Annotated in this window: 59 protein-coding genes and 1 tRNA gene (1 of these 60 running past the window's edge); 20 read left to right on the plus strand and 40 right to left on the minus strand. The window is 37.8% G+C overall.

Annotated elements, in window-relative coordinates:
• Positions 1-217 precede the first annotated feature (217 nt).
• Both RIB54_RS00080 and RIB54_RS00085 read right to left on the minus strand, forming a co-directional pair.
• Positions 218-979, minus strand: coding sequence for an SDR family NAD(P)-dependent oxidoreductase (locus tag RIB54_RS00080; protein WP_350098587.1), 762 nt, complete (start codon positions 977-979; stop codon positions 218-220).
• A gap of 92 nt (positions 980-1,071) precedes the next feature.
• Complete coding sequence (locus RIB54_RS00085) at positions 1,072-1,980, minus strand: helix-turn-helix domain-containing protein (protein WP_350098589.1); 909 nt, start codon at positions 1,978-1,980, stop codon at positions 1,072-1,074.
• 95 nt (positions 1,981-2,075) lie between these two features.
• On the opposite strand from RIB54_RS00085, the gene RIB54_RS00090 reads away from it, so the two are divergent.
• Entirely contained in the window at positions 2,076-2,861 is a 786-nt protein-coding gene (locus RIB54_RS00090) for a glucosaminidase domain-containing protein (RefSeq protein WP_350098591.1), read from the plus strand.
• Positions 2,862-3,953 (plus strand): polysaccharide deacetylase family protein, encoded by a 1,092-nt coding sequence (locus RIB54_RS00095; RefSeq protein ID WP_350098593.1) that lies wholly within the window; start codon positions 2,862-2,864, stop codon positions 3,951-3,953. It abuts the gene before it with no gap.
• Positions 3,954-4,039: 86 nt separating this feature from the next.
• Here the strand turns inward: RIB54_RS00095 and RIB54_RS00100 are convergent, their stop codons facing one another.
• The 4 genes from RIB54_RS00100 to RIB54_RS00115 form a co-directional block, all read right to left on the minus strand.
• Complete coding sequence (locus tag RIB54_RS00100; protein WP_350098595.1) at positions 4,040-4,897, minus strand: universal stress protein; 858 nt, start codon at positions 4,895-4,897, stop codon at positions 4,040-4,042.
• Between the two features lie 59 nt (positions 4,898-4,956).
• Positions 4,957-5,382 carry an Hsp20/alpha crystallin family protein gene (locus tag RIB54_RS00105; protein WP_350098597.1) on the minus strand — a complete coding sequence of 142 codons (426 nt, stop codon included), beginning with the start codon at positions 5,380-5,382 and terminating at the stop codon, positions 4,957-4,959.
• A gap of 198 nt (positions 5,383-5,580) precedes the next feature.
• On the minus strand, positions 5,581-5,916 hold the full coding sequence (locus RIB54_RS00110) for an ArsR/SmtB family transcription factor (protein ID WP_350098599.1): 336 nt from the start codon (positions 5,914-5,916) through the stop codon (positions 5,581-5,583).
• A gap of 128 nt (positions 5,917-6,044) precedes the next feature.
• Positions 6,045-7,487 carry an amidohydrolase gene (locus tag RIB54_RS00115; protein WP_350098601.1) on the minus strand — a complete coding sequence of 481 codons (1,443 nt, stop codon included), beginning with the start codon at positions 7,485-7,487 and terminating at the stop codon, positions 6,045-6,047.
• A 132-nt stretch (positions 7,488-7,619) separates the two neighbouring features.
• Here RIB54_RS00115 and RIB54_RS00120 point away from each other — a divergent pair, with 132 nt between their 5' ends.
• The 4 genes from RIB54_RS00120 to RIB54_RS00135 all read left to right on the plus strand — a co-directional run bounded on the left by RIB54_RS00120 (position 7,620) and on the right by RIB54_RS00135 (position 11,253).
• Positions 7,620-7,784 (plus strand): YqaE/Pmp3 family membrane protein, encoded by a 165-nt coding sequence (locus tag RIB54_RS00120; protein ID WP_350070604.1) that lies wholly within the window; start codon positions 7,620-7,622, stop codon positions 7,782-7,784.
• Between the two features lie 139 nt (positions 7,785-7,923).
• Entirely contained in the window at positions 7,924-8,271 is a 348-nt protein-coding gene (locus RIB54_RS00125) for a hypothetical protein (RefSeq protein ID WP_350098603.1), read from the plus strand.
• An 85-nt stretch (positions 8,272-8,356) separates the two neighbouring features.
• Positions 8,357-10,327 (plus strand): DUF3352 domain-containing protein, encoded by a 1,971-nt coding sequence (locus RIB54_RS00130; protein WP_350098605.1) that lies wholly within the window; start codon positions 8,357-8,359, stop codon positions 10,325-10,327.
• A 170-nt stretch (positions 10,328-10,497) separates the two neighbouring features.
• On the plus strand, positions 10,498-11,253 hold the full coding sequence (locus tag RIB54_RS00135) for a GAF domain-containing protein (RefSeq protein WP_350098607.1): 756 nt from the start codon (positions 10,498-10,500) through the stop codon (positions 11,251-11,253).
• Positions 11,254-11,285: 32 nt separating this feature from the next.
• Here the strand turns inward: RIB54_RS00135 and RIB54_RS00140 are convergent, their stop codons facing one another.
• From RIB54_RS00140 to dinB, 5 genes are all read right to left on the minus strand, one after another.
• The gene (locus tag RIB54_RS00140) at positions 11,286-11,597 is read right to left on the minus strand and encodes a response regulator transcription factor (protein WP_350098609.1); all 312 of its coding nucleotides are present in this window, start codon (positions 11,595-11,597) and stop codon (positions 11,286-11,288) included.
• A 202-nt stretch (positions 11,598-11,799) separates the two neighbouring features.
• On the minus strand, positions 11,800-12,369 hold the full coding sequence (locus tag RIB54_RS00145) for a 2'-5' RNA ligase family protein (RefSeq protein WP_350098611.1): 570 nt from the start codon (positions 12,367-12,369) through the stop codon (positions 11,800-11,802).
• A 12-nt stretch (positions 12,370-12,381) separates the two neighbouring features.
• Positions 12,382-15,357: a DNA polymerase III subunit alpha gene (locus tag RIB54_RS00150; RefSeq protein WP_350098613.1), complete on the minus strand. Its 2,976-nt coding sequence runs from the start codon at positions 15,355-15,357 to the stop codon at positions 12,382-12,384.
• Between the two features lie 46 nt (positions 15,358-15,403).
• On the minus strand, positions 15,404-15,751 hold the full coding sequence (locus RIB54_RS00155; RefSeq protein ID WP_350098615.1) for a four helix bundle protein: 348 nt from the start codon (positions 15,749-15,751) through the stop codon (positions 15,404-15,406).
• Positions 15,752-15,802: 51 nt separating this feature from the next.
• Positions 15,803-17,017 (minus strand): DNA polymerase IV, encoded by a 1,215-nt coding sequence (gene dinB / locus RIB54_RS00160; RefSeq protein WP_350098617.1) that lies wholly within the window; start codon positions 17,015-17,017, stop codon positions 15,803-15,805.
• Between the two features lie 322 nt (positions 17,018-17,339).
• On the opposite strand from dinB, the gene RIB54_RS00165 reads away from it, so the two are divergent.
• Positions 17,340-17,585, plus strand: coding sequence for a hypothetical protein (locus RIB54_RS00165; protein ID WP_350070393.1), 246 nt, complete (start codon positions 17,340-17,342; stop codon positions 17,583-17,585).
• Positions 17,586-17,634: 49 nt separating this feature from the next.
• A complete protein-coding gene (locus tag RIB54_RS00170; protein ID WP_350070390.1) occupies positions 17,635-17,832 on the plus strand; it encodes a hypothetical protein in 198 nt (65 codons plus the stop codon).
• Here RIB54_RS00170 and RIB54_RS00175 read toward each other — a convergent pair.
• The 13 genes from RIB54_RS00175 to RIB54_RS00235 all read right to left on the minus strand — a co-directional run bounded on the left by RIB54_RS00175 (position 17,829) and on the right by RIB54_RS00235 (position 32,226).
• Complete coding sequence (locus RIB54_RS00175) at positions 17,829-18,419, minus strand: nucleotidyltransferase family protein (protein WP_350098619.1); 591 nt, start codon at positions 18,417-18,419, stop codon at positions 17,829-17,831. The genes RIB54_RS00170 and RIB54_RS00175 overlap by 4 nt on opposite strands.
• On the minus strand, positions 18,412-19,584 hold the full coding sequence (locus RIB54_RS00180) for an XdhC family protein (protein ID WP_350098621.1): 1,173 nt from the start codon (positions 19,582-19,584) through the stop codon (positions 18,412-18,414). The genes RIB54_RS00175 and RIB54_RS00180 overlap by 8 nt, the downstream gene beginning before the upstream one ends.
• Before the next feature lie 30 nt (positions 19,585-19,614).
• A complete protein-coding gene (locus tag RIB54_RS00185) occupies positions 19,615-20,034 on the minus strand; it encodes a rhodanese-like domain-containing protein (protein ID WP_350098623.1) in 420 nt (139 codons plus the stop codon).
• 82 nt (positions 20,035-20,116) lie between these two features.
• The gene (locus RIB54_RS00190; protein ID WP_350098625.1) at positions 20,117-21,304 is read right to left on the minus strand and encodes a tetratricopeptide repeat protein; all 1,188 of its coding nucleotides are present in this window, start codon (positions 21,302-21,304) and stop codon (positions 20,117-20,119) included.
• Between the two features lie 29 nt (positions 21,305-21,333).
• Positions 21,334-23,856, minus strand: a complete 2,523-nt coding sequence (gene gyrA / locus RIB54_RS00195) for a DNA gyrase subunit A (RefSeq protein ID WP_350098627.1) — start codon at positions 23,854-23,856, stop codon at positions 21,334-21,336.
• Positions 23,857-24,051: 195 nt separating this feature from the next.
• Positions 24,052-25,122 (minus strand): hypothetical protein, encoded by a 1,071-nt coding sequence (locus RIB54_RS00200; protein WP_350098629.1) that lies wholly within the window; start codon positions 25,120-25,122, stop codon positions 24,052-24,054.
• A 52-nt stretch (positions 25,123-25,174) separates the two neighbouring features.
• On the minus strand, positions 25,175-25,786 hold the full coding sequence (locus tag RIB54_RS00205; protein ID WP_350067840.1) for a hypothetical protein: 612 nt from the start codon (positions 25,784-25,786) through the stop codon (positions 25,175-25,177).
• A gap of 119 nt (positions 25,787-25,905) precedes the next feature.
• Positions 25,906-26,352, minus strand: a complete 447-nt coding sequence (locus RIB54_RS00210; protein ID WP_350098631.1) for a hypothetical protein — start codon at positions 26,350-26,352, stop codon at positions 25,906-25,908.
• Between the two features lie 125 nt (positions 26,353-26,477).
• Positions 26,478-28,841 carry a TonB-dependent receptor gene (locus tag RIB54_RS00215; protein WP_350098633.1) on the minus strand — a complete coding sequence of 788 codons (2,364 nt, stop codon included), beginning with the start codon at positions 28,839-28,841 and terminating at the stop codon, positions 26,478-26,480.
• Positions 28,842-28,859: 18 nt separating this feature from the next.
• On the minus strand, positions 28,860-29,513 hold the full coding sequence (rpe, locus tag RIB54_RS00220) for a ribulose-phosphate 3-epimerase (protein WP_350098635.1): 654 nt from the start codon (positions 29,511-29,513) through the stop codon (positions 28,860-28,862).
• A gap of 26 nt (positions 29,514-29,539) precedes the next feature.
• Complete coding sequence (locus tag RIB54_RS00225; protein WP_350098637.1) at positions 29,540-31,147, minus strand: S8 family peptidase; 1,608 nt, start codon at positions 31,145-31,147, stop codon at positions 29,540-29,542.
• A complete protein-coding gene (locus RIB54_RS00230) occupies positions 31,134-31,823 on the minus strand; it encodes a hypothetical protein (RefSeq protein ID WP_350098639.1) in 690 nt (229 codons plus the stop codon). The genes RIB54_RS00225 and RIB54_RS00230 overlap by 14 nt, the downstream gene beginning before the upstream one ends.
• Positions 31,824-31,908: 85 nt before the next feature.
• The gene (locus RIB54_RS00235; RefSeq protein WP_350098641.1) at positions 31,909-32,226 is read right to left on the minus strand and encodes a thioredoxin family protein; all 318 of its coding nucleotides are present in this window, start codon (positions 32,224-32,226) and stop codon (positions 31,909-31,911) included.
• Between the two features lie 112 nt (positions 32,227-32,338).
• On the opposite strand from RIB54_RS00235, the gene trpF reads away from it, so the two are divergent.
• Genes trpF through RIB54_RS00250 form a run of 3 tightly spaced genes read left to right on the plus strand, consistent with a single transcriptional unit; the run spans position 32,339 to position 35,005 of the window.
• Positions 32,339-32,938 carry a phosphoribosylanthranilate isomerase gene (trpF, locus tag RIB54_RS00240; protein WP_350098643.1) on the plus strand — a complete coding sequence of 200 codons (600 nt, stop codon included), beginning with the start codon at positions 32,339-32,341 and terminating at the stop codon, positions 32,936-32,938.
• A gap of 9 nt (positions 32,939-32,947) precedes the next feature.
• Positions 32,948-34,027: an aminotransferase class V-fold PLP-dependent enzyme gene (locus tag RIB54_RS00245; protein ID WP_350098645.1), complete on the plus strand. Its 1,080-nt coding sequence runs from the start codon at positions 32,948-32,950 to the stop codon at positions 34,025-34,027.
• 57 nt (positions 34,028-34,084) lie between these two features.
• Positions 34,085-35,005 carry a universal stress protein gene (locus RIB54_RS00250; protein WP_350068701.1) on the plus strand — a complete coding sequence of 307 codons (921 nt, stop codon included), beginning with the start codon at positions 34,085-34,087 and terminating at the stop codon, positions 35,003-35,005.
• A 102-nt stretch (positions 35,006-35,107) separates the two neighbouring features.
• Here RIB54_RS00250 and RIB54_RS00255 read toward each other — a convergent pair whose 3' ends face one another.
• From RIB54_RS00255 to RIB54_RS00275, 5 genes are all read right to left on the minus strand, one after another.
• Positions 35,108-35,938, minus strand: a complete 831-nt coding sequence (locus RIB54_RS00255) for a YoaK family protein (protein WP_350098647.1) — start codon at positions 35,936-35,938, stop codon at positions 35,108-35,110.
• 1 nt (position 35,939) lies between these two features.
• Entirely contained in the window at positions 35,940-36,410 is a 471-nt protein-coding gene (locus tag RIB54_RS00260; protein WP_350098649.1) for a hypothetical protein, read from the minus strand.
• A 9-nt stretch (positions 36,411-36,419) separates the two neighbouring features.
• On the minus strand, positions 36,420-36,920 hold the full coding sequence (locus RIB54_RS00265; RefSeq protein ID WP_350098651.1) for a putative universal stress family protein: 501 nt from the start codon (positions 36,918-36,920) through the stop codon (positions 36,420-36,422).
• A gap of 123 nt (positions 36,921-37,043) precedes the next feature.
• Complete coding sequence (locus RIB54_RS00270; protein ID WP_350098653.1) at positions 37,044-38,294, minus strand: sensor histidine kinase; 1,251 nt, start codon at positions 38,292-38,294, stop codon at positions 37,044-37,046.
• Positions 38,295-38,440: 146 nt separating this feature from the next.
• Entirely contained in the window at positions 38,441-39,142 is a 702-nt protein-coding gene (locus RIB54_RS00275; RefSeq protein WP_350098655.1) for a response regulator transcription factor, read from the minus strand.
• 291 nt (positions 39,143-39,433) lie between these two features.
• On the opposite strand from RIB54_RS00275, the gene xseA reads away from it, so the two are divergent.
• From xseA to dapA, 6 genes are read left to right on the plus strand one after another with little or no spacing between them, the layout of a single operon-like run.
• Positions 39,434-40,666: an exodeoxyribonuclease VII large subunit gene (xseA, locus tag RIB54_RS00280; RefSeq protein WP_350098657.1), complete on the plus strand. Its 1,233-nt coding sequence runs from the start codon at positions 39,434-39,436 to the stop codon at positions 40,664-40,666.
• Positions 40,659-40,856, plus strand: a complete 198-nt coding sequence (gene xseB, locus RIB54_RS00285; RefSeq protein WP_350098659.1) for an exodeoxyribonuclease VII small subunit — start codon at positions 40,659-40,661, stop codon at positions 40,854-40,856. Before xseA ends, xseB begins: the two co-directional genes overlap by 8 nt.
• A gap of 40 nt (positions 40,857-40,896) precedes the next feature.
• Entirely contained in the window at positions 40,897-42,765 is a 1,869-nt protein-coding gene (locus tag RIB54_RS00290) for a M1 family metallopeptidase (protein WP_350098660.1), read from the plus strand.
• A 5-nt stretch (positions 42,766-42,770) separates the two neighbouring features.
• The gene (ligA, locus tag RIB54_RS00295) at positions 42,771-44,783 is read left to right on the plus strand and encodes an NAD-dependent DNA ligase LigA (protein WP_350098661.1); all 2,013 of its coding nucleotides are present in this window, start codon (positions 42,771-42,773) and stop codon (positions 44,781-44,783) included.
• 1 nt (position 44,784) lies between these two features.
• Positions 44,785-45,300 (plus strand): DUF6913 domain-containing protein, encoded by a 516-nt coding sequence (locus RIB54_RS00300; protein WP_350098662.1) that lies wholly within the window; start codon positions 44,785-44,787, stop codon positions 45,298-45,300.
• The gene (dapA, locus tag RIB54_RS00305) at positions 45,300-46,178 is read left to right on the plus strand and encodes a 4-hydroxy-tetrahydrodipicolinate synthase (protein ID WP_350098664.1); all 879 of its coding nucleotides are present in this window, start codon (positions 45,300-45,302) and stop codon (positions 46,176-46,178) included. The genes RIB54_RS00300 and dapA overlap by 1 nt, the downstream gene beginning before the upstream one ends.
• Before the next feature lie 74 nt (positions 46,179-46,252).
• On the opposite strand, the gene RIB54_RS00310 is transcribed toward dapA, so the two are convergent.
• Both RIB54_RS00310 and RIB54_RS00315 read right to left on the minus strand, forming a co-directional pair.
• Positions 46,253-46,429 carry a BF3379 family histone-like protein gene (locus RIB54_RS00310; RefSeq protein ID WP_350068663.1) on the minus strand — a complete coding sequence of 59 codons (177 nt, stop codon included), beginning with the start codon at positions 46,427-46,429 and terminating at the stop codon, positions 46,253-46,255.
• Positions 46,430-46,536: 107 nt separating this feature from the next.
• Entirely contained in the window at positions 46,537-47,784 is a 1,248-nt protein-coding gene (locus RIB54_RS00315; RefSeq protein ID WP_350098666.1) for an aminotransferase class I/II-fold pyridoxal phosphate-dependent enzyme, read from the minus strand.
• A gap of 162 nt (positions 47,785-47,946) precedes the next feature.
• On the opposite strand from RIB54_RS00315, the gene accC reads away from it, so the two are divergent.
• Genes accC through RIB54_RS00330 form a run of 3 tightly spaced genes read left to right on the plus strand, consistent with a single transcriptional unit; the run spans position 47,947 to position 51,290 of the window.
• The gene (accC, locus tag RIB54_RS00320) at positions 47,947-49,443 is read left to right on the plus strand and encodes an acetyl-CoA carboxylase biotin carboxylase subunit (protein ID WP_350098667.1); all 1,497 of its coding nucleotides are present in this window, start codon (positions 47,947-47,949) and stop codon (positions 49,441-49,443) included.
• A gap of 7 nt (positions 49,444-49,450) precedes the next feature.
• Positions 49,451-50,752, plus strand: coding sequence for a DUF1015 domain-containing protein (locus tag RIB54_RS00325; RefSeq protein ID WP_350098668.1), 1,302 nt, complete (start codon positions 49,451-49,453; stop codon positions 50,750-50,752).
• On the plus strand, positions 50,718-51,290 hold the full coding sequence (locus RIB54_RS00330) for a Maf family protein (protein WP_350098670.1): 573 nt from the start codon (positions 50,718-50,720) through the stop codon (positions 51,288-51,290). The genes RIB54_RS00325 and RIB54_RS00330 overlap by 35 nt, the downstream gene beginning before the upstream one ends.
• On the opposite strand, the gene RIB54_RS00335 is transcribed toward RIB54_RS00330, so the two are convergent.
• The 9 genes from RIB54_RS00335 to RIB54_RS00375 all read right to left on the minus strand — a co-directional run.
• Entirely contained in the window at positions 51,287-52,372 is a 1,086-nt protein-coding gene (locus RIB54_RS00335) for a glycosyltransferase family 4 protein (RefSeq protein WP_350098672.1), read from the minus strand. The genes RIB54_RS00330 and RIB54_RS00335 overlap by 4 nt on opposite strands.
• A complete protein-coding gene (locus RIB54_RS00340) occupies positions 52,373-53,209 on the minus strand; it encodes a class I SAM-dependent methyltransferase (RefSeq protein WP_350098674.1) in 837 nt (278 codons plus the stop codon).
• Positions 53,206-53,976, minus strand: coding sequence for a glycosyltransferase family 2 protein (locus tag RIB54_RS00345; RefSeq protein WP_350098676.1), 771 nt, complete (start codon positions 53,974-53,976; stop codon positions 53,206-53,208). Before RIB54_RS00345 ends, RIB54_RS00340 begins: the two co-directional genes overlap by 4 nt.
• Positions 53,973-54,965 (minus strand): glycosyltransferase family 9 protein, encoded by a 993-nt coding sequence (locus RIB54_RS00350; protein WP_350098678.1) that lies wholly within the window; start codon positions 54,963-54,965, stop codon positions 53,973-53,975. The genes RIB54_RS00345 and RIB54_RS00350 overlap by 4 nt, the downstream gene beginning before the upstream one ends.
• Positions 54,966-55,552: 587 nt before the next feature.
• Positions 55,553-56,107, minus strand: a complete 555-nt coding sequence (locus RIB54_RS00355; protein WP_350098680.1) for a PepSY domain-containing protein — start codon at positions 56,105-56,107, stop codon at positions 55,553-55,555.
• A gap of 210 nt (positions 56,108-56,317) precedes the next feature.
• Entirely contained in the window at positions 56,318-56,524 is a 207-nt protein-coding gene (locus RIB54_RS00360; RefSeq protein ID WP_350098682.1) for a hypothetical protein, read from the minus strand.
• Between the two features lie 69 nt (positions 56,525-56,593).
• Positions 56,594-57,235, minus strand: coding sequence for a DUF7151 family protein (locus tag RIB54_RS00365; protein ID WP_350098684.1), 642 nt, complete (start codon positions 57,233-57,235; stop codon positions 56,594-56,596).
• A gap of 158 nt (positions 57,236-57,393) precedes the next feature.
• Positions 57,394-57,467 (minus strand) — tRNA-Thr (locus tag RIB54_RS00370).
• Positions 57,468-57,534: 67 nt separating this feature from the next.
• Positions 57,535-57,671 carry the end of a DUF349 domain-containing protein gene (locus RIB54_RS00375; RefSeq protein ID WP_350098686.1) on the minus strand. 1,978 nt of this gene lie beyond the right edge of the window, so only the last 137 of its 2,115 coding nucleotides appear in the window; the start codon falls outside the window, past its right edge; the stop codon is at positions 57,535-57,537.

Raw genomic sequence — 57,671 nt, forward strand, 5'->3', positions numbered from 1 at the left:
AGATATCCTCTCCCTCAAAACTTCTTTGTAACTTAACTCTATTCATAAGCTTCGGTGTTTGGTTTATCACTCCTTAATAGATAAATCTATTTGTGAAAACCAACCCGAAGTTTATTTTTCAATCATACGAACTCAAAAGTAACCGTCATTGCGATCCGCCAGCTAGCGGATCGCAATGACGAGATTTTAATACTTTTGAGAATCCTTCTTTTATTATTTACACCAACATCCCACCTGACGCTTCAATACGCTGACCGTTTATCCAGCCACCTTCTTCAGTACAAAGGAAGGCCACTACGCCACCAATATCTTCTGGCTCTCCTACTCTGCCCAAAGCAGTAACGCTGGCGACCATCGCTCTTTTCTCTTCATCATCCCTGTTGCCACCACCACCAAAATCTGTGGCTATGGCACCCGGTGCCACTACATTAGCTCTAATGCCTCTGGATCCTAACTCTTTAGCTAGGTATCTGGTAAATACCTCAATACCACCTTTCATAGAAGCATACGCTGAGAATCCAGGTAGAGAAAACCTTGCTAATCCAGAAGAAATATTAACTATACGGCCATTGTCATTTAACAGCGGTAAAGCCTTCTGCGTCAGAAAATAAACTCCTTTGAAATGGATGTTCATCATCTCGTCAAATTGATCTTCAGTTGCATCGGCAATTGGTGCGTACCTGCCTGTACCTGCATTGTTAACAAGGAAATCGAAATTGGCACTGCCTGTTTCCTTTTTAAGCTCAGAAGACAGCTGTTTGAAGAAACCATCAAATGATTTAACATCCCTTGTATCTAGCTGATATACAAAGGCTTTTTGTCCGAGCTTTTCAACTTCAGCAACCACTTCTTCAGCTTTGGCTTTGTTGGAATTGTAAGTAAACACCACATCTACTCCCTTCTTGGCCAAATTAATAACCATATCCCTTCCCAAGCCACGGCTTCCACCTGTGACCAGTGCTATTTTGTTCTTTGTCATAATTAAAATCGTTTAATGAATTAATAATGACACAAAGCTAGGTGCAACTGATCCTGACTAATTTGCGTGCAGCAAACAGCTTTTTGCATAAATCAAATAACTACTGCTTTTCTAAATTTAACGGGTGAGTTTTGGGTGTTCTTTTTAAAGAAGTTGGAGAAGTGCGCTGTCTCTTCGAAACCTAAGGACTCGGCAATCTCGGCTACATTCCAGTTGGTATGCCTCAATAAAATCTTAGCCTCTTGCAGAATGCGATCTGAAATGATGTCAGTTGTAGTCTTTTGCACTGTTTCTTTCAGTGCGCGGTTTAAATGGTTCACATGAACATTTAACTTCTCTGCAAACTCAGAAGCTGAGCGTAGCTTTATTTTCTGATTTACATGTTCAATAGGAAACTGACGCTCCAGAAGCTCCATAAAGAAAGAAGAAATACGGTCTGAAGCATTAGAATGATGATTGGTGACCAAATTAGCTGGTTGCAGCTTCATAGCAGTATGTATCATATCAAAAACCAAATTCTTCAATGCATCATATTTGAAGGCATAATCTGAGTTGATTTCAGTAAACATCTTCTTGTAGATCTCTGAAAAAGCATCTGCCTGCTCATCTTCTAAAATAAACACAGGAGTACCTCCCGACTGAAATACGGGATATGAATAGATATTTCCATACTGATGGAAATACGCTTCAGTGAACAGGCAGAAATAACCAGTCAATTGTTCATCTATCTTTTCAAAATTGTAGGGTATTTGGGGGTTAGAGAATATCAGCACTTGTTTGTCTACCTCAATTACTTTATCTGCATAATGCACCCTGGCCCTGCCCTTTACCAAACTTATTTTATAATAATCCCTACGGTTATAGGGCATGGGCTTTGGTTTTGCACTGGCAAACTCATCCAATTGGAATACATTGAAATGACCTATTCCAGAGTTAAGGTTGTCAGGGGTAAACTTTAAATCATTGGCATAAAACTCTTCGATTGATAAGGCCTTCTTCATAGCTCAAAGTTACAAAATTCAAATCATCAATATCAAAAGTAACTTCTGAGCAAACCATCAGAAACTTTTCTATCTTTATTCGGTTACACAATCGGATGAACTTACGATACAGATATAGTTGGGTGCTGCTATTGACTTTTCTTTCTTGTAAAGAAAAAGTAAACAAGCTACAAGTAGAAACCATAGCGTTAAATGATACCACTGAAGTTGAACTGTTACAAGATTCATTGGTAAAACCAGTACTTTATTTCAACGTGCCTGATCTAAGTCGTTTACCTGTTCAAGAGAGCAAGGCAAAGTTTATTGCCATCACCCTGCCTTCTGTGCTCATTGCCAGATATCATATAGACTCAAGGCGGGATAGCATAGCTGCACTGGTTACCAAAGAAAAGTGGTCAAAGGAAGACTCCACCTTATTTCTGAGGGAGAAACAACGGTTTAAAGCTCACGATATTAACAACCTTCTTGACAGGATGATCACGCACCCTAATAGCATAACACTGGCGCAGGCTGCTGTAGAAAGTGGCTGGGGCTCTTCTAGGTTTTTCAGACAAGCCAACAATCTTTTTGGCATTTGGGCGTATAATGAAGATGAACCAAGAATTGCAGCCAATAACAATCAGGTGTACTTGAGAAAGTATGATGACATATCAGAATCTATAGAAGACTATTTTGTGACACTTGGCAGGGCCAGACCTTACAAAGAATTTAGAAAGGCGAGAAAAAAAACCAATGATATTGATGTTTTATTGCCGTTTTTGAGAAGATACTCTCAAAGGGGTGCTGCCTATGTACACCAGCTTAAAACCATCATAAGGCAGAACGATTTAACCAGGTATGACAATTATAAGCTGGATCCCCAATACTTTAAAGAAGAGTAAATGAGACAGTCTTCTGTGTTGATATTGCTGCTTTTCATCGCGCTGAATTCTTGTCAACAGTCGAACAAAGCTGATAATGAAGAGGATAGCAAACAAGTTGGTCATTCAAGTGAAATTAATGACAAGGAAATTGTATGCTTTGTCTATCACAGGTTTGACGATGGCAGATATCCTTCCACCAATATTTCTTTAAAGGACTTTGAAGCGCACCTACAATATTTAAAAGAGAATGATTATCAAGTATTATCGTTTTCCTCAGCTATTAAGTACTTAAAATCCGAATCAAAAACCCAAAAAACAGCTGTCATCACTATTGATGATGGTTACAAAAGCTTCATTCAGAATGGGCTTCCTTTGCTTAGGAAATACGATTTCCCTGCAACACTTTTCATCAACACAGAAACAGTTGGTGGCGGTGATTATATGGATTGGGAAGAAATTGAAAAGGCCATGAATAATAAGATTGAGATTGGAAATCACACACACTCCCATGATTATTTCCTGAACATGCCTGAAGCATCAAGGTATCAGGCTTTTGAAGAAGAGATAAAGTTAAGCCAGCAAATTATAGTGGAAAACATTGGAATAACCCCTACTTCATTTGCCTATCCGTATGGTGAGCTTGATCCTAAAATGAAGGATATTGTTAAAAACTCAGGCTTTATAGGCGCAGCAGCTCAAAACTCAGGGGTTATCTCCAGTGGCTCTGATTTGATGCAATGCCCAAGGTTTCCAATGTCAGAGGCTTATGCAGGTATCGACAAATTTACCTCTAAAGCCGAAATGCGGGCTTTGAAAGTCATTAATATTACACCTAGCTCATTTATAATACCCGAAAACAAAAGTAAGCCTGAGCTCAAGTTAAATGTCAATCGTGCTGACCTTCAGCTGAATAGGCTACAATGTTTTATTCAAGGAGCTGAATGTCGGATAAATAAAAGTATATCAGAAAATGGTGAAGCAATAATCACTTTGTCACCAGCGTCAGGTATCGAAAATAGAAGAAGAACACTGTACACCGTTACGGTGCCGGATACAGTGGGTAATTGGCATTGGTTCAGCCACTTGTTTATCAACTCTCAAACCCGTTGAGTATTTCAGTATGAAAACTATCTCAATTAAAGATAGCACCTTTTTAAATTCATAAAGGCGCTATACTAATTGACATCACCATTCTATTATTTATCACTAACTGCAAGTACTGGAAGATTTGTTTCATTCAGTATCTTTTCAGTATCGCTACCGAAAATGAAACGTATTAATCCTGAATCGCCTTCTGATACGCAGGCGATTACATCCGCAGAAACCCTTTTAGCTAAAGTATTTATTTGATCCAAGTCACCATCAATCTCGGCAACTGAGGTTGTAAATTTTTTAAAATTATTGTTCTTTGCAAAAGTCTTTATATGCTCAGAAACATTATCAGATATTAAGCCTGCATGTGTTTTGATGTAGACAATGTGAACATTCATGTCTAACAATGTTGCGAATTGGCTTATTGATCGAATAGCTTCTTTGGAGTAATCTTTCAATTCAACCATTAATAGTAAATTGGATTGTAAGCCTATCGATTGATAATCTTTAACTGCCAACACTGGCACTTCAGCTAGCCTTACAGTTTGAGCTGCATGGTTACCGGTGAACCATTCGTAAATATTGGTCTCTCCAGTAGTACCCATTACTATAAGGTCAATAGGATTTTTACTAAGAAATCTTTCAATCGTCTCATCATACTTTCCAAACTCAATATTTGAAAGCACCTCCAAGGTTCCAAAATCATAATTCATTATCAATGATTGGAGCTGTTGGTTCTTTTTACCAATCAGTTCGACCATAAAATGTTCATGCCTGTTTTCATTAGCTTCTTTCGCTATCATGTCAGCATCTGGCTGAAAATCAGACGGTCCGGATTCATCAATGATGTGTAAAAGGTGAATTTTGGCATTTATTTGTGATGCTATATCGATAGCTGTTGCTAATCCTGCTTTGGATTCCTTTCCAAAGTCTATGGGTACTAATATATTTCTCGTTTTCATGTCTCTATTGTTTTAAGTTTAACTTGTATGCATCAGAGCATAATATCTAATGTAATTGACTAACTGATTTGAATAGTGGCGGATGTTGGTTGGTGATTTTCCTTTTTTGGCACTAGTATTTTTAAAATACCAGATTCGTACTTTGCGTGAATCTTTTCCAGTTCCACATGTTTGGGAAGTTCAAATGATTGATGAAAATCAGAGTAGCCAAATTGACGTCTTTTATATTCTTCTTTCGATTCATCATCTTCATTCTCATGCTTCCCTTCTATCATCAAATGTGAATCTTTTAGGTTAACGGATAGATTCTCTTTCTGATAACCTGGAATGCCCAATTCTATCTTAAACCTCCTGTCATTTTCAGAAACGTTAATAACAGGTGAACTATTCATCTTTCTATTCGTGAAAAAGTCCTCCAGATAGTTATCCGTTCCAAATCCACTAAGCAATTTATTACCTCTTTCTTTATCAGTTATACGTGTCATAGCTCTAGTCTTTTAATTAAGAATATTTACTAATTAAGAGCGAAAAACATGCCTCAAAGCATTTATTAGCTTTAAAACGACTATGGCATTTATTGGAATTAAGAATGTGATATTATTTCCACAAACCAAAATTGAGTTGAGGAATTTATTTCACAGTGCCACTTTTCGATGTGAAGTGTAAGTGTAGATTATTTAGTTTTATGAATTTTGATCCAGATGTTCATCCAGCCTGCTAAGCGAATCGTCCCAGAACTTATCATAAAAGTTTATCCAACCTGTGATTAGTTTAAGAGGTTTAGTGCTTGGAAGGCAGTAACGTTCTCTTCCGTGAGCATTTATGGTAATGAGTCCTGCTTCTTCCAGTATTTTTATATGCTTGGTGACTCCCTGGCGACTAATCTCATATCTTTCTGATATCTGTGTAATAGTTAAAGCAACACTGGCCGCAACAAGGGCATGAAATATCTCACGCCTTGTAGGGTCAGCTAGGGCTTTGAAAATCTGATCAATTTGCTCGTGGTGGGGCTCCTTCATTTGATATATGCAACTATAAAGTTGCCAACTTAAAACAAAAATAAGACACAACAAAATAGCTGTGTCTTATATCTCATGCAATGATCTGAGGTACCTTCCAGAATGTTGTAATAGATATGTCAGATTATTTAATCTATATCATTTACTGGAGGTGGGCCATCAGGCACTATACCCTTATACACATAATCGCCTTTACGCTCTTTAAACTCTGCCTTAACATCATCCCTCAGTTGTGCGTTTTCAAATAGGTCTATCATAGTCATGGAAAGTGCTTGTGTTGCATAAAGCATCCCTTTATGGCCAATTGACATCCCGCTGCAAGCCACCACTGCCCAACTGTGCCAGGGCGTGTCTTTTGGTGCCACAGTAGCGCTTAAACGAATGGTCGGAACTACCCAACTTACATCACCTACGTCTGTTGATCCACCCCTAGGATGCTCTAAAGTCTCTTCCATGGGTTCTATTTTGGTGTCAAAACCGATTTGTGGCTTGTTAGTCGCCTCTTGAATTTTCTTGGCAAAGGCTATTTCATCTTCAGTAAAATCAAGTTCGCCCAGATATTCCAAATTCTGTTGTAAGGCGCCCGCCCCTGTTCTATTCACTAGTACTTCATGAACACCCGAAACCAAAGTGATTTTGTAGTCAACATCTGCCATTATAGCAGCTCCCTTAGCTATTTCCTCAACACGTTTCCACACTTTAACCATCCCGTCCCTCTTAGTATCACGGACGCGCGTCCATATTTTGGCATAATCAGGCACTACATTCACCACCTTGCCTGCTTCCATAATATCATAATGAATCCTTACTGAAGGCAGGATATGCTCTCTGTAATAGTTTATTCCAGTTGTATATAATTCCAAACCATCAGCAGCACTTCTTCCATTCCATGGATCACCTGAGGCATGCGCTGCCTGGCCTTCAAACTCAACAATGAAGTCAACTAACGCTAACCCTGCCTGAACATTGGCTTTAGTTGATGAACTTGGGTGCCAGTCCATCATAATATCTACATCATCAAAGGCACCTTCACGTACCATCCACAACTTACCAAAGAATTTCTCCTCAGCGGGTGTACCGTAAAACCTCACTGTGCCCTTGAGCTTTCCGCTTTCTATTTGCTCTTTAATCACCGTGGCAGCTCCCAAAGAGGCTACTCCGAAAAGGTTGTGACCACAACCGTGACCTGCACCACCTTCATGAACCGGATCTTTATGGGGAACAGTTTTCTGAGACAGTCCAGGCAAAGCATCAAACTCTCCCATTATACCTATTATTGGCTTTCCTGAGCCATATTCTGCCGTAAACGCAGTAGCTATACCACCCACATTTTTAGTAATCTTAAAGCCTTGTTTTTCAGCATACGCCATCAATGCTGCTGCTGATTGTTTTTCCTGAAAAGCCACCTCTTCAAAAGACCAGATTTTATCGGAAAGGGCTGTAAGGTCATTGGCCTTGCTTTCTACACTGGATATGGCTGCTTTCTTATTGGCATTTATTTTTGGTTTCTTTTGCGCAGAAACCTGAATTGCCATAAGGCAAATGATAAATAGGGCAAGTAATTTTTTCATAACGATTGATTCTATTGGTTCAAGGAATGTTTTAAGTTATAAAATAGTTAACCCACAAATAAATTAATCGAATAACTATCATTCCGCTTATCAAATAATTAGTAGATTCATAATTCAATAAAGAATAAAGAAATGAGTATCATTAGAATAATATTTGCCATCATATTGCCACCTCTTGGTGTATTTTTAACAGTAGGCATAAGAGGCGCATTTTGGTTAAACATATTGCTAACCATTCTGGGTTTTGTACCGGGCATTGTTCACGCGGTCTGGATCATTGCAAAAAATGATAAGTAGCTGAAAACGCCTTTTCATTCCCAGGCTAACAATGTTTTGCTCCTTGCTAAAATAGGTTTTCCAAAAATTTGGTTGTAGTTCATATCTTTTATAAAACTCTTCAATGAATCATAAGCGTCTATTCAAAATCTATTGTTTTATGAGTGCACTTCATTTTATTATATTCTTTGCAGGGTGGGGTGCTGGATCACATGGTCAAATGTTCGCTAATAAATCAGAAGCAATTAAAATTATAATGATTTTAATAATAATAGTGCTGATTCCTGTGATTAGATATTATGAGATGAAACAAAAGTCACCGGCTATCTTTTTAAGCATATTACTGCTAACATTATTAATAGTAGAACTTATAATTATCAGTTACCTCACTTTCCTTTTTGGATATGAAATCAACATTCTAATTTTCTTTATGGCTGCAATGATAATATCTATTATTACTCAAATAGTTCCAATATACAGGCAACTTCGAATTATGATTGCTAAATAACTGCATAAATCTAGAAGGTAGAGCCAAAATCCTACTTTACAAATCTATAATTGCTGAAACTCACCCTATCAATTCTTAATAAATTATGAAGAAATTCATCATTATTTTACTCGTTCTAGGTGTCCTTTTAGGTGGAGCCTACCTCTACTTCTTCCATCTAACACCCATAAAAAAGAATAATCCGCTTGCATCCGTACCTTCAAATGCTGCCATTATTGTCAGCATGGATAATCCATTAAAGCAATGGCAAAGGATGACGGACAATGATATCTGGGATTATCTAAAAACCAATCCATTTCTTTCGTCTATTGGCAAAAGCATCGACAGTCTCAATACCGAAATTAAGAAAAACAGCGTTTTGTGGGATCTCACCGCTGCCAGGCCAATGGTTATATCATTCCATAATATCAGAGATGAAGAATATGAAATACTTTATACTGTAGACCTTCAGAAAGCCACTCCGCTCAGCTTTTTAAAGGACTATATTGGCAATATCATTGGTAATAATGCCAAGGTTTATACAAGAGAGTATCAAGGTACTGAGATAATTGAATTCTCATTTAATAATTCACCAGAGGTTTACTATTTGAGTTTGAACGGGAACCTATTAATTTTTTCTACCACTCACGCACTTATCGAAAAGTCAATTGAACAGCAGTCAAGTACTGAGATAATAAGAAATCTTGATTTTATTGAAGTGAGTAAGTACATGGATGCTGATGCTCCTACTATATACCTTCAGCAAAAGGACTTCGCCAAGTTTTTGGAGAAATTTTCAGACAATACCGAGCAAAAGGAAACCTTAAAATTCTTTACTTATTCCAATTTTATGGGTCTGAACACCAATGTTGGTGACAATTATATTACCATTAATGGGTATTCTGACCTCCCTGATAATGAAGAAAACCTACTGCTGTCGCTACTTGATGCAGGCAAGGGAGAAATCAACCTTGGTGCCATAGTTCCGGAAAACGCATCCACTTTCATGAGTTTGGGCTTTTCAGATGCCAAAAGATTCTACAATAATCTTGAGGTGTTTTTAGAGGAAGGTGAATCAGGTGAAGAGTATGAAAAGAATAAAGAGAAGCTGGAGAAATTCCTGGACATATCAATTGAAGAGCATATTATAAGCTGGATTGACAATGAGATGGGACTCATTCAACTTAACTCCAACAGCGATAAGAACAAAGTAGAAATGGCGGTTGCCATAAGATACAATGACCTTGATAAGCTCAATGAAAATTTAGAGTTGATTGAGACAAAGATCAGGCGAAAGACACCAGTTAAGTTCAAAGGCATTGACTACAAAGGCTATTCCATCAAATTCTTATCCATTAAGGGTTTCTTTAAATTGATTTTCGGTAAGATGTTTTCTTCTATCGATAAGCCCTATTATGTGGTTTTAGAAGACTATATTGTCTTTAGCAATTCGCCCAAAACGTTGGGTAAGATCATTACTGCCAACTTGGAAAACAAGACTTTGAATAGTACTAAAGAGTATGCTGAGTTTATGGAAGAGTTTGACCATGAATCCAACATATTCATTTATGCCAGTGCTGAAGAGCTATTAACTGATGCTAAAAGGGTTTTGGATGATAAATCGTGGAGCAAGCTAAGAACCCACAAGAAGTATATAGAAGGCTTTCCCCTGTTGGGCATACAACTGCTACCTGATAACGGCTTGCTCTCCTATAAGCTGCAAATGAAGCATTTAAACAACATAGAACAAGAGAATTGGCAATCTTTACTAAAAGAGCTTTCTGCAGTAAGCGATGCCTCAGAAGCTAGTGAGGATGAAGTCAATGAAGATTATATAATAGCAGTAGAAAACATCTTGCCTGAAGACTTAAATGACAAAAAGCTGACCGAGAATTTCGCCAATGGTCAACTGAAGTTTGAAGTGCCCTTAAAAGACGGTCTAAAGCATGGTCGATATGACGAATATGACAGTCTGGGCAACCTTATCATAAAAGGAAGATACAAAAACGACAAGAAAGCTGGCACCTGGAAGTTTTATGACAGTGAGGGTAAGTTGGTGGATAAGGTGAAGGAGTAGAAATTTTGGTGAACAATTGCATCAAGGAGCTTGTACCTTACTTTGTATTGATGTGGAGCCCCCGTCAATACTAAAATTTGATAAGAAAAATTCATTAATCAAGATTGGTTATTTACTACGGAAAAGGTAACTTATATCAGTTACTTCTCTTAACCTTTAAATATACTGTCATGGCTCAAAAACTCTACGATTACTTTCTTAGGGCTGGTGAACTTGGAGGCATTCAAGCACGTACCCGGTTATCAGGCTTGTCAAAAATGACATCTGTGGAAGCAAAGTCAATTCCTGATTCAGATGAAAAAATCAAATTGCTAGAGGCGCATTTCAAAACATTGATTAGTGAGTTTGGTAAGGGTTCCACTTCCAAAACTACAGGGTCGACTGTGATAGATTCCAGTAAGGGCCTGGTAGATAAATTAAGAAAGCAGATGAGTGTGTTTGCAGACCTAACCGCTACGAGGTCTATCTATTCCAATAATATTAAAACTACTGCCAGCCGTATAACAGAAGCTTTGGTTGATGCCATAGATGTTGAACGCGCTAGTATTTGGCTATATAACAATGCGCAAGATGCGATAGAATGTATTGACCTGTTTGAAAAATCTAAAAGCTCACATTCATCAGGCACGGTACTTAAGTCGTCTGACTTTCCTAACTATTTTAAGGCTGTTGCGACCCAAAAAACGCTGGCCGCAGAGAATGCGCATTCCCATCCGGGCACCTCAGAGTTTTCAGAAGTATATCTTAAACCATTGGGGATCAATGCCATGCTTGACGTGCCCATTTATGTAAATGGTAAAATGGCTGGTGTTGTGTGCCATGAACATACTGGGGATTTTAGAAAGTGGACTACTGACGAAGAAACGTTTGCTTACTTGATGGGGAATATTGTTGGAATGACAATTGAGAAAATATCAGCAACCTGATCCATACTATATAATAATATTGTTGATTGGGCTTATACCAAATCAAAAGCCAATGCATAGCGATACAGTTGCACCATAGAATTGATGCCCAGTTTCGCATTGATCTTTTTCCTGTGATGCTCTACTGTAAACCTGCTAATATGCAAACATTGTGCAATTTCTGGATTGTTAAAGTCACTGGCTAACAACTTCAAGATTTCACGCTCGCGCCTGGTTAACGAATGATATTGATCATGATGCACCAGCTTAAAGATTTGCTGGTTTCTGATGCGTTGAAGCTTATGGTTAAACACATGCGTTGTCAAACGCTTTTTCTTTGAGCTGAGGTGGGCAGTTGGTTTCATGATAAAGCACTATATACCCTATCAATTTATGAATTCAACAAATTAGATAATTGAATAATCGCTTAACCAAATTTAATAGGAAATAGATAAGTACCTCTAAATCATTAGTTTAGATGAATTTACTAAAGTAAATATTAGTTGATTTCACCTAAAGAATTAGGTGATTTTCACGAATCTGAAATGTTCCCATCCTGTGCTTACATTACTCCAAACAAAAATCTATCGATCTATCCCAAGTCCTATTTGGTTCTCTTGATAGAAGAGAAATATGATTAACATAGAACGATTTCGGATAATCCATTTGCCTAAAATAATGAAGACTCTCATAGAGTTGTTTCATATCCCTTGTCTTAGAAATAGTTATGTGGAAGTTCTCTACCACCCCAAAACTCTTATTATTAAAACCCGCTTTTTGGACTAATGCCGTATAAATCTTTTTATTCAAATAGTTTAGTACCAATGAGGCTCGAACTTTCAAAATGAGGATATTCGGATAAAACATATCAAACCCTTCTACTTCAATCTCAATTGGTGAATTTAACTTTACCTCATGCAGGGAATTCACTATTTTCCATTCACTATCCCCATTGCGCAAAAATCCCACGAGCGTGATGTGAGGCTGTGATTTTATTCCAAGTGGATAATCACCAAAAACATTATAAAAAAGTTCTTTAAGCTCCCTTACTTGATCAAAAACCGTTGTAGGGGGAGTAATTCTAACAGTGAACTGCCTTGGGTCCACTGGTGCAAATGGTAGGCTTAATTGTCTCATTGTTATTTTGCTTCAAATATTGAGTTCATTTCCTGAATTGACCGAATACCGCGGATCATCGATATACCGCTCTTTTTCCATCATCATTACTTCTATGGAAGGGAAGTCATACTCCTCTACCACCTTTCCGGTAATGGTATAGACACCACGCCCACGAAATGGCCACCGCTCAGCAGAGGGTGGAAAGTGTACCGTATCAATAAACTGACCTTCGAGGTCAATGAAAGTGCCGAAGTTCATACGCTTTCCTTTTGAAGTGCTGGTGTTTTTAATGGCAATCAAATAGCCCAGAATTGTGATTACTTTCCCAACCTGACGCTTAAGATCCTTGGTACACAGCGTGCTTTTAAAATCTCCATCTAACAGACTAAATGGGTGGCACAAGGGGAAGCCTATAAGCTCCATTTCATCAAACGCATCTTCCATTAAACTAACACTTAGCTTAGGAATCGTAAATCGCTTATAATCAACTCTAAATAGAGGAGTATTGACAGAAGGCTTCTCTTTATTGCCAAGCAAGAAATGTGCTTTCCACAACAACTCCTTTTTATTGATTCCAGTAAAGCGAAAACCTCCCACTCTGATTAAAATGGCAAGCTGTTCAATAGATAATGCCACCCGACTCACAAAATCTTCCAAACTCATGTATTTACCCTGATGCTCACGATCTGCAACCAATCGTTCAATTACCCGCCCCTCTAAATCCAATACAAGGCCAAACCCTAAATAAATGTCTTTGTCATAGATCCTTGTGTCATAGGCGCTCTTATTAACACATGGGGGATATATCTCTGCCCCTTGCATTCTTGCTTCGTGCACATAGAGCTCAACCCGGTAAAAGCCCCCGCCATTATTAATTGTGGCCACCATATACTCCAATGGAAAATAAGCTTTTAAAAAAAGGCTCTGATAGCTCTCCACCGCATACGAAGCGGAATGTCCCTTGGCAAAGGCATAACCAGCAAAGCTTTCAATCTGGCGCCAAACATCAGCCGTTATCTCCCGGCTATACTTCTTCTCAAGACAGTTGTTGAAAAACTTCTCTTTAACCTGCTGAAACTCATCCCGTGACCTGAACTTACCTGACATCCCCCTTCTAAGCACATCAGCCTCTCCTAAATCCAAACCAGCAAAATGGTGTGCTACTTTAATCACATCTTCCTGATAGACCATAATCCCATAAGTATCAGGCATAATATCAAGAAGCACAGGATGAGCGTCATTTCTACGTTCAGGCTCTCTAAACCTAACGATATATTGCCGCATCATTCCTGATTTAGCCACACCAGGACGTATAATCGAGCTGGCTGCCACCAAACCAAGGTATTCATCAGCTCTTAGTTTTTTCAATAGCATCCGCATGGCCGGAGACTCCACATAAAAGCAACCTATGGCTTGCGCTTCACGCAAAAGCTCTTTGATACGCGGATCCTTCTTTAATGATTTGAAGTCATGGATATCAATATCAGGGGCATCAGGGCAGTTTTCCTTTATCAATGCGAGAGAGTCTTTGATTTTACCAAGACCTCTTTGCGCTAGTATGTCAAACTTATAAAGCCCCACATCTTCAGCAATGTGCATATCAAAATGTGTAGTAGGAAAGCCCTTAGGAGGCAAACTGGTAGCCGTAAAATATTGAATAGGGCGATCGGCAATGAGTACACCGCCTGCATGAATACTCAAATGACTGGGCAAATTAGAAATATAGCTGCTGTACTTAAGCACAGTGGCCGCCATAGCATCAGACGGATGCCCTCCTTCTGCCATTTTCTCTATTTCATGAGCAGGGAGGCCAAAAACCTTTCCCAATTCTCTTATGGCAGCTTTTGCTTTGAAGGTGCTAAAGGTGGCCAAAAGAGCCACGCCATTGGGAGATTTTTTATTGAAATATTCAAAAATAAACCGTGTAACATCATCCCGGTCACGGGAAGAAAAATCAATATCAAAATCAGGAGGATTTTGGCGGTAAAGGTTGATAAACCGTTCAAAATACAGATCGAGCTCAATAGGATCCACATCAGTAATGCGTAACAGGTAGGCAACAATACTATTAGCGCCACTTCCCCTGCCCACATAATAATATTTCTTCTTGCGGGCATAATTGATGATTTTGCAGTTGATAAGGAAGTAGGACACAAACTTCTTTTGCTTGATAATCTGTAGCTCCTTTGCAAGCCTGCGCATGATTTTAAGGCTGCCCCTTGGGTACCTGTAAGGCATACCTCGCAGACAAAGCCTTCTCAAAAGCTTAAAGTCCTGCTCTTCAGAACCCGTATAGGTTTTAAGGTTTTGTGGTATATCAGTAGAAAAATCAAAATGGATATTGCATTGATCGAGTAGTATCTCAGCATTTTTTAGCAAATAAGGATAATCAGTATAAACTTCCTTTAACTGATCAGGAGATAGAAAACGGTCATTCTCACTCCCTTCCTCTGTTTTGGGAAGCTTGCTGAGCAACGTATTGTTATCAATTGCACGGAGCAGTCTGTGTGTATTGAAATCCCTTTTATGACGGAAAGTTATGGATGGAAAAGCTATCAGCTTCTCCGGCTGATTCTTCCATGGAGAGTTCCATAATTTAGAAAAATCAGAAGGCCTTACTCCTACAAACTCATAATCATGCAACTTAAAAGTTGCTTTATTAAACGGGTAAATAACAAATGCATACTTGAAGAAAGGTGCTCTTTCAGGAATAGGCTGATCTTGATGCAGGTGATAAGAAAGAAACTCGTTTAGCTCCTGAAAGCCATCATTATTCTTAGCTATAGCAACAAATTGCTGGTCAGCACCATTTCTAAAATCAATTCCCAGAACAGGTTTTACATTGTGTTTCTGTGCTTCTCTAATAAAAATCAAGCTTCCTGAAGTAGAATTGATATCCGTTAGTGCCATAGCAGAAATACCATAATACTCCGCCTGAGTCAATAGCTCTTTAGGGCTTATTACGCCATATTTAAAACTGTATGATGAATGAGTGTTGATGTACATGATGGCTAGGCTTTGAGTTGTGAGCTAAAAGCTGCTAGTATTTAGGTCACAATTTCTTAATGAAACTCATCAGCATCTTTTGCTCTTCATCAATCATCACTTTCAACTCATCTATGAGATTTTTCTCAGCAAGATTCAACCTTTCAACTATTAGAATCTGTGTCTCTAGTTCAAAGCACGAGCCTAATGCTATCTGAAGGTAGTATTTATGTTCCTTAGAACTATCCCTACTACTTACTTCAGAAATATTGGAGGGAATAGAGACTGATGCTCGGTTAATTTGACTGGTCAAACCATACTTTTCTTTAACAGGAAACAATTTGGTCAATGCATATGACCTAACAACTATATCCATTCCTGTTTGCCATACCTTTAGTTTTTTAAAATTCTTCATGTGTATATGTTTTATTAAGTCTCAAAACTAGTAACTCGAAACTCATAGCTTTTAAGCTCTTCTATTCGCCAAAAGCGGTGGTGGCTCCCCTGTAAAAGGGTTAAACCTACTTATCGTCTTAGCTTCTATACCAGCAGCACGCATCACTATCCTATCACCATGTTTATCCCTGATCTTATCCATGGCATGGTAGAGGTTGATCATCTCGGTAGCATCTTCAAAAAGGTTAATCTGATAACCACCATTCACCAGATGACTAAAACGCACGCCTATTAATCGTATTAACAATCGCTTATTGTACAGCTTATCAAACAACTCCAGCACTTTAGGAATAAGCATATGATCAGCTGATGTATAGGAAATCCTGTTCTGCAAGGTGTAGGTATTAAAATCAGAATAGCGAACCTTAACTGTTACACAAGAAGTAAGCTTCTGCCCTCTGCGCAGCTGAAAAGCCAAATTCTCTGCCATGGCCAGCATTATGGCTTTCAGTTTCACCACATCGGTAGTATCCCTATCAAAAGTGCGTTCTGTGGATATGGACTTGCGCTCAGAATAAGGCTCTACGGCTGAGTTGTCAATACCATTAGCCTTGCGCCAGATAGAAATACCATTCTTACCCAGCACCTTCTCCATCAGTTCTACCGGCATTTGCTGAATCGTTTCTATACGCTTAATGCCCAATCCGCACAAAACCTGGAAAGTTTTATCACCCACCATGGGTATCTTCTTTACAGACAGAGGGGCTAAAAAAGACCTCTCTAAGCCATAATCAACTTTCAACTGACTGTCTGGTTTGGCCTCTCCTGTAGCTATTTTAGATACCGTCTTATTTTCTGACAAGCCAAATGAAATGGGCAAGCCTGTATCTTTAGTGATTTTGGCACGAAGCTCACTGGCTATCTTGTAGCTGTTATAGAACTTATCCATGCCCGACAGGTCGGCATAAAATTCATCAATAGATGTCTTTTCATATAAAGGCACTGCCTCCTTTACAATCTGTGTTACCTCTTCCGACTTTTGAGTGTAGGTATAAGTGTTTCCTTTTATCTGTATTGCCTCCGGACAAAGCTGCTTGGCAAGCTTCATAGGCATGGCAGAGTGCACCCCAAACTTGCGTGCCTCATAACTACATGAAGCCACTACTCCCCGGTCTGTCACACCACCAATAAGTATAGGTTTTCCATTGAGTCTACTGTCGATCAAACGCTCACAAGAGACAAAAAAAGTATCCAAATCCAGATGCAGTATTGAGCGTATTTCCATATTACTAAATTACTAATATTTTTAGTAATTAATAATAAAATTAGCTTATGTAAAAAAATTACCCCTCCCCTGATAGATATTTTATTACAATTACACACACTGCATCGGTGGGGGAGAAAAAGGGTTTAGATGATGTTAAAATCATAATTATCTAATAAACAGATAGTTATATAATAACTAATAAACAATCAGTATAAGTATTCCAAATTAATTATTTTTAAATAAATGTGCATTTTTACACAAATATATTTGCATATATTAATTCATATAGATATAATTACATCATAATTCATTTTTTAATAGTGCATAAATACACAATATTATGAGCGAGTTTGAGAAAAAAAGAATAGACAGAGAGTTTCAAATCTTCACAGTGAAGAATTTTGAGAGCCCTAAGAAGTGTAAGAACCTGGATCAGATCAGGTTTTATGTTCAGGAGCTTAGCGCCAAGGTGGAAGAGTTTAAATCAAGATTCAACTATGTGCCATCTAATGCCTACAGCCTGTTGACACAATACAATCAGTTACAAAACAGAATGGTATTTGCTGATTTTAAAAACAGCTATTAAATTATAAGGACATTTGAATGTTATGAGATATGTCCCATCCCCAATTAAAATGCGCTATACTTTTGTGTATAGCGCTACTGCTAACGCTTCAGGTCGTATGCAGTATCATAAGATCAAGCCTAATCAATTTAAAGAGCGGATTACCCGAACAGAATTTATCGAAGCTTTTAACACACTAGAGATAGTTGCCATGAAGCCCATACAGGAAAAGTTATCCCCTGTATTTCAATTGGAATTTTACGTTTAGTTAGAAAGGTGGTTTAGTAAATCATCTGGAGTATCGATATCAATATTGCCTTTTTCAAATTCCACAAAAGCCACTCGCTCCAGGTTGGTTTTTAGAAACTTCAATGCTCCTTCACTATCTCCCAACCGAAGCAACTCATCAAAGACAGAACCCGAAAATAAAACAGGAACACCAAATCCCACCCCATATTTTGAGGCTATAATTGACTTTTCCCCTTTCTTAAATTCATTATAAAGTGCCAACAAATTTCCAGTCTCCAGATAAGGCTGATCACAAACGGAAGCAACAATAAAATCAGGCTGATTTTGACTTGAAGTAATTTGTGAAATACCCGTTTTTAATGAAGAACCTATACCAACAGACCAATTGGAATTTTCAATTAAACGGACTTTAGACTCGATAGATTTTGAATGCTTTTTATAATCTGCACCTAATACAACGTACACCTCTCCCAATTCGGATTGCTTAGCAACTTGTATAGTTCTGTTAAGCAATGTAAGTCCATCAGCAACCTCAACAAGCTGCTTCGACCTTCCCAATCGGGAGGAATTACCAGCAGCTAAAATCAGTATGGCTCCTTCAGGCATTACCTGTTTTTATCTCGGGAGTATTAATGTAGACTTGCTTAAAAACTTCTCCTGATTTAGGGTCTTTATCGTGTATTGGTCCGGTTTTATACTTAAGAAAACCAGATGATCTACTACTAAACTTGGCTTTTATTTCTGCAATAATAGAGAAGGCAATTTCTTCAGGCGTATCCGCACCAATATCCAAGCCGATTGGGTTGTGAATGCGGTTATGATCAATACTCGTTAATTCAATTCCGTTAGAAGCTAATTCTTCAAACATCTTATCTCCCTTTTTCTTAGGGCCAAGTATACCTATGTATTGAATTGAGGTTGGTAATAGCTGCTTCAAAACCTCCATGTCGTAATAATAATTGTGCGACATAAGCACAGCAGCCGAGAATGGCTTAACATTAATATTAGTTGTTACCTCATGCCTTTGGCAACCTGAAAGTTGCGCATTTGGAAAGTTGATAGGAATCAGGTGTGCTACACATTCGTCAAGAATGGTGACATTCCACCCCAATTGATGCGCAAAATTCGCAACCGGCTGTGCATCATAACCACCCCCAAAAATCAAAAGATCAATAGGCGGTTGAAAAACTTCTATAAAGACATGACTTCGCTTCCCTTCAAATGCAAACTCTTTAGCTTCTGCAGAATTGGTCTCCATAGCTTTGGAAAGGGATGTATATATCTCCTTTTCCGCTGGAGTGGTATTGGTCAGGTCAGTGTTTTCTGTCAGCCAGAATTTCGCCCCAACTTCAAGACCTTCAAAGTCGCTTTCAAAAACCGTAGCCAGTGAGGTAACCTTTTCTTCTTTATAGATTGATAGTAAAAAATCGATAGGGTTATGGTCATAGCGGATTGGTTCTAACAAAATATGAATAATCCCATTACAACCCAAACCAACTCCAAGGGAATTGTTATCATCATCCATTGTGTCATAAGTGATCATTTGGGGAATACCACTCTCCATAACCTTCCTGGCCTTTCTCAGCGCATCACCTTCTAAACAGCCGCCACTTATAGAACCTACCCAGCGACCATCATCAGTTATATACATTCTGGCTCCCGGGCTTCTGTATGAAGAACCTAATACCCTAACCACAGTTGCTAAAGCTGCTCTTTGCTTTTCAAAATTAGTTTTCTGATAAGCCTCTACTATTTTGGTAAGTTCATTCATACAGTATGGTAATTATTTCCCTTATTAAAGTTATTTGATATAACCGTTATAACCAACTCCTAGCTCATAGACCTCTTTAAAGCCTGCTGCTTTCAATTGTTCCAGGGCTTTGGCGCTTCTACCACCGGCTGCACAATAAATGGCCATAGGCTTATTCTTGTCAAGTTTAGCGGTACAATTGTCAACAAATCCATCACCCATAAAGTCAATATTTATAGCATCATCTATAAAACCACCGGCATACTCACCGGGTGTACGCACATCAACAAGCTGTACTTCTTCATTTTCAATGATTTTATTGAATTCTTCAAGAGAAACTCTTTTATGCACCTCTGGGTTCTGAACTTCTGTCATACCTGTATCATTTTCTGATGTATCACTGGTTTTATCCCCCGAACTACACGAAAAAATGGTTAATGCTGTTAATGCTAGAATTTGATATAATTTCATTTTCTGATGGTTTAAATTTTTATTTCTAATATATAAAAAAAGGGCTGCAAGAGCCCTTTTTTTATTAATGTTATTTATTTGATCAACCTTCCTCGTCACCAAGTTCGTCAAGGTTATTCATTACTTTTTCAGCTTTATCATACATTTTTAATTGAGTGTAGATGTACTGTAAAGTTTCCAGAGCAGTTCTGTCATTAGGCTGAAGTTCATTTACTTTTTCCCATTGAGGCATGGCTTCTTTTAAGCTTTTATCAATGTTAGCTTGCATCTCCTTTGCTTTCTTCTGATCAGCAGCTGAAATTCCAAGGTTATTTTTGGCTTTGATCAACTCAACGGCTTCATTATAGTATAAGACGGCTAGATTAAATCTTGCATTTAGAAGGTTAGGGTCAACTTCCAAACTGCTCATATAAGCCTCTTCGGCTTTATCTGGCTGGCCAGTTTCATCATACATTACACCTAATGTGTATCTCAAATTAGCATTATCAGGTTCAGCTGCGATTGCTGCCTCAAGTTCCTTTTGAGCTTCTTCCTGACGGCCCAGTTTTACTAAAGCATTGATTTCGGATTTTGCAAAATCCCTATCACCAGGGAAAATAGTTTTTGCTTTTCTGATTACTTCCAATGCCTTCTCATTGTCCTCATTAACTACACCTTCAATGTAAATTATTGAGTAGAAAGTATCTCTCCCTTTATAATCAAGCTCATTAATAAGGTGGTAATAATTCTTTAGCGCTTTGTCATACTCTTTACCAGCTTGTGCTACAGACCCAGCATAGATGTACCCAGTAGTATCCTCAGGCTGCACTATTGTAGTTTTCTCAAAATATTTATAGGCTTCTGAATTATTATCATTTTGATAATTCTCAACCCCTTTATTCAAATAGTACGACCACAAAGTATTCAATTGTTGTTCCTTTGTAACCGGAAGTCCAATGGCATCAGTTGTATAAAAACCTGAATTTCCTTTTTCAAGATCATCAGCTTTGGCAAAAGATTCCATAGCTGTTTTTAATGGATTATCTGCCAATGATTGATAATCAGGATTTGATGTAGTGTCTAATGATGCATAAACAAGTCCATGATAATACCATGTTTTACCATCATCTTTGAGTTTATCAAATACAATAGCCTGATCGATAATATCTTTGGCCTCTCCCAAATTCCCTTCGCTCCTGGCCTTTTCTGCTTGATTAATCTTAGGCTTTTTCTGTCCGTAAGAGTACCCTGCCACTAAGACAACAAGCATCAGTACAATTATTCTTTTCATAGTTTATTAGTTATTTAAGGTTGTGCAATTTATTCTTTTTCTGTTGAATTTTCAGTGTTTTCAGAATCATCAGCTCCTTCTTCTTTGTCTAATTCATCTTCTCCTTCAATTCTTTCTATTTTCTCTACAGATGATATCTCATCATTCTCATTTAACCTGATCAACTTAACACCCTGAGTAGCCCTTCCCATTACTCTCAGGTTCTCAACGGCCATTCTTATAGTGATGCCAGATTTGTTAATAATCATCAAATCATCTGTGTCAATAACCTCTTTAATTGCAACAAGCTTGCCAGTTTTCTCTGTAATATTGATGGTCTTAACACCTTTACCACCTCTTTTGGTTATTCTGTAGTCATCGATATCTGATCTCTTACCATAACCTCTTTCAGACACAACAAGTAGATTAGAGTCCTCTCTGTTAATGCACACCATGCCAACAACTTTATCGTCTTTTCCTTCCAATGCAACACCACGCACACCTGAAGCTGTCCTGCCCATTGGCCGAACGTCTGACTCATTAAAGTGAATAGCCTTGCCACTTGTTTTAGCAATAACGATATGATTAGTTCCATTTGTCAAGCTAACATTTAACAATCTATCTCCTTCTTTAACGGTGATAGCGTTAATACCATTTTGTCTAGGTCGAGAGTATGCTTCTAACGAAGTCTTCTTGATGGTACCATTTTCAGTACACATCATCACAAAGTTGTTATTTATATAATCCTCATCAGTCAGGTTTTCAACATTGATAATTGCCCTTACCACGTCACCTTGTTCTATATTAATAAGGTTCTGAATTGCTCTTCCTTTTGACGTTTTAGAACCTTCAGGTATCTGGTAAACCTTCTTCCAAAACACCTTACCAAACTCAGTAAAGATCAATAGGTAATTATGCGCTTTGGCAATAAACAAATGTTCGGTAAAATCGTCATCTTTTGTCGAAACACCTCTGGATCCTACACCACCTCTACTCTGAGTGCGATAATCTACCAAAGGTGATCTTTTGATATAACCCTGATGAGAAACCGTCAAGACCATTTCATCATTAGGTATCATGTCTTCATAAGTGATGTCATCGGCACTGTGAACTACTTCCGTTCTTCTTTCATCTCCATAACGCTCCTTCACTTCAATAACTTCATCTTTGATAATACCCATTCTGATGCTCTCGTCACCAAGTATTTCTTTCAATCGGATAATTAAAGCCATTACTTCTTCATATTCCTTTTGAATTTTATCACGCTCAAGACCTGTGAGTCTCTGCAAACGCATCTCCAGAATAGCTTTAGCCTGAATTTCTGACAACTCAAACTGTTTCATCAACCCTTCTTTCGCAGTATCAGGATCTTTGGCCTTTCTGATTAAGTTAATTACTTCATCGAGGTTATCAAGCGCAATAATGTAGCCTTCAAGTATATGAGCTCTTTTTTCCGCTTCATTGAGCTCATATTGGGTTCTTCTTATAACCACATCATGACGGTGATCAACAAAATGTTTGATCATGTCTTTTAAGTTTAAGGTCATAGGACGACCCTTAACCAAGGCTATATTGTTGACCCCAAATGAAGATTGAAGTTGAGTATATTTATAAAGGTGGTTAAGAACAATGCTTGGCATAGCATCCTTTTTAATGTCATAGACAATCCTTAATCCATCTCTATCCGACTCATCTCGAATATCTGAAATACCCTCAATTTTTTTCTCATTAACTAAAGCAGCTGTTCTTTCGATCATGTTTGCTTTATTAACCATAAATGGTATTTCAGTCACTATAATCTGCTCTTTACCCGTGCTGGTAGTTTCTATTTCTGCTTTAGCACGCATCAAAACCCTTCCTCTACCGGTCTCAAAAGCTTCTTTCACGCCTTGAAAACCGTATATAATACCACCTGTAGGAAAGTCAGGAGCAGTAATAAACTGCATGAGTCCGGCAATATCAATGTCATTATTATCTATATAGGCTACGATACCATCTACAACTTCAGATAAGTTGTGAGGTGGCATGTTTGTAGCCATACCTACTGCGATACCGGACGCTCCATTAACTAATAGATTAGGCAGCTTGGCTGGAAGTACCGTTGGTTCTTTTAAGGAATCATCAAAATTTGATTGAAAGTCAACAGTATCTTTGTTAATATCACCCAGCATTTCATCTGCGATTCTCTTCAACCTTGCCTCAGTGTAACGCATTGCTGCAGGTGAGTCACCGTCAATAGAACCGAAGTTACCCTGACCGTCAACCAGCATATATCTGAGTGACCAAGGCTGGGCCATTCTTACCATTGAATCATAAACTGCAGTATCACCATGTGGATGGTACTTACCCAACACCTCTCCGACTATTCTAGCCGATTTCTTATAAGCCTTATTATAACTTACCCCAAGGTCTAACATTCCATATAGAATCCTTCTATGGACAGGCTTCAATCCATCCCGCACATCGGGCAAAGCCCTTGAGACAATTACCGACATAGAATAATCTATATAGGCAACTCTCATTTCATCTTCAATATTAATTGGAATGATATTCTCGTTTGCTCCTTCCGCCATTGTTTTTAAATATACTTATCAATTAAAAATACAGGCGAATTTACGCAAATTTTGTCAAGAGACACACTCTTAAAACTACAATCTTAAGGGGTTTATTAACTGATTATTAACTATGTGTAAATCAGATAGTTATGAAGGAGTAAAATCGCAAAAATTTCACAATATGGAAATCAAATATCTCTAGGGATATTTAAATCAATATGGATCCATTTTTTTTCTATTCTTGCGCTTGTATTTTATTAGTCTTGGATAGTTCTCACCATGATGAGGATTCTGTTTTTTATAGAATGGATGTATCCTACTTCTATAGAGTCCATTACCATGCTGGTGGTTAACTTGAGTAGTACATTGCTTTAAGAAACATCTTCTTAGTTCAGGTATTCTGTATGTAACTCCTAACCCAATATAAAGCGCATTCATGGAAGTGTTTATAGATGAACTGCTTTCCGGTAAACTGATGGTATAATTTTTATAGTCAAATGACGGACGCACAAATGCAGTAAAATACTCTGACAATTCCCTTTCAATAGTCACACCAAGGTTCACATAAACCCCTTTGTCAATCAGTGACTTATCAAACTTACTTGACAATTTATATGCCCCTATCTGAGCATCTACTGCCAGTGTATATTCATAATATCTATACACCTTAGCTCCTAAAATCAAAAAATACCTCTTAAAGAAAGTACTACCAAAATTAGGAGTAATGGACGCAACAGTATCTGAAAAATTAACGGCTTTAAACTGTCCTACCCTATGATACTCAAACTGAAATCCACCACCAATTTTGTACTTATCCATTAACTCTATATGAACAGTGGTTGTTAGAGGAATGCTGGTACCTGGTGCTTTGAAAGTAAGATCGGCTGAATCAGAGCTTATCAGGAAGTCATTTCCCGTATAAGGCACGTTATCACTCTGATTAACAGTATTAAACCAATACCTATAGCCGTTTGGAACACTGCCACCAGATATATTAACACCCTTATCAAAAATTAAGGGTGTGCTATCCTGCTGCTGAAGTAAAGCATAGTCCCCGAGATCCTGACTGTAAAAGGTACGCCCATATCCGGTTGAAAGGCCGAAATGAAGTTTAGATAATAGCTTTCTAAATGCATTATCCCCTTTAGGTTTTGCGTAGAAGTGATCCAAAGGAATGGCCGCTCCTTCACTCTCTTCTTGCGCATAAATGGTCATTGAAATGGTGAGTAACACCAGAACTGTGAAAATCTTTTTGGAATGTAAAAGGGCAGTTCTAATGATCATGTAATTTAAACAGGCAAATTTAAAAAATATTATTGAGGAAGCCTGTTCTGCCCTACCTCAATTCAAAAGTCTTGCAAAATAATGTAAAAACAAGATATTGACTTATTTCCAGTTTGTTTCCTATATCCTGAATTTTCTCAAATTCAACAGCAGAGATAGCTCTTTCTTCCACAATTTCAGCTTCATCATGCAGGAAGAATGAGGACAAAAACCGAACAAACGCATAGGGGGCATGCATTAGTTCACGAGCGAACCCAATGATATTATCTGCATCGTCATTTGCATTCTTTAACTTAAGCGAATTCAGATCGCAGGTATTGCGCATCGCTAGTTTTATTACTTCAAGAAATGGTAATTCCCATTTATCGAAACTCTTTATTAAAAACTTCATAGCATGCGCCACAGGATCAACTTTCAAGAAAAACCCACCTTTTGACATCTTTCGGGCCATTTTATTCAGTGCCAGTTCTTCGAACAAGCTAATCGTTCCATTCGCTAATGCTACTCCCACAGTAGGAGTCATCATAATCAATGAAAGGAAATCATGCTCGGAAATCTCAAGGAAATTAGCCTCGGTTTCAATAAACTCTTTACGCAACTTAATTACTTCGTCCAGCACGACTGGAATTTCGATTATTGTGGCAATTTCATTCTCTGAAAACATACTATAGCTCGTTTAAGACGAAAAGATACAAAAATTGAACCCATTTAATAATAATATTTATAAAAATGGCATAAAAAAAGGTGCCTAGGCACCTTTCATAAGTTCAATAGTGATATTGATTATGCTCCTTCTTCCACCAGTTGAATCTTGGCAAGAATTACTTCATATCTTGCTTTAACTGCTTCATCCGAGTCAATAGCAGCTTTGATCGCTTTGTATGTTTTTCCTCCATCGGGTAACATTTTAGTAGCCAACAGCTGATTCACCTGCTTAATAGCATCAATTCTATCCTCTTTCATTTCCTCAATAGTGGCCATAAACTTGGTTTCAAATTCCGTGGCCGCTTCCCCTTCTCCTTTAGAAAGCTCACTGAACCTTTTTCCAGTCATACCTTCCTGGTTTTTGATCATGTCATTAAGTGCCACACTGATTTCAGCTTTCATAGCATCTACTGACTCCATCAACAATGCATACCTTCTAAGGTTCTCATCAGTAATTTCTTCGCTTTGTGCATTACTCACATTTACTACAACACCCATCAATAATGCAGCAATTAAAAGTTTCATTTTCCTCATTACTTTATTTGTTTACTTACAACTAGATTTTTAAAAACCCCGAATAAAACACAAACGACCTATCTAATCAAGAAAAATGGTAAGAAATTAACTATTTAAAGTAAAAAAACCCTCTTTTATAGCCTAACTCTAGCCCTGATATTTAAAAATCTGGCTGATAATGAGTTAGGTACGGCATACTGATTGTTATTGACATCAGCAATCCAAGTGTAGGAAATGGCATTGTCTGAACCAAAGAGATTTAATATTTCAGCGCTGATGGTCAGTAAGGTTTCATCATTATTAAAAATTGACTTCAAATGAAAAAGCCTTGAAAAGCCCATATCAATTCTGGTATAGGCATCCCCATTAAATGAATTTCTACGTTGAAAGTTACCTGGTGCTCCAAATGGCAGGCCACTACCATACAGAAAGTTAAGATTTACTCTTATGTCAGGGTTATTAGGAATGTGGTCCTGAAAGAAAACTGCAACATTCAACCTTTGGTCTGAAGGACGTCTTATGTATCCCTTACCATCTCCTTCGACATCTTCTCTTACATTTAACACACCTAAACTAAACCATGACTCTGCTCCTTCTATAAACTCTCCACTTATACGCATATCAAAACCTGCAGCATAGGCTTCTGCATCATTATTAGCATAATAACGCACTTTTACATTGTCAACTTCATAAGGAACAACATTCTTAATTTTCTTATAATATACTTCACTCGTTAGAATAAATGGTCTGCCCCACCACGTAAGTCCGTAATTAACCCCTCCTATAATATGCAGTGATTGTTGGGCCTTAAGCTTAGTATTTAATACACCATCAAAATTTCTGAGTTCACGAAAAAATGGTGGTTGCTGATAAATGCCAACTGCACCAGAAAAAGTGACTTTTCGCGAAAAGTCAGGCTTAATAGAAATCTGCCATCTCGGGCTTATTAAGAACTGCTCGTTCAAATCCCAATAATTACCACGTACTCCAAAGGTTGTAGTAATGCTTTTTGACAGTGAAACTGTACTTTGAACAAAAGCTGTATATTGATTCGATTCAATCCTGTTATTGGCCTGAACCGCGTTGATTTGTGTGACATAATCAGCAGAATCAGTAAAATCATATTCCTGAAGTTGGTCTTCTATTAGTTGACGACTATAGCCAAGTCCAAATTCTACTGTCGCATTATCCAAAAAGATTACATTTCTATTCTCCGCATTCACTATTTCTGCCTCCAGACTGTTTCTGCCATAATCATAATTAGTGCCTATGCCACGGGTAAAAACACAATCATTAAATGTAGAACTGGATAGGTTCTTATCCACATCGCATAACCGATAACCGCCTTCAACCTCAGTATATTCTCTTTCAGTGGCTTTTACTACTGAAGTGATCAATTGAGTGCGCCAGGTCTTATTGATTCTATGATTTAGCTTTATTCCGCCCTGATAGGTATCATATTCCAATAACTCTTTGCCCACAAAAGCCACATACAGCCGAAGTGACTGATTGAAATTGCCAAATTCAGTTTCTCTGCTTTCTGGAGTTACTTCATACCTGTTTCGGGCATAAGCGGTTAGCAAGCCTATTGTGGTACGATTCTTATCTTCTTTCTTCCCAACATTAAAATTGATATATGACTGATAGTCCGTGAATTTAGGCAGGTATTGACCATTAGTTTCCAGTGTATTGAGAAGATATCTTGACGACTTATGACGGGCTCCAACAGTATAATTTAGTCTTTCATTGTTAGTTGCTCCTTCAAAATGAATACTCCCACCTAATAGGCTTCCACTAATGGATCCTGCAAACTTCTCAGGTGTTTTATATTTAACATTAAGAACAGAAGCCAGCTTATCTCCATATTTGGCTTGCCAACCTCCTGCAGAAAACTCTACAGAACTTACCAGATCAGAATTAATGAAACTAAGGCCTTCCTGTTGACCATTAGTGACCAAAAAAGGCCGGTATATAGGAATGTCATTTACATAAACGAGATTTTCATCAAAGTTCCCTCCCCTAACGGAATAGGTTGAAGACAACTCATTGTTACTAACAACACCAGGCAGTGTAACTAATATCTTATTAAATTCCCTAAAAGGTGTAGGAAGTAGCTCCGCTGATTTTGGATCGAGCTTAGTAACACTTGGACCGACCGTTTCATCTCTGTTACCAGTCACTTTAATCTCATCCAGCAGCTCTGTTGATTCTATTAAAACAATATTGAGATTGGTTTCTGTTTGCGTGACCTCTTTTTCAGCGGAGACATAACCGACAAAAGAAAAAACAATTATTATAGAATCTACATTGCTTAAACTTAATGTGAAGCGGCCTTCACTATCTGTAGCAGTTCCTTTATTTTGACCTTTTAAGGTAATATTAACACCTTCAAGTGGCAGACCAGCCTGATTTGTAACGGCACCTGATATTACCTGTCCCTGAGCCGAGGAAAAAGAGGTTATTAAAGAGAATAAAAGAACAAGTGCGGAAAGCCTCATCAAAAACAACTATTAATCTTAAACGCTCTTAAGACTAGAAATAGTATCAATTGGGTTTTCAGAATTAAAAACAAAACTGCCAGCGACTAATACATCTGCTCCTGCCTCTATCAATTTAGGAGCATTCTCCTGATTCACTCCACCATCAATTTCTATCAATGTACCAGCATTCGCATCACTAATAATTTCCTTCAGTTGCCTTACTTTTTTATAAGTATTCTCAATGAATTTCTGACCACCAAAACCCGGGTTGACAGACATGAGACAAACCAGATCTATGTCTTGAATGCAGTCTTCTAATAGCTGAACATTAGTATGAGGATTGATGGCCACACCGGCTTTACAGCCAAGTGCCTTAATCTGCTGTAAATTTCTGTGTAGGTGATTACAAGCTTCATAATGTACTGAAATTATCTCGGCTCCTGCTTTTTTAAAGGCTTCGACATAGTTTTCAGGGTTCTGTATCATCAAATGTACATCCAAAGGCTTGGTAGCATGTTCATTAATAGCCTTCATTACAGGCAAGCCAAAAGATATGTTTGGAACAAAAACCCCATCCATAATATCTATGTGGATCCAGTCGGCCTGACTGGCATTTAGCATCTCGACATCACGTTGAATATTAGCAAAATCAGCTGCTAAAACCGATGGGGCAATGATAGGAGTTCTCATACCGACAAAGATAGAAAAATTAACTATTAGTACTTTACTATACGATGGATTGAAGGGTTACCTGAGTCACCTTGTATTTCAAGCAAATAAAAGCCCGCATTGACATCATCCAAATCCAATGTAACAGTTCCATCATAGTCGGAATTAACGGTGATTTCTCTTAGCATTTTTCCCGTGGCATCAATAACATTAAAATGATATAAACGATGAGCAACCAGGCTATTAATTTGAAGTTCACTGCTAAATGGGTTTGGATAAACTAATAAATTTTTATCCTTAAGGTCATCAATAGCTGTTATATCCATTACATGATTGGGTATACCATGTCCATATAAATTATCAGGGTTATTGGCTTGACTACCTAATGATAAAAGCAAGTCGAATAGCTCTTTATTGGTAAGTTCGGGATTTCTCTGCCATAATAAAGCTGCAAGACCCGCTACCTGAGGTGAGGCAAATGAAGTGCCTGAGTTGCTACCAACATTTCCATTTTGTCCAATCAAGGCAGTAGATCTGCCATAAGCCATTAAATCCGGTTTAATCCGTCCGTCAGCAGTTGGGCCAATAGAACTAAAGCTCGATTTTGACAGATTACTCTCAACAGAACCTATGCTTAGTACATTTGGCCCATCAGCAGGCGCAGTAACATACTGCCAGGAACTTGTTCCTTCATTTCCTGCGCTGGTTACTACCAATATTCCCTTAGTAAAAGCCTTTTCAGCGGCTCTGGTAATAACCGTAGTATTGCCGTCCATCTGCTCATAGGTATAGTTCATATATGCAGAATCGAAAGTATTGTACCCAACAGAGGCGTTAATGATGTCTACTCCGGCACTATCAGCCATTTCAGCAGCATAAAGAAAATTATATTCTTCTATTCTAAATTCAGACCTTGAGCCTGAATCATCCTCAGTTATGAAAAGCATAATGTCAGCCTCTGGAGCTACTCCTATATAGGTGTCTGATATTTTAGCTACAACAGTGCTTAATACCTGTGTACCATGCTGAAGATACTGAAATGGATTGTTATCATTCTCCACAAGATTGTATTGGCACTTTATTTTATTGTCATTAAATAAATGCTCAAATGGGCTGGTGTTATCAACACCTAAAAAACCACCGTCCATAAAAGCTATAATAATTCCTTCGCCAAGAAACCCTTCATTCTGAAGCTCTTGTACGCCTATTAAATTGTTTTGGAAATCTGTTTGTAAAGCCTCAGTTCCTTCCCCATCTTCCAGATCAGCCATTCTGGAATTAGATTTTAGCTTCTCTCCTGGAGCAACAAACTCCACACTATCAACAAAAGAGAGGAGTTCGATTGAGGCAACCTCAGCTTCTGAGGCTTGCACTAATACATTATTAAACCATTTACTCGTAAAAAAAACTTCTGCTCCAGTATTTTCAATTTCATCAAGATAATCTGGATTAACAGGCAGGTCTTCTTCTGTTACTTCTATACTCTGAGCTGCACGCCTTTCTATAGCCCTGTTTGATAAGTATTCTGACGGGTTAGAAACTTCAAAAGGTGAATTGGATTTATCCTTTAAATGAACCACATACCTAGCCTGACCAAAAGATAAACAAGTAGTAAAAATTAATAGAAATGATAATATGTTTTTAAAGCTCTCCATATTCTAGCAGTGCCTGTCTGTATTCCATACCCGTTTCAACAACTTCCTGTCCAAGGCAGTTTTCATCAGCACAGTAGTTAAGGTTGACTATTTCTTTATACACAAGACCAACATCTTTAGCATATATTTCAAAACGAGTATCAAGAGAAACTATAAAATCTTGGTTGTCAGCCTGAATAACAGTCAGTGTGTTTTCAAAATCCACTTCATTTAACCTAAATGAGAAACCTAAACTATCAATAACATAAGTATCTTGTTCCAATGAGTTAAAAGAGTTTCCGTTCCATGCAGCGCCTGCTTCAATAGGAAAGACAAGCTTTAGAAGGGAACGGTTTCCTTCGGTTACAATGGCGTTAAATTCAGTTCTTCTACTTTGCCACGTATTTAGATATTCCCAGTCCTCATTTTCATTTGCTCGAGTAAATCTATTAATGATAAATGTCTCCTGTTCAGCAGAAATGAATGATTCTTCTATTTCATGCCTGATCTGAAAATCACTAGTTACTGCCTCCCCTGTATTCAAATAATCGGTTTGAGATACATTAAAAATTTGGTAGGTACCAGTGGCTAGAGGAAAATACTCATAGCCATAAATGGATGCATCAGGCTCCAGTTCCGTATCGCTGCAGCCTACTACAACCAGTAAAAAAATATAGAAGTATGATGTGTATTTCATGAACATTAAAACACAGTCTTTATAACCATTAAAGACCGTGTTTATTGCTCAAATATAGATATTAAACCTTAATGAAGTTTATTTTTTAGTTGACTTTAGCCAGCAATTCTAAAACTGCATCTTCTTTGCTGGAAGCAACACTCCCTACCAACTTATCCCCCTCAAATACTGCAAAATATGGCAAATTGGTAACGCCAGCTAGCTTTCGTGCTTCTGGATTTTCTTCTGCGTTAACATCCACAAAATTGATGTTAGTAAACCTTTCATCATCAGAAAGCCTTTTGAATTTAGGTGCGAACAACCTGCAACTACCACACCATCCTGCAAAATATTTAACTATTGTTTTTTTGTTAGTCGCTAAAGTCTCGTTAAAATTCGAATCGTTTAAAACTGTTACTGCCATTTAATTATCAATTTTTTAAGTTCGGCTGCAAAGCAAGTTAATTTCATTTAGTTTTGCCTGACTTTATTTATTGAATAATCTTATCAGCTAATTAGAAAAATCTATATCATAAATGGCACTCAAAACCTTCGTAAAAATAAACGGTGTAAACAATTTATCAGATGCAAGATACTGTGCAGGCATGAATGTAAATCTTATGGGGTTTTGCGTTAACCCTAACAGTGATGGGTACATCTCTCCAGAAAAATACGATGAAATTACCTCCTGGACATCTGGGGTTGAGTTTGTTGGTGAGCTAGCGGATAAGGAAAAAATTGATGTAGAAAGTATTACATCTAGCTATCAGGTTGGTTACATTGAAAGTAGTAATCTAAGTGCTCTAAATTCGATTGATGCATCTGTTAAAAAGATTTTAAACATAGATGTAGCTAATCTTAACAACAGCCCTTTTGAAGGTGTAGATCTTGTTATAGTTAGTAAAAACAATGATGACATTACCCCTGTAGAAATAGAAATCATTAAAAAAGTAGCAACTACTCATAAAGTTTTGATTGGTTATGGCGTTGCTGTAGATAATCTTGACAGTTTGCTTGAAGAAACAAATGCTTATGGCATTGCTATTTCAGCAGGATCTGAAATAAGACCTGGTTATAAAGATTATGATGAGTTGGCGGATATTTTGGAAGCGTTGGAAATAGACGAATGGGCTTAACATAAACCTATGAAAAAATTATACTTCACCCCCGGCCCATCACAACTGTACTTCACTGTTGAAGAACATCTTAAATCAGCCATTAAGAATGATATTGGTTCTATCTCTCACAGAAGCAAGGCGTTTGAGGCTATATTTTCTCAATGTGTGAGTAACATCAAAGCATTATTAAATCTTCCTGAGGGATATCATGTCTTTTTTACAGCTTCTGCCACTGAAATTTGGGAAAGGATTGGTCAAAATTTGATAGAAAGGGAATCTTTCCACTTTGTAAATGGCTCATTCTCATCAAAGTTTCAATCTATCGTCAATAACCTTAACAAAAGCGGGTTGGGCAAAACCGTAGAAGAAGGTCAGATTGTAGATGTGGAGAAAGTCTTGATTCCTGAAACTAGTGAACTGATAGCCATTACTTTCAATGAGACCAGCACAGGTGTTATGCATGAAATGGAAGATGTAAGGAAAATAAGAAATGCCTTTCCAGATCAGCTGATTGCCCTAGACGTTGTTTCCATTGCTCCAGGTGTGCCAATTGACTTTTCATTAGTCGATACTACTTATTTTTCGGTTCAAAAGTGTTTTGGCCTTCCTGCAGGTCTAGGTGTGTGGATTGTCAATGATCGATGCATTGAAAAATCTCAACAACTATTAAATAAAGGAATGAGTATTGGCTCCTACCATAGCTTGCCTGAGCTGGAAGCCAAAGCAAAAAGCAACCAAACACCAGAAACTCCTAATGTCTTTAACATGTATCTTCTGAGTAAAGTAACAGAAGATATGCTTCTAAAAGGGACTCAGCAAATACATATTGAGACAAATTACAAACATGCTGCTATTCAACACACAGTCAATGAGTCTCCATTTCTGAGCCATTTTGTTGAAGCTGAAAAGAACAGGTCAAAAACAACTGCTGTCATCAACTGCACGAACCCTACCAAAGTGATGAATGCACTTGCCGCCAAAGGTTTGATCATTGGATCGGGTTATGGAAAATTTAAAGCCAGTCAGGTAAGAATTGCCAATTTCCCGACTCATTCTAAAGAGCAAATTGAGATGCTTTCAGATGTAATATTATCTTTAAATATTTAGGAATTAAATAGTTATAATACTATTGCGTATTGTTACCTTTGCGGCAAAATTGGGAACATGGAACCGTTTAAGAACATTTTAGTAGGTCTTGACACATCGGCACTTGACGAAACACTAATTAAGTACGCATCTTTTATTGTAGATCATACTTCTGCCGAGAAAGTAGAGTTTGTAAATATTGTCAGAAATCTGAATTTGCCTTCAGATGTCAAGAAGGAATTTCCTGAGCTCGTTGAAAATGCATTAAAAGAAAGAAAAGAAAAATTAAAAGCATCCATTGACACTCATTTCAAACCTGAAAAGAAGGTTAAGTTGGTCATTAGTGCTAAAAAAGGCCAGGCTGGTGACCTGTTGAAGATAGCTGAAAAAAGTGGTGCCGATCTAATTATTGTTGGCCAAAAGAAAACCCTGGATGGAAATGGCATTACAACAATGCGCCTGGCCAGAAGAGCCAGTTGTAATCTTTTGATAGTTCCGGAAAATGTGACTCCAAAAGCTGACAAGATGTTGGTTCCCATTGACTTCTCCAGCTATTCCAAACTTGCTCTGGATCAAACCATTGATTTCTCAATAAGAATTGGTGGTTATACTGAAATTGTTTGTCAAAACGTGTACAGCGTGCCTGCTGGTTATCACTACACCGGCAAAACATTTGAAGAATTTTCTGAAATCATGAAAAAGAATGCACAGCAGGATTTTGCTAAATTCATGAAGAAGATCGACAAAAGGGGAATAAAAATTAGTGAAGTATATTCTCAGGATGTTAATGACAACCTGGCCAGCGACATTTATGATTTGGCTGATCAGATCCATCCTGATTTTATCATCATTGGTGCCAAAGGGCGTACTGCTGCAGCGGCTCTTTTCTTAGGTAGTTTGGCAGAAAAAATGGTAAATGATAAAATGAATCACCCACTCCTTGTTGTAAGGTTTAAAGGTAAAAACGCTGGGCTTTTAGAGACTTTCAGGGAATTTTAATTTAGGTGTGAACAACAGGCATTTAAAGAATGCCAAAATTAAGGCCTCCGATATTTAAATCAGGAGGCCTCTCTCATTTATCACACCTTACACTAACAAACTCTAATCATATACGAGGGTTTCTTTCTCTTTTTTAGTCTCACCTAACTTATCATAATTTAAATAAGCCTTCTGTTTATTAAGGTTATTGACACTGGGAGTAATTCTTATTTTTTGTTTAACTAACCTTCTGTAGAATTTCACTTTGGATAAGTCATAGGTGATTACTACTAACAAAAATATATTCACAAAATAAAATACCTTAAAACCTATTTTAGTAAACAGTAAACCCGCTACAATAGCACCTATCAGATAAGTTATCATAATGGAAAAAAGTAGTATTGCCTTTTGCCGCAATGGCTTATTATTTCTAAACTCCCTTTTTGTGAACATTGAAAAAAGCATTCCAAGTTCAGTGGTAGTTCCTGTTAAGTGAGTGGTCTTGACCGAAAAATTTGATATGCTGGCTGTAAGGCCATTTTGAAGCCCCATAGCAAAAAGCATTAGCGCAAGAATAAATTCAGTCTCCAATAATGTTTCCTTAAAGAAGTATTCCCCATACACTCCTACAGTCATCAAACAAGCAATTTCCAATAAAATTGGTAATGAATGAGCCAAATAGTTATTATAGTCTTTAAGATGAATAACAATAAAATTGGATAGGAATCCACCAAAAAAGAACAGGAATATCCAGCTCAACACAACACCCACCTGATACAAGTTTCCTTTGGCTATTTCCGAAGCAAGAATTGCATAATGTCCGGTTACATTTGATGTAAATGCGAAAAAAATCAGTAAAGAAGCAACATTGACCATACCCGCCACAAAAGCTGTTAGAACACCGAGTTTTAGGTTATCGGCTAAACTTCTGCTATTACTAAACTTACTTAACATATCAATTAAAATTTGTCTTGCTAAAAGTTAATTTGGCAATGCCCCTAGCTTGCATATCGGCTTCAAAATGTAGCACCATGGAGTTGTTATCGAGTGCTGAAAGGTTGTAGCGTTCAATATTGGTTTTGTCGTACCTTATTTCTAAAATATGCCCTCTTCCCTTTAACCTCCAATCCACTTCCTTTTCTTCACCATTGCCAGTCAGCAGTAATTTACCGTCAGGTTTAAAATTCCAAACTTCTGCTTCATGAATAACCAGGTGTTGTCCTAGTAAATTTTTAACAGCAGCAGTTAAATCAGTATGTTCTTCATTCAGGCTTTGCCCATAGCCATCTAACCTTTCATACTCCCATGAAGCCTCCTTCCATTCTCCCATAATCGTTACCTCAGGACTTATGGAAAAAGACATCATTGTACCAAACCCAACCACAATGATCAGCAGCGAAAACACATAGATAATACCGATTTTCATGACAGCGCCTTACTTTTGGCCAACAGCCATTTTATCATAAAATATTTCTGCCAGCTGACCCTTTTCGGGCATTATCATTTCCTGATGGATTTGCAATTCATGTATTTTAACATTGGCCTTATAAGCCAAAGGCAGCCAGTCAAAACTCTTCTTATTGTTGAATTTGTATTGAAAGTTAGTAGCAACCACCACTTCGTCAATTGCATTAGCCTCGACATAATTGTTAAAAGCCGCACGGTTATAACCGCTGAAAATATCGATTCTTATGGACTCAATATTGGAGTCATACTTGTTTTTTAATATATGAATAGCTTCGTTGAATTCATCGTTGCTCAATTCTTTGATCAATTTATCTTTAGAATAAAACAACAACTCAGTTATTGAGGTGGACATATACGCACCATGTAGAAGTATGATATTGAAAGTACCAGTACTTTCCTGCATCATTTTTTTTAATGTATTTAATGATTCTATGCTGAAATCAATAGGAACTAATATATTCTTGCCCATAGCTTTAAATTTTAATTTGTTCAAAGCTATTACCCCCACATTAGAGACTATTTAAAATAGAATTAGAATAAAATTAGAATTGCAGGGTAAACATTAAAATAAGATTAGAATATAAAGAATGAGTTATTCCACTCTTGTAGAACCTTCCCAAAAGGGCAATTTGATTTGAACTGTAGTACCTTGATTTTGAATAGACGATACTATTAATTCGCCTTTGTGCATTCTTATTATGTTTCTTGTAAGTGGAAGCCCAATTCCATAACCTTCAAATGGCTTTGTGTTTGATGCCCTAAAAAAAGGATCATAGATAAATTGAAGCTCAGTTTTCGGAATTCCAATACCACTATCCCTTACAACAATCCAAACGTTGTTTTCTGAAGCACCAATAGATACTATCACATCAGCAAAATTAGAATACTTACAAGCATTACTTATTACATTACTAAATGCGAGATGGAGAAGCTGTTCATTACCATTAACCTTCAGTTTCATCGGATTTTCCGGCAAAAGGTTTAAATCAAGTTTAATCTGGTTTTTGGGGTTAATCTTTTTGAGTGTCTCTTGCACGTCCAAAATGAGCTGATCTACTCTGAGTTTATCAAATTTCTGGGCTTTCCCATTAAAACCAGTTTGAGCTAAAAACAATAGAGCTTTTGTCTTTTGGTCTAAACTCTCAGCTTGCTCTAGTATTACTTCAAAAGCTTCAATATAGCTTTTCTGATCCCGTGGTTTGACCAAGGTAACATCTGCAATACCTATAATTGCTGTTAATGGAGTGCTAAGCTCATGAGAAGCATTGCTGATAAAATTGTTTTGGGTCTCAAATGATGTTTCAATCCTGTCTAACATTGTATTAAAAGTGTTGACCAGCTCTTTCAAGTCAACATTATTACTATTTTCATTATCAAGCCGCAAGTGTAAGTTTTCAGAGCTTATTTCTTTCACTTTGTTAGTAATCTCACGCAATGGTTTGGAAATATACTTTTGGAAATTATAGATAATCAGAATAGAGATTAATACGGCTATAATAACAGCAATAAGCAGTACTTTTTTTAAATAAGTTTCATGATGTGTTTCAAAATAATTCTCTGCACTTGAAATTACAATGTACTTGCTACTACCGCGTTCTAACAACACACCCTTAAAATACTGGGCTCCATCCCTATAATTGGCTTCCCCGTTATTAACTACCTGGTAGAAAAAATCAGAAGGCAACTCCAAAAACCTGGCATTGTCGGTGAAGGCACTGTCAGAATTGGCCGTAAATATATAATCGCGTTCATGAGGCACCCTGTCAAGCACGTCTTCATCCTTATTATCAATGTCATGGTTCACATCCGGAAAGGAATTATTAATAAAAGTTTTGGCCCTCATATCAAGAAGCGTATAAAAATCTGCATGGTTATAATTTGATACAGACCAATAAATAAAAATACTAAACAGCAGAATGATGCTGAAGAATGTAGAGATAACTAGTAATATGGTTTTTCCTGATGCACTCAAAATGTCTTAATCAAGGTTTAGTTATCAATCTTCAAAACATAACCCATCCCAACAACTGTATGAATAATTTTATTGCCATCACCCAGATCAATCTTTTTTCTAAGGTAGTTAACATAAACATCAACCACATTGGTGCCCATATCAAAGTTGACATCCCAGACATTTTCAAGTATGTCTGTTCTGGATAGCACTCTGTTTTTGTTCCTTAAAAAGTATAGTAACAAACGGTATTCTGTTGTGGTCAATGAAATTTTAACCTCCTTCCTCTTAACAGTCTTTGCGTCATCATCTAACTCCAAATCATCAAATGAGTATATATTATCCCGCTCTTCTAATTTAGTGACAGAAATTGAGCCGTTAGTTCTACGTAACAAACTATTTATTCTTGCTAACAGCTCAATGAACTTAAATGGTTTTACCAAGTAATCATCTGCCCCGTTATTTAGCCCTAACACAACATTTTCTGCTGCCCCCAGGGCTGTTAAAAATAGAATTGGAGTTGTAGGATCTACTTTTCTTATGGCACTGCACACTTCTAGACCATTCATTTCTGGAAGCATAATATCCAAAATGATTAAATCAAAACTATTTTGCAATGCTAATTCCAATCCAGTCTTACCATCTAAAGCCACAGTTACGTCAAACTTTTCTTCGGTTAATCCAGTTTTGATGAATGATACAACATGTATTTCATCTTCTACGAGTAATAAGTTCTTCATTTCAGTAGACTATTGGTTTTGCGACATGCTCGAAATTCGTAAAAAGAAATAAATAATTTCAATATTCGAAATTTTCATTTTCCTCAAACACGATCCTGTTCTGCAAACAAATGAATTAGCAAAATGTCCTGATATATTTAAAGATATCTCAATAAAATGATTAGACAACGGCATTATTTTGATTCAGATGCGCATCTCTTTACAAATGAAATCCAAAAAATACCACTTGTATATTATTCAAATAAAACCATTAAGATAGGTGATTAATTAAATAAATTTGGTGCTTCAATCATGGAGCACCTTTCTCTTTTTCAACTTAACAAACTAATTCAAAAAACACTTGATGGGCATCTGGATGCCAGTTATTGGGTTATTGCTGAGATTGGAGAATTAAGAGTCAATCAAAATGGGCATTGCTATCTTGAGTTGGTCGAAAAAGAAAACAACAACATAATTGCCAAGTCAAGGGCTACCATTTGGGCAAATAACTATAGGAACCTGTCATTATGGTTTGAGAAAATGACTGGACAGTCTTTACAGCAGGGACTTAAAATACTTTGTAATCTTAATGTTCAGTTTCATGAGCTCTATGGTCTTAGTTATAACATCAGGGACATTGATGCCAACTTTACATTAGGTGAAAGGGCACGAAAACGTCAGGAGGTAATTCTAAAATTACAAGAAGATGGGGTTTTTGATCTCAACAAGTCCCTTGAGGCACCAAGAGTGATGAAGAAAATTGCTGTGATCAGCTCACCTTCTGCTGCTGGCTATGAAGATTTTCTAAACCAGTTGGACAGCAACAGGTACGGTTACAAGTTCGATGTTACGCTGTTCAAGTCTATTATGCAGGGAAATACCGCTCCTGAATCCATGATCAATGCCTTGCTAGCCATACATAATTCAAATTCGGAATTTGATGGTGTGGTAATTATAAGAGGCGGGGGTTCACAAATAGACCTGGATTGTTTTGATGACTATGAACTAGCTGCACACTGCTGTCAGTTTCCATTACCAATTTTATCTGGAATAGGTCATGAGCGCGATGAGTCGGTGCTGGATATGATAGCCTTCAGGTCATTAAAAACCCCTACCGCTGTGGCCGAATGGATCATTAATGTAAATATGGATTTTGAGATTGAACTAACTCAGAAGTTTGAGCAGCTATCAAAAATAGTCCTCCAAAGCCTAAAGTTTGAACAGCAGCGGGTTAATCAAATTGTTTCTAAGATTAAAAGCTCAGGGAAGGTGGTTCAGGTCAATGAAAATTATAGACTAAATACCCTTAAATCGAATCTGAAAACAGCTTTAAAGCACCAGCTATCAAGCCTGGACTCAGAGTTAACGCTAAAAGCAAAGATTATTGATCACCTCAACCCTCAAAACATCTTAAAACGCGGTTACACCATGACCAGCAAAAATGGAAAGCCTATAGGAAGTCAGAAATTGAGTATTGGAGATATTATAGTAACCACAACGAATAAAATGACAATTAATAGTAAAATTGCCGAAATCAATGAGTAAGAAGAAATTAAACTATACAGAGGCTCTTACTGAATTGGAAGGGATAATAGAGCAGATAGAAAGTGGCGATTTAACAGTTGACGAGCTTTCTGAAAAAGTAAAAACAGCCGCTGATCTGGTAAAAGTCTGCCAAGATAAGCTCAGAAAAACAGAAGACGAGATCAACAAGACTTTAGAAGGTCTTGAGTAGATTAATTTCTTATAATAATTTTGAATCTAAACACAGTTATATGAATACAATTAGACTAACAATCCTGCTTTTTTTAACCACTGCCCTGTCTTTTGGGCAAAATACAACATACTGGCAACAGAGTGCTGAATATACCATGTCAATTGATATGGATGTAACCACCAATAAACTGCAAGGCACGCAGAAAGTTGTGTACATCAACAACTCGCCTGATACACTGACAAAAGTGTACTATCACCTTTATTTTAATGCATTTCAGCCTGGCAGCATGATGGACATTCGTTCGTTAAATATTTCTGATCCGGATAGAAGAGTTGGTTCAAGGATATCAAAGCTAAAAGATGATGAAATAGGTTACCAACACATCCTTTCATTAAAGCAAGACGGTAAAAAGGTGGCTAATAATGTTCAGGGCACTATCCTGGAGGTCGTTCTCAACAAGCCAATACTCCCGGGCAAAAAGTCTACACTTGAAATGGAGTTTGAGGCTCAGGTTCCAATCCAAATTAGAAGGTCTGGTAGGGACAATGCAGAAGGCATCAGGTACTCCATGGCTCAGTGGTATCCTAAAGTGGCAGAATATGATTACCTGGGATGGCATACCAATCCATACATAGGTCGTGAATTTCACGGCATATGGTCAAATTTTGATGTTAAAATCAGTATAGATTCTGCATACACAATTGGTGGCACCGGATATTTACAAAATGCAGATGAAATAGGTCATGGTTATGCAACAGACAACAGTAAAGTAAATAAGAAAAACGCCAAAAATACCTGGCATTTCAAAGCCCCAATGGTGCATGATTTCATGTGGGCTGCTGACCCAGACTATAAGCACGTTACAGCGCAAGTTCCTAACGGACCAATGATGCATTTCTTCTATGAGGAGACTGAAGAAAACAAAGAGGCATGGGCCAAATTACCCGAGTATATGGTTAAAGCCATGACTTTTATGAATAAAGAGTTTGGTGTATATCCATATGAGCAGTACTCATTTATTCAAGGTGGTGATGGAGGTATGGAATACCCAATGGCCACGCTTATTACAGGTAACAGAAGCTTTACGAGCCTTTTAGGTGTGAGCGTTCACGAAATGATCCACAGCTGGTATCAAGGCGTTTTAGCCAACAACGAAAGCCTGAATGAGTGGATGGATGAAGGCTTTACTTCATATGCATCAGACATTACCATGCACTATCTCCTTCCTGATGATCCTTCACAAGCTGATGTTTATGGTGGATCTATCAGAAGCTATGTTAGTATGGCAACAAGTGGCGTTGAAGAACCCTTAACCACTCATGCAGATCATTATCATACCAATAGATCGTATGGAAGAAATGCTTACTCAAAAGGTGCAGTATTTCTTATTGGCTTAAACTACATTTTGGGTACTGATACTTTTATGAAAGGAATGAGAAGGTACTATAACGAGTGGAAGTTTAAGCACCCAACACCTATCAATGTTCTCAGGGCAATGGAAAAGGTATCTGACTTACAACTTGACTGGTATCTTGAAGATTTTGTTTACACAACCGACCAAATTGATTACAGCATCAAAACAATAGCTGGCAATGGTGATAAAACATATATCACGCTGGAGCGTCAGGGTGAAATGATCATGCCTATCGACTTGGAAATAACTTATAAAGATGGGTCGAAAGAGATGGTTTATATTCCGCTAAGAATTATGAGAGGCAGTAAGCCAGCAGAAAATAAGGAAATGCAAAGAACAACAGCAGAAGCATGGCCATGGACCTACCCTACTTATACTTTCGAATTAAATAAGAATTCTTCCGAGATTTCAAAAGTAGAAATCGATCCTTCTGGTAGATTAGCCGATGTAGATAAATCTGACAATGTAATTGACTTTACTGCAATTAAACCATTTACAGACCCGACTAAGTAAAATCCATGAACAAGGAAAAAGCCAGCCAGGAAATATCAAGCCTTTCTCAAAAGATCAATTATTACAATGATCTGTATTATCAAAAAGACACTTCTGAAATTTCTGATTTCGAGTTCGATAAGCTTTTAGAAAGACTTATCGAACTCGAAAAGGCTTTTCCTGAACTTAAAAAAGATGATTCTCCTTCTCAGAGGGTTGGCGGTACGATCACCAAAAATTTTGAGACGGTAAATCACCGCTACCCAATGCTTTCTTTGGGCAATACCTACTCCAAAGAAGATTTGGAAGAGTTTGATAAAAGAGTGGCTAAAGGGCTTGGTAATGAACCTTATGAGTACTTCTGCGAGTTAAAATTTGATGGCGTAGCGCTTAGCCTTACCTATGAAAATGGAAAATTGGTAAGGGGCGTAACACGAGGAGACGGCTCCAGAGGTGATGATATCACCAATAATATTAGAACTATAAGGACCGTCCCATTATCACTTAAAAACGGTGACTACCCTGACTTCTTTGAAGTTCGAGGTGAAGCATTTCTGCCCAAAGAAATGTTTCTGAAACTTAACAAAGAGCGTGAAGAACAGGGTGAAGAACTTTACGCAAATGCCAGAAATACTGCTTCGGGTAGTTTGAAAATGCAGGACTCATCAATGGTGGCCAAACGGAAGCTCGATTGCTACCTCTATTCTATGATTGGTGAAGACATAGGTGTTGCTACACATGAAGAGGCAATACTTAAGCTACAGTCTTTAAATTTCAACATCTCTCCCACTTTCAAAAAGTGTAAGGATATTAATGAAGTGTTGGCCTACATAGCTGGATGGGAAACCAAAAGGCTTGACCTGCCCTTAGATACTGATGGCATTGTAATAAAAGTTAATAGCATTCATCAACAAAATAAGCTCGGTTTTACGGCCAAAAGTCCAAGATGGGCCATTGCCTATAAATACAAAACCGAAGCTGCAGTTACTTTATTACGAGGCATTACCTATCAGGTAGGCAGAACAGGTGCTATCACACCTGTAGCAGAGCTTCAACCGGTTTTATTAGCCGGAACAACGGTAAAGCGTGCATCACTCCATAATGCCAACGAAATAGAACGTCTGGACATTAGGGTTGGAGATATGGTTTTTGTTGAAAAGGGCGGTGAGATTATCCCCAAAGTGACTCATGTAGATGTTTCTAAAAGAAAATCAGACAGTAAGCCTTTGGAATATATCACGCATTGTCCAGAATGCGGTACTGAACTGGTTAGGTATGAAGGTGAGGCCGTTCATTATTGCACCAACGCATTGGGCTGTCCACCTCAGATAAAAGGCAAAATCGAACACTTCATTCAGCGCAAAGCCATGAACATCGATAGTCTGGGTGAACGCACTATTGATATGCTTTATCAAAAAGGGTATGTCACCAGTCCTGCCGATCTCTACCAATTAACCTATGATCAAATATTTGATTTAGAGGGTTTTAAGGACTTAAGTACTAAAAATCTGCTTGATGGCATTAAAAACTCCACATCCACTCCTTTTGAGAGTGTGTTGTTTGCATTAGGAATCCGATTTGTTGGTAAAACAGTTGCGGAGAAGCTGGCCTGCCATTTTAAAAATATTGACGCTTTAGCAGCAGCAACTTATGATGAGCTGATTGAAGTTCCTGAAATAGGTGAACGGATTGCCCAAAGTGTTATTCAATATTTTAGCGATGAGAAGAATACTACAGACATTGAGAAACTAAAAGCTGCAGGTGTTCAGTTTGTTATTGAAGAAAAGGAAGTTACCCTCGAATCCAGCACTCTCGCAGACAAGTCTTTTGTTGTTTCTGGAGTGTTCGAAAATTACGGCCGTGACGAAATAAAAGAAGTAATTAAAAATCATGGCGGTAAGGTAATTTCAGCCATATCCGGTAAATTAGATTTTTTATTGGCAGGCGACAAAATGGGTCCTGCCAAGAAGGAAAAAGCGGAAAAATTAGGGGTTAAAATAATTTCTGAAGATGATTTCCGACAAATGATTGGTGCTTAACATGTTATCAAAAAGAATACTTACGTTCAAAGCCAAAAGCCATCTCAAAAAGAATATGATTCCTCGTGGAAGCATGTCTTATAATATGGTGAGCAACGTTGGCATAGTGTTCACAATAGATACAAGGGAAAAGCACGAAATCATCAAGTCGTTTGTTAAAAGCCTGGAAGAGGATGGTAAAAAGGTTGATGTGCTTGCCTACCTGCCACACAAAAAAGAAAACCACGAATTTCTCTTTGACTTCTTCACAGAAAAGGACATTTCATTCTGGGGCAAATTTAATTCTGAATTCGTCACAAAGTTTACTAATAAGTCATTTGACTATCTATTTTATATTGACGAACAAAGCAACCTGCTAATCCAGAATGTGCTTGCCATGAGCAAGGCCAAATGCAGGGTGGCCAAATTTGATGAGTCAAATGAAATGTTCTGCGAGATGATGGTGCAGGTTCCTGGTAAGGGTCAGCTCAAAAAGCTCGTGGAAGAAATGTACAGATACACTAAAATTCTTTCTTAATGAGTATTGACAGATTGTATGGCACCGGTGTAGCGCTGGTGACGCCATTCAATGAGAATGGTTCAATTGATTATGATGGTTTAAAAAAATTGCTTCAACATACAGCCAAACAGGGTGTAGACTATTATGTGGTGCAAGGCACTACTGGTGAGTCCGCTACAACTACAGCTGACGAGAAGACGGAAATATTAAATTTTGTCAAACAGAATAATACGGCCAACCTTCCTATAGTTTATGGAATTGGTGGTAACAATACACATCAGGTCATTGAAACCATTAAATCAACGGATTTAGATGGCATAGAAGCAATATTATCTGTATCTCCTTATTACAATAAACCATCGCAAGAAGGGATAATTAAGCATTTTGAGCTGATAGCAGACAACTCTCCTGTTCCTGTTATTCTTTACAATGTGCCTGGCAGAACTGCTTCAAACCTGACAGCAGCTACTACCTTAAGGCTGGCTAAGCACAAGAACATTATTGGAAGCAAAGAGGCGTCTGGGAGTTTAGAACAGGCCATGTATATCAGTGCTAACAAACCGGAAGATTTTTTATTAATATCTGGTGACGATATGCTTACTGTTCCTTTGTATTCAATTGGTGCAAAGGGAGTTATATCGGTGTTGGCGAATGCTTTTAGCGATGTATTTAAAGAAATGAAGGGGCATGCTTTCAACAACAATTATGAAGCTGCTGCTAAGGCTGCTTTCAAATTGTTAAGCATTAATCCGTTAATGTACGTTGAGAGCAATCCTGTAGGCATTAAGCATGTGCTAAAACTCCAAGGCGTCTGTGATGATCATGTGAGACTACCTTTATTACCTCCATCAAAGGAGCTTAAAACTGATATAAAAGCAGCTCTGAGCAAATTCTAGCTTGTTTTATTAAAGTATAGATATAAAAAAAGGTGATCAAATTGATCACCTTTTTTATTTTTAATCTGAAAAGATTAACCGTTGTTTTTTGTTTCTTGAACTTGAACTCGGATATCTTGAGCAAGATTTTTCAATTCTTGCATTCCTTTTCTTACTCTAGTTCCAGCTGCATTATTTTTTTTGTCATAGAATTTTTCGAAGTCAGACTCCAATCCCATAACTAAATTTTTAAGTTCTTCAAATCTTTTCATACTTGATAATTTTTAAGGTTATTGAAATTTTTCAGTTAATAATTTGAGGTGCCAATATACTTAAAATGTTTATAATTAAACCATTTAAGCGCATTTTTTTACCTTTTTTACTTATTTATCGCCATTATTTCTTCTCTTCTATAAACGCCATCGTCAAGTTTCGATTTTACACTGGCAAAAGCGTCAATAGTTTCTTTTACATCTTCCAATGTATGTGCTGCAGTTGGTATCAGTCGAAGCATAATAATGTCCTTAGGAACGACCGGATATACTACCATTGAACAGAAGATATTATAGTTCTCCCTTAGGTCAACAGTCATGTTTCCACCCTCTCCTAATCCACCATGGAACAATACAGGAGTCACAGGTGATTTAGTTGATCCCAAATCAAAGCCATGCTCTCTTAATCCTGATTGCAGTGCATTAACAACTTTCCACAGGTTATCTTTTAACTCTGGCTTAGTTCTTAATAACTCAAGACGTTTAATTGCACCAATTACCAACGGCATAGGCAAAGACTTCGCATAAATCTGCGACCTCATTGTATATCTTAAATAGGTTATGATTTTTTCATCACCACCTACAAAGGCACCAATACTGGCCATAGATTTTGCGAAAGTTGAGAAGTAAAGATCGATTTGATCCTGAACTCCCTGCTCCTCACCTGTACCAGCACCGGTTTTACCCATTGTACCGAAACCGTGAGCATCATCTACAAACAGTCTGAAACCATATTTCTCTTTAAGAGCAACTACATCTTTAAGGTTACCCTGATTTCCAGACATACCGAATACTCCTTCGGTGATTACTAAAATACCACCACCGGTCTCATCCGTTATTCTTTTAGCTCTCTTAAGCTGTGTCTCAAGATTCTCTATATTGTTATGCGGGTATACAAACCTTTTACCAATGTGTAATCTCAAACCATCTATAATACAGGCATGAGATTCAGCATCATAAACGATTACATCTTTTCTATCAACAACAGCATCGATAATAGAAAGAACACCCTGATATCCGAAGTTAAGTAACATTACAGATTCCTTCTTAATAAAATCTGCAAGCTGATTTTCCAAATCAATGTGATGCACTGAGTTTCCAGACATCATCCTGGCGCCCATTGGGTAAGCCAATCCCCACTGTGCAGCTGCATCAGCATCTGCCTTTCTTACTTCAGGATGGTTGGCTAAACCCAAGTAGTTATTTAAACTCCAGGTCAAAACCTCCTTACCATTGAACTTCATTCGAGGTGCAATCTCACCTTCTAACTTGGGAAACATAAAGTAATCTTTAGGAAGGTCAGCGAACTTACCTAAAGCACCTTGTTCTACATTTAATTTTTCAAATAGATCCACTCTAATTTTATTTAATTGTCTACCGTGCTTTCTAAAAAAATCACACAAACTTAACATTAATTAAGTGTTTTATCAAAAGTGCTTTTGCTTTTAATAATTCTCAGATTTAGTTTTTAGCAAATAATTATTTAGCATTGTGAGACATTATTTTAAGCCTTTCCCATGCCAAAAATCAAGAAAATATTAATCGCCAACAGAGGTGAAATAGCATTAAGAATAATGCGGACTGCCAAAGAGATGGGTATAAGCACTGTAGCGGTGTTTAGTGAAGCCGATAGAGATGCTTTGCATGTTCGCTATGCCGATGAAGCGGTGTGCATAGGGCCACCAGCTTCTTCCAGCTCATATCTTGATCAGGACAAGATTATTAAAGTATGTAAAGACCTTAATGTAGATGCTATCCACCCTGGTTATGGTTTCCTATCGGAAAATGCGGGTTTTGCCAATAAAGTAGCTGAAAACGGATTGATATTTATTGGGCCTTCGGCTTCAGCCATTGAAACTATGGGCGATAAGCTCGCAGCCAAAGCTGCAGTAGCCAAATATGATGTTCCATTAGTACCCGGAACAGAGAAGGCTATTGATGACATTCCCGAGGCAAAAGCTATTGCCAAAGAAATTGGCTACCCTATTTTGATCAAAGCCAGTGCCGGAGGTGGTGGTAAAGGAATGCGGATTGTTGAAAAAGAAGCTGCCTTTGAAGAGCAAATGAACAGGGCAATCAGCGAGGCCAAATCTGCCTTTGGCGATGGCTCTGTTTTCATTGAGAAGTTTGTCACATCTCCCAAACATATAGAATTCCAGATATTGGGTGACCAGCATGGTAATATAGTTCATCTATTTGAACGAGAATGTTCTATCCAGAGAAGACACCAGAAAGTAATTGAAGAGGCTCCGTCTTCTTGCCTTACACCAGAAGTAAGAGACGCTATGGGTAAAGCAGCTGTAGGCGTGGCAAAAGCCTGTAATTATTATGGTGCGGGTACTGTAGAGTTTATTGTTGATAATGAATTGAATTTCTACTTTTTAGAAATGAATACCCGATTACAGGTAGAACATCCTGTAACAGAGGAAATAACAGGCATTGACCTGGTAAAAGAGCAGATAAAAATTGCTGAAGGTGAAAAACTACCTTTCAAACAAGAAGAACTTTCATTTACCGGACATGCCATTGAACTGCGTGTATATGCAGAAGACCCTGCCAATAACTTCTTGCCAGACATAGGAAATCTAACTGTTTACAGGCGTCCTGAAGGACCTGGTGTACGCATAGATGATGGGTTTGAAGAAGGAATGGATATTCCCATTTATTATGATCCGATGATTGCTAAAATGACTGTATATGCAGATACCAGAGAAAAGGCAATTGACCGGATAATACGTGCAATAGATGAGTATGAAATTGTAGGTATTGAAACCACTTTGGCGTTTGGAAGATATGTCTTTAACCATGAGGCGTTCAGGTCAGGCAAATTCGATACAAAGTTTGTTGATCAATACTATAGCCCCGAAGATCTAAAAATTGCACTAACAAAGGATGAAGAACAAGTAGCTTCTTTGCTTGCAGCCCATATTTTAGATAGTAAAAAATCAAAAACCAAAAGCATCAACGCTACTGTAAAAGCAGAGAGCAAATGGAAAAAAAGAGCCTGGAGGTAATAGCATAATGGCAGAAATTAAACCGTTACGTGCTTGGAGATATAATGATGAGTTGGCTAAAGGGATTGATGATATAACTTCGCCTTTGTTCGATGTTGTGTCGCAAAAGCAGCGTGACAAACTATATCAAAATCCTTATAACTCAATACACCTTTCAGTCCCAAAGGGAGAAAATGCTGCGCACAACTCTAAAAAAACATTAGAAGAGTGGAAAAAAACAGGTGCTATCCAGCACGATGAATTACCTGGAATCTATGTTTATTATCAATATTTCACATTGGCTGGAAGCCAGCGTGAGTATTGCAGGAAAGGCTTCATTTGTAATATAAGAGCATACCATTGGGATGAAAATGTAATTCTAAGACATGAGAATACCATGCCCCATTCTGTCAATGACAGAATTGACATTCTGAAAGAAACAGAGCTGAATGTTAGCCCAACACATGGTCTATACACCGATGAAAATTTTGAGCTCGAGCAATACATGGATGAAAGCATGCTTCGTCCTATTTATGAGACAGAAGACTATCAGGGCGTACGCGATGTGTTAAGTGTTATCCATGATGCAGAGGTTATCAGGAAGTTTATTAAAGTCATAGAAGATAAAAAAATCATATTGGCCGATGGACATCATCGCTATGAGGGATCGATGATTTACAGGCAGGAAAGGATGAAAAACAATCCAAATCATACAGGTGATGAGGGCTATAATTTTCACCTGATGTTTCTCACCAATACAGAGGCAGACGACTTAAGAATTTTGCCTACACATAGGGTTATTAAAGGCTTGGAGAACTTCTCTCCTACGGAGTTGATAAAAAAACTGGAAGAGTATTTTATTATCAAGCCAGTTGAGGAAGCACATAGCATCAATGAGATAATTTTAGGCAAACAATGGGCCTTTGGGCTGCTGTTTAAAGACTTTGCTATTAAAGTGAGGCTCAAACCCGAAATGCTGGATACCATGACGTGGAAGTTTCCTGATGCTATTAAAGCCCTGGACCTGACTGTTATGCATTATTTTATTATTGAGAAATGTCTTGGCATTCATGGTAAGGATCAACGGGCATCTTCCATATTAGAGTTTGATAGAAGTTTTAGCGACTGCCTGGCCAAAGTTATCACTGATGAGGCTCAGATGGCTATAATTACAAACGACATCTCGATGGAAGATGTAAAACAGGTTTGTTATAGCGGGTTTACAATGCCTCAAAAGTCCACTTATTTCTACCCTAAAGTAATTTGTGGTTATTTATTTAGTTCAATCAAGGAAGATGAATTTAAGTCGCCCTCTCATTCTTGCTTCTAAATCACCCAGAAGAAGTCAACTGTTAAAAGAAGCTGGTTTTGCCTTCACTGTTAAGACTATGGATGTGGATGAGTCATTTCCAGATGACATGGAAGTGCATCAGGTGGCAGAATATATTGCAAGCAATAAAGCTAAAGCATTTCAAAACTCGATTATAGATGAAATAGTAATCACCGCTGACACAGTAGTGATTGTTGATGATAAAATCCTGGCTAAACCGGCTAACCAGCACGAGGCTTTTGACATGATTAAATCCATATCCGGTAGAAGTCATGAGGTAATGACCGGAGTAGCCTTGGTAACAAAAGACAATATCTCCACATTCTCGGACACAACAAAAGTGATCTTTAAGCCTCTTACAGATCATGAAATCAATTACTACATAGAGAATTACAAACCCTATGACAAAGCAGGAGCTTATGGCATTCAGGAGTGGATTGGGATGATTGGTATTGAGCGTATTGAAGGTTCGTATTTTAATGTGGTGGGGTTGCCTATCCAGAAACTTTATCAGGCCCTTTTACCCTATTCAGCTTAATTCACTATCAATTCCTTATATACCTCAATGGTAGCCTTAGCAGTATTTTCCTTTGTGAACAATTGAAGCCTTTCTGTAGCTCCTTTAGTTAACTGATTGACCAAGTCCTGATCATCTAAAAGCTTTATTACGCTATCAGTAAGGCTTGAAACGTCACCAATATTATTCAAAAGTCCTGTTTTATGGTCTATGATCAGCTCCGGTATACCGCCAGCAGCTGTGGCTACCACAGGCACTTTACAGGCAAAAGCATCAATAATAGAGGTGCCAAGCCCTTCAGTTTTTGAAGTAATTAAAAACACATCAGCATCAGGCAGCAGCGCTGGAATATTATCAACAAAACCTGCAAATGTGACAGCACGGTCTATATTAAGGTTGTGAGAATAGCTGACAATTTCTTGTTTCATTGGCCCGTCACCAAAAACAACAAAGTGTACATCATTTCTCTGATCAGACACCATTTTAACGGTATCCAAAAAAGTAAAATAGTCTTTATGATCGGCCAGTGCAGATGTATTGACTACCAGTTTTAGTGATTTATCAAGGCCATAAATACTATGAATATCAGCATTTTCATTTGCTTTGAACTTATTAAGATCAATACCGCTATAAACCGTAGTACATCTATCCTTACCCTCATAAAGGTAAGCCCTCATGATATTTTCAATAGCCTTCGAAACACATAGGTATTTACTAATACCTGAATGATTATAGCGTTTCCTGGTGAAATATGAAGATCCAGGCACAAAATCCACCCTTCTGGAAACTACCACTTTGGTAGTCATTCCAACTAATAGTGCATAATAACATAGCAAGTGCGCTTTTGCAGTGTGAGCATGGATAATATCGAAATTTCGGGCAAGTCTCTTCAGGATAAATGCTGTGCGAAATAGCCGAACCCAACTAAATGAAACAGCATGATATGGAATATCATGTTTTCTACAATACGACTCAAAAGCTGACCCTTTGCGGCACAACACCTCATTTTCCACACCCGCAGTCGAAGTCTCCTCAAGAAGATAGGCTATCTGCTGTTCGCCACCCCGCCATGATTTTTCGCTACTAATATGTAATACCTTCACCTAATGCTTTCTTAAAACCATTCTAAATCCAGACTTATAAAGAAACTTATCCATCGCAGAATTTTGCACTTTTCCATCCTTAATCTGTTTAACATCATTGCTCAAATGAAGGGTTTCAAAGCCGTATTTCTTTTTTAGTATCTCTGAAAATCTGTATGGATTATAATAAGTTAGGTGTTGCCAGGTATCGTAATAACTTCCTTTTTTCTTTCTCAATCCAAAGGCATCCATGGCTTTCTTTAATTTTATCGAAAGGGAGTCAATATTAGGTGTAGCAATGTAAAGAATCCCTCCTTTCTTAAGTATTTGGGCAATCTTTGATAAGTATTCCCCTGGGTTTTTAGGGTGCTCAATTACGTGATTCATATAAACGCAGTCATACTTTTCATTTTCCAAACTGAGTTTTACAAAATCTCCAAAAAACATCTTCAAATCCAGTTCAGCAGCAAGTTTCTTTGTAAAGTCTTCGTCAACTTCAAAGCCTTCTACTCGCCACCCCATTTCACGCGCCACGGCCATATCAAAACCATTACCTGAACCAATGGAGAAGAAATTTCCAGGGCTTATGTATTGACTGATCAAATTGATATTATCCCTGTGCTTAGCAAATCTTGGGTTTTTATCATCACCATATCTGTGGTGCTTGAAATCCTTATTTTGGTACTGAGCGTAAAAATCACTCAAATATTGATCTGTAAACTGCGGATTCATAAACTTCACCTCACAGTTATTGCATTTGTATATTTGAATGCCTTTATGATCGACAGTATAATTAACAATATTTTCTGAATTGCAGATGGTACACCTAGTAAGTAACTCATCGAATGAATAATTCATGCTCGTTTGTTTAAAATATAAAGCTTAGCGTATTTAAGGTATTTATAATATGCTCCGCTTATGCATACTAAAAAGCCATATTGACCATCCAAAAATCCAAATTTCAGAAAGTATTTCTGAACAAAGAACCAGAATGGATATAATACCATATGCCACATAAAAATGACCTTTTTGCCTTTGCGGTGACTTTCCTTGGCTGCGATGGTAGTGAATTTATCTATCTGCAGTACATGCTGAGCAATAGACCTATAAGTATAATGCAAAATATCAGCTTTAATGGCTTTTACTGTAGTTCCCGTATCCATCACCACAGTATCATGTGGGTTTACTCCTCCCCACCTGCCCTTTTGTTTATTCCAAAGCCGTATTTTAGAATCCGGATACCAGCCACAGTGTTTTATCCATTTGCCACAGTAATTATTCAGACGGTTGAATCGATAACAATCAGCCTTGGTTCCATCTTTTTTGAGGAGCTTGATTATGGCCTGAAGATTTCCGGATAGTCTTTCATCTGCATCCAAGGATAAAACCCAATCATTATTGGCCTGATTTATAGCATAGTTTTTTTGCTGAATATGTCCTTCAAAAGCATGTTCTATGAACTTAACACCATACTTCGCTGCTATGGCCTTTGTTTGGTCTGTTGAGAAAGAATCTACAACTATTATCTCATCAACAACATCGAGCAACGACTGAAGGCATTCTTCAATGTTCTCTTCCTCATTGAAGGTGATTACAACACCAGAAATCTTCAGTTCTTCACTCATTTTGGCAAAGCTTCTAAAAGTTGATCAGAAGTTATCAATAAAGCGCATTTAAAATGACCTTCAGGACAAGCCCGGTGCCCGTGCAAACCACAAGGCCTACAGCTTAGCGGTTCCTTAACATTGATTACCTTGCCATTATCTGATAATGGCCCAAATCCGAATCCATTAACCGTAGAGCAAAAAACAGCTCTGACAGGAGCATTCATAGCAGATGCAAAGTGAAGTGGAGCAGAATCATTAACATAGTTCATAACTGCATCACGTATTAATGCTGCTGAGGCCAAAGGCGAAAGCTTGCCAGTCAGATTCTGAATATTCTGATGTTTGGACTGCTGCATGATCTCATCACATAAAGCTAGATCACCAGGAGCACCAATTAAGTAAACTTTTAAACCCGCAGGAAGCTCATTGATAAAATCAATCCACTTTTCCTTTGGCCACTGTTTGGTAAACCAAACCGATGCAGGCGCGATGGTTATAAAATCTTCGGATTTATAGACTTCTACTTTATCGAAATCTTTCATTGATGGATACACTTTTGGCCTGGAAGCTTTATCATCGGTAATGTCAGCGATTAACTGTTGATTGCGTTCCACCTCATGCACTGTACCATCAGGTTCGATCTGATGATCATATTTTTCACTAAAGAACATCGACATAGGGTTCTTTTTGAACCCCACTACTTTCTTTGCCCCTGACAGTGAGGCAATAACACCAGAGGACAAAAACCGCTGTAAGTTAATAGTGAGATCAAAATGTTCTTTGCGAAGGCCTTTGACGATTTCAGTCATGCTGGCGAACTTTCTGGATTTGTCCAGAATCCACAGTTTTTTGACCTTAGGGTGTCCTTTTAAAATACCTTCATTACCTTTTCTGAGCAAAAAGTGCAGCTCCGCTTCTGGATGGTAATCAGATAACTTTTCAATGAGCGCTGTGGCCAAAACCACATCTCCTAAAAAAGCCGTTTGTATGATCAGAATCTTTTGCAAGTGCTCTCTTTAATTCGCTTGTGAAAATAATTGTAATAAAGATGGTAGGCAAATTAATAGTTATTTCGATCCGCCAGTTGGCGGAGAGAAATCACCATCAGATTGAGGAGACTTCTCACTCCACTGCGTTGCGTAGCGAAGTTACGAACAATTTTCTCTTCCTTGATTTGCGTCCTAAGAAATCAACTTTTCAAATTTAGTCGTCTTTTCGAACCTGGGCACGAGGGAGAAATCCCCTTCAGCTTAAAGGGTTTCTAGCTACACTACTTAGTTAGATTTGCTTTTACTATTTGCCATTAAGATACCATACAATGAGCGAAGTGATCGATACTCTACTGGAGACTGCCGCGTCCTTTCAGTCCTCGCAGTGACGTCTATGAAGATTCTGGCCTGTCTGCCGACAAAGGCAGGCTCATGGTCGGAATGGCAAAATATAAACTGTCATTGCGGGCTTGATCTGTAATATGCTCATTATCAGAGTGACTTAAAGAGAAATTAAGTTCAATCTAAATTATCAAAGCCCCTTTCAGGTGGCTCTGATGAGGTTGAATATAAACTGTCATTGCGGCCTTGAGCCGTAATCTTAGCTAAATCTCCTTCCTCATCACTTTAGGGCCATACCAAAGCCAAAAGCCCGTAATGGTAAAGGTTATCAATGCCAAGCCAAGCACAGAGGTATAAAACAATTTAAAAATGCCATTGGGCAGACCAAAATAGTTATCGATAATAGTGCCTTCGTGCAGGTGTTCTATCAGATCGGAAGTACGGTATTCATAAGAAAGCACCTCACCAGTTACAGCGTCCAGCTGTACACTATTATAATGCTCTTCATAAATAACCTTTACAATTCCTCTATCCGGACGGGCATCTACTTTGCTGAGTATTAAGGAAATCTCATCTCCATTTCTTGCTATCAATTCTCTATGTGAAATTTCAATTAATGAGTCCATTGGCAGCCATTTAGACACGTCATTTGAAGCGCCTTTGGCTGTTGGGTGCTGCAAAATGTCCACATTTTTCTTCCACCCTAACATTAAGCCAGTAACAGCCACAGCGAAGAATGCTACAAAAAGAATGATGCCTGTTTTACGGTGAATGCTTCTGGTAACTCTCAATATAGAAGCGTGCTTTTTCCTGTCCATGCCCAATGCTGCTGTTTGACTGCTCTCCAGTCACAATACTAACCATTCGGTCAGCAAGAATAAGCACCTGCTTGCAGATTTTATTTAAGTGGCAGAACAGGCCATCTTTTATCCATGGTTTGTGTCCTCGCAAATTATTTTTAGCAACAACCTTGTTCCGGTCTGTGAGGACACAGACCGAGGTAGTAGAATCCCTAATATCCTGTTTAGTCAAATATTGAATGTACTTCCAAGTGGAATAAAAGAAAATTGCATAAAGGATATAAAAAGAGCACTTGGATTCTTAATATCTGCACCAATCAATGGAAGACTTAATGTGGACTTATCAACATCGATTTCCAGTATGTAGAGGGAAATGATAATACTACTGATAACCATTATACTCCGCCTTACTGATGAAAATGACCCTTCTTCCATATTACTCAGCTATTAATTAGTATAAACAAACCATGGATATTGATGTCTCAGTACAGCTACTAAGTATTGTCATTTGTTTCTATACAATATCAAATAAGCACTAAATATTGTGAATTGAGAATTGTCTCCATTTGGTGCTAAAAAAACAATTCCTACATCAATTTTTTCTTTTGGGAAATTATCAATTAGAATTTCGCTGCTTAATTGATAAGTATTAGTAGCTCCATCTACAATAAAACCACCAAAACTACTTTGAATAGATGCATCATTGGTTAGGTCACGCAACCCTACATCATAAGGAACTGTTAAGTCAGGAACTTGAAACACTATAGTCATAACAGCAGAATCAATGTCAGGGTACCTACTAATATCAAATTCAATCAAATCAGTCTTAACTATATTTGTTCCACCGATTACATTAAAAGTGTAATTAGATTGTAATAAGAATCTGATTTCCTTATCTGATGCACCATCAATACCATCAGCACCATTACACATATATTCAGTATCTGTAATTTCTTCTGCATCCAGTACACCATTCGCATTTACATCCAAACCAGAATGTACAGCTACACCACCTGCTGCACAATTATCTCCCATTGGCTCAGCAACTAAATCAATCAGACTATTTAAACCATCAGCGCCATCTTCAGCTGAACAGCTAGCCACAACTATTGCAACTAGAAGATAATATATTTTAAACTTATTCATAGAACTAAAGATATACTTTTTCTATAATAATTCATATTATTCATTTGGTCTAATCGACACTCCAAGACCGCATGAATTTAGAGCAAATCAGAAAGATTCTCAAATATGTGATAAAAACAAAAGACCCCGCACAAATTGTGCGGGGTCTTTTGTTTTTGAGCCCCCAGTCGGATTCGAACCAACGACCTACTGATTACAAGTCAGTTGCTCTGGCCAGCTGAGCTATGGAGGCTTTTGCGTTTAGCGAGTGCAAATTTAATCGTACACTTTTTAAAACCAAACATCTACCAGAAAAAATATTAGATACTTCTAACAATTTTTAGTTGATGCTTCAGTCCCTTCAATTCTGTAGTGGCCGCCTTGATTTTAGAGTTGTATTCTTCCTTCATTTTATCCGCTGTTTTTGAATCAGCGAAAAATTCAAGGTTGTTCTTCC

Source organism: Fulvivirga sp., from assembly GCF_040218215.1.
In the GTDB taxonomy this organism is placed as follows: Bacteria; Bacteroidota; Bacteroidia; order Cytophagales; family Cyclobacteriaceae; genus Fulvivirga.

Bases quoted from the DNA above. Each gene is read 5' to 3' on its own strand.
- RIB54_RS00080 (WP_350098587.1), bottom strand. From the start codon at position 979: ATGACAAAGAACAAAATAGCACTGGTCACAGGTGGAAGCCGTGGCTTG.
- RIB54_RS00085 (WP_350098589.1), bottom strand. From the start codon at position 1,980: ATGAAGAAGGCCTTATCAATCGAAGAGTTTTATGCCAATGATTTAAAG.
- RIB54_RS00090 (WP_350098591.1), top strand. From the start codon at position 2,076: ATGAACTTACGATACAGATATAGTTGGGTGCTGCTATTGACTTTTCTT.
- RIB54_RS00095 (WP_350098593.1), top strand. From the start codon at position 2,862: ATGAGACAGTCTTCTGTGTTGATATTGCTGCTTTTCATCGCGCTGAAT.
- RIB54_RS00100 (WP_350098595.1), bottom strand. From the start codon at position 4,897: ATGAAAACGAGAAATATATTAGTACCCATAGACTTTGGAAAGGAATCC.
- RIB54_RS00105 (WP_350098597.1), bottom strand. From the start codon at position 5,382: ATGACACGTATAACTGATAAAGAAAGAGGTAATAAATTGCTTAGTGGA.
- RIB54_RS00110 (WP_350098599.1), bottom strand. From the start codon at position 5,916: ATGAAGGAGCCCCACCACGAGCAAATTGATCAGATTTTCAAAGCCCTA.
- RIB54_RS00115 (WP_350098601.1), bottom strand. From the start codon at position 7,487: ATGAAAAAATTACTTGCCCTATTTATCATTTGCCTTATGGCAATTCAG.
- RIB54_RS00120 (WP_350070604.1), top strand. From the start codon at position 7,620: ATGAGTATCATTAGAATAATATTTGCCATCATATTGCCACCTCTTGGT.
- RIB54_RS00125 (WP_350098603.1), top strand. From the start codon at position 7,924: ATGAGTGCACTTCATTTTATTATATTCTTTGCAGGGTGGGGTGCTGGA.
- RIB54_RS00130 (WP_350098605.1), top strand. From the start codon at position 8,357: ATGAAGAAATTCATCATTATTTTACTCGTTCTAGGTGTCCTTTTAGGT.
- RIB54_RS00135 (WP_350098607.1), top strand. From the start codon at position 10,498: ATGGCTCAAAAACTCTACGATTACTTTCTTAGGGCTGGTGAACTTGGA.
- RIB54_RS00140 (WP_350098609.1), bottom strand. From the start codon at position 11,597: ATGAAACCAACTGCCCACCTCAGCTCAAAGAAAAAGCGTTTGACAACG.
- RIB54_RS00145 (WP_350098611.1), bottom strand. From the start codon at position 12,369: ATGAGACAATTAAGCCTACCATTTGCACCAGTGGACCCAAGGCAGTTC.
- RIB54_RS00150 (WP_350098613.1), bottom strand. From the start codon at position 15,357: ATGTACATCAACACTCATTCATCATACAGTTTTAAATATGGCGTAATA.
- RIB54_RS00155 (WP_350098615.1), bottom strand. From the start codon at position 15,751: ATGAAGAATTTTAAAAAACTAAAGGTATGGCAAACAGGAATGGATATA.
- dinB (WP_350098617.1), bottom strand. From the start codon at position 17,017: ATGGAAATACGCTCAATACTGCATCTGGATTTGGATACTTTTTTTGTC.
- RIB54_RS00165 (WP_350070393.1), top strand. From the start codon at position 17,340: ATGAGCGAGTTTGAGAAAAAAAGAATAGACAGAGAGTTTCAAATCTTC.
- RIB54_RS00170 (WP_350070390.1), top strand. From the start codon at position 17,635: ATGCGCTATACTTTTGTGTATAGCGCTACTGCTAACGCTTCAGGTCGT.
- RIB54_RS00175 (WP_350098619.1), bottom strand. From the start codon at position 18,419: ATGCCTGAAGGAGCCATACTGATTTTAGCTGCTGGTAATTCCTCCCGA.
- RIB54_RS00180 (WP_350098621.1), bottom strand. From the start codon at position 19,584: ATGAATGAACTTACCAAAATAGTAGAGGCTTATCAGAAAACTAATTTT.
- RIB54_RS00185 (WP_350098623.1), bottom strand. From the start codon at position 20,034: ATGAAATTATATCAAATTCTAGCATTAACAGCATTAACCATTTTTTCG.
- RIB54_RS00190 (WP_350098625.1), bottom strand. From the start codon at position 21,304: ATGAAAAGAATAATTGTACTGATGCTTGTTGTCTTAGTGGCAGGGTAC.
- gyrA (WP_350098627.1), bottom strand. From the start codon at position 23,856: ATGGCGGAAGGAGCAAACGAGAATATCATTCCAATTAATATTGAAGAT.
- RIB54_RS00200 (WP_350098629.1), bottom strand. From the start codon at position 25,122: ATGATCATTAGAACTGCCCTTTTACATTCCAAAAAGATTTTCACAGTT.
- RIB54_RS00205 (WP_350067840.1), bottom strand. From the start codon at position 25,786: ATGTTTTCAGAGAATGAAATTGCCACAATAATCGAAATTCCAGTCGTG.
- RIB54_RS00210 (WP_350098631.1), bottom strand. From the start codon at position 26,352: ATGAAACTTTTAATTGCTGCATTATTGATGGGTGTTGTAGTAAATGTG.
- RIB54_RS00215 (WP_350098633.1), bottom strand. From the start codon at position 28,841: ATGAGGCTTTCCGCACTTGTTCTTTTATTCTCTTTAATAACCTCTTTT.
- rpe (WP_350098635.1), bottom strand. From the start codon at position 29,513: ATGAGAACTCCTATCATTGCCCCATCGGTTTTAGCAGCTGATTTTGCT.
- RIB54_RS00225 (WP_350098637.1), bottom strand. From the start codon at position 31,147: ATGGAGAGCTTTAAAAACATATTATCATTTCTATTAATTTTTACTACT.
- RIB54_RS00230 (WP_350098639.1), bottom strand. From the start codon at position 31,823: ATGAAATACACATCATACTTCTATATTTTTTTACTGGTTGTAGTAGGC.
- RIB54_RS00235 (WP_350098641.1), bottom strand. From the start codon at position 32,226: ATGGCAGTAACAGTTTTAAACGATTCGAATTTTAACGAGACTTTAGCG.
- trpF (WP_350098643.1), top strand. From the start codon at position 32,339: ATGGCACTCAAAACCTTCGTAAAAATAAACGGTGTAAACAATTTATCA.
- RIB54_RS00245 (WP_350098645.1), top strand. From the start codon at position 32,948: ATGAAAAAATTATACTTCACCCCCGGCCCATCACAACTGTACTTCACT.
- RIB54_RS00250 (WP_350068701.1), top strand. From the start codon at position 34,085: ATGGAACCGTTTAAGAACATTTTAGTAGGTCTTGACACATCGGCACTT.
- RIB54_RS00255 (WP_350098647.1), bottom strand. From the start codon at position 35,938: ATGTTAAGTAAGTTTAGTAATAGCAGAAGTTTAGCCGATAACCTAAAA.
- RIB54_RS00260 (WP_350098649.1), bottom strand. From the start codon at position 36,410: ATGAAAATCGGTATTATCTATGTGTTTTCGCTGCTGATCATTGTGGTT.
- RIB54_RS00265 (WP_350098651.1), bottom strand. From the start codon at position 36,920: ATGGGCAAGAATATATTAGTTCCTATTGATTTCAGCATAGAATCATTA.
- RIB54_RS00270 (WP_350098653.1), bottom strand. From the start codon at position 38,294: ATGAGGGCCAAAACTTTTATTAATAATTCCTTTCCGGATGTGAACCAT.
- RIB54_RS00275 (WP_350098655.1), bottom strand. From the start codon at position 39,142: ATGAAGAACTTATTACTCGTAGAAGATGAAATACATGTTGTATCATTC.
- xseA (WP_350098657.1), top strand. From the start codon at position 39,434: ATGGAGCACCTTTCTCTTTTTCAACTTAACAAACTAATTCAAAAAACA.
- xseB (WP_350098659.1), top strand. From the start codon at position 40,659: ATGAGTAAGAAGAAATTAAACTATACAGAGGCTCTTACTGAATTGGAA.
- RIB54_RS00290 (WP_350098660.1), top strand. From the start codon at position 40,897: ATGAATACAATTAGACTAACAATCCTGCTTTTTTTAACCACTGCCCTG.
- ligA (WP_350098661.1), top strand. From the start codon at position 42,771: ATGAACAAGGAAAAAGCCAGCCAGGAAATATCAAGCCTTTCTCAAAAG.
- RIB54_RS00300 (WP_350098662.1), top strand. From the start codon at position 44,785: ATGTTATCAAAAAGAATACTTACGTTCAAAGCCAAAAGCCATCTCAAA.
- dapA (WP_350098664.1), top strand. From the start codon at position 45,300: ATGAGTATTGACAGATTGTATGGCACCGGTGTAGCGCTGGTGACGCCA.
- RIB54_RS00310 (WP_350068663.1), bottom strand. From the start codon at position 46,429: ATGAAAAGATTTGAAGAACTTAAAAATTTAGTTATGGGATTGGAGTCT.
- accC (WP_350098667.1), top strand. From the start codon at position 47,947: ATGCCAAAAATCAAGAAAATATTAATCGCCAACAGAGGTGAAATAGCA.
- RIB54_RS00325 (WP_350098668.1), top strand. From the start codon at position 49,451: ATGGCAGAAATTAAACCGTTACGTGCTTGGAGATATAATGATGAGTTG.
- RIB54_RS00330 (WP_350098670.1), top strand. From the start codon at position 50,718: ATGAATTTAAGTCGCCCTCTCATTCTTGCTTCTAAATCACCCAGAAGA.
- RIB54_RS00340 (WP_350098674.1), bottom strand. From the start codon at position 53,209: ATGAATTATTCATTCGATGAGTTACTTACTAGGTGTACCATCTGCAAT.
- RIB54_RS00345 (WP_350098676.1), bottom strand. From the start codon at position 53,976: ATGAGTGAAGAACTGAAGATTTCTGGTGTTGTAATCACCTTCAATGAG.
- RIB54_RS00355 (WP_350098680.1), bottom strand. From the start codon at position 56,107: ATGGACAGGAAAAAGCACGCTTCTATATTGAGAGTTACCAGAAGCATT.
- RIB54_RS00360 (WP_350098682.1), bottom strand. From the start codon at position 56,524: ATGGAAGAAGGGTCATTTTCATCAGTAAGGCGGAGTATAATGGTTATC.
- RIB54_RS00365 (WP_350098684.1), bottom strand. From the start codon at position 57,235: ATGAATAAGTTTAAAATATATTATCTTCTAGTTGCAATAGTTGTGGCT.